This window comes from Streptomyces zagrosensis (assembly GCF_014203645.1).
GTDB lineage: Bacteria > Actinomycetota > Actinomycetes > Streptomycetales > Streptomycetaceae > Streptomyces > Streptomyces zagrosensis.
Genome location: NZ_JACHJL010000032.1, coordinates 1 through 52,516, shown reverse-complemented (window position 1 = coordinate 52,516; position 52,516 = coordinate 1). Strand labels below are relative to the sequence as shown.

Sequence of the window (52,516 nt, the reverse complement as noted above, 5' to 3'; positions counted from 1 at the left end):
TCCCTTCGGTGTTTCCAACCTTACCAGATCCTTTTCCCGCTGTTTCCGGCGGAATTTGTTTCCAGTGGCCGTTGGAGAGCCTTTTGCCTTTCGGCGTGATACCGACTTTATCAGATTTCTCTGAGTCGATTTCCCCACCTTGTTTCGGTGTTTCCCTACGTATGAGTACGTCGGGTTCCCGATCAGGTGGAGCCGTAAACGTACTGGACGGCCGCGGCCGGAGGCAAATCGAGGCCGGGCGCGGCCGTCCAGAGGGTGAAGGATGGTCAGACCTCGACGACGACCGGCAGGATCATCGGGCGCCGGCGGTAGCTGTCAGAGACCCACTTACCGATGGCGCGGCGTACGAGCTGCTGGAGCTGGTGTGGCTCGCCGACGCCGTCGGCTGCGGCCTTGGCCAGCGATTCCTCGATCTTCGGGGTCACCGCGACAAAGGCGGAATCATCGATACCGGTGCCTCGGCCTTGGATATGCGGGCCACCGACGATCTTTCCGGTGGTGCTGTCCACCACCACGAAGACGGAGATGATGCCCTCGTCTCCAAGGATGCGGCGGTCCTTGAGGGAGGACTCCGTGACGTCACCGACCGAGAGGCCGTCCACGTACACGTAACCCGCCTGCACCTTGCCGACGATCTTGGCGATGCCGTTCACCAGATCGACCACGACGCCGTCCTCGGCGATGACCACCCGGTCCTTGGGAACGCCGGTCAGCGCGCCGAGTTCCGCATTGGCCCGTAGATGGCGCCATTCGCCGTGGACGGGCATGAGGTTGCGCGGCTTGCAGATGTTGTAGAAGTACAGGAGCTCGCCGGCCGAAGCGTGTCCCGAGACGTGCACCTTGGCATTGCCCTTGTGGACGACGTTGGCGCCCCAGCGGGTGAGCCCGTTGATGACCCGGTACACCGCGTTCTCGTTGCCCGGGATCAGGGACGAGGCGAGGATGACCGTGTCGCCCTGGACGATGCGGATCTGGTGGTCGCGGTTGGCCATCCGGGACAGCGCCGCCATCGGCTCGCCCTGTGACCCCGTGCAGACCAGCACGACCTCGTCGTCGGGAAGGTCATCGAGGCTGCGTACGTCCACGACGAGCCCCGGGGGGACGCGTAGGTACCCCAGGTCGCGTGCGATGCCCATGTTGCGAACCATGGAGCGGCCGACGAAGGCGACGCGTCGCCCGTGCTCGTGGGCCGCGTCCAAGATCTGCTGGATGCGGTGTACGTGGCTGGCGAAGCTCGCCACGATGATGCGCTTGTCGGCGTTGCCGAAGACCTGGCGGAGCACTCCGGAAATGTCGCGCTCCGGGGCGACGAAGCCGGGGACCTCAGCGTTGGTGGAGTCCGAGAGCAGCAGGTCGATGCCCTCCTCGCCGAGTTTGGCGAAGGTGCGCAGATCGGTGAGGCGCCCGTCCAGCGGAAGCTGGTCCATCTTGAAGTCGCCGGTGTGCACCACCATGCCCGCGGGAGTGCGGATGGCGACCGCGAGGGCGTCCGGGATGGAGTGGTTGACCGCGACGAACTGGCACTCGAAGGGACCGATCCGCTCCCGGTGCCCCTCGGTGACTTCGAGGGTGTAGGGCCGGATGCGATGCTCCTGAAGCTTCGCCTCGATCAGGGCGAGCGTCAGCTTGGAGCCGATCAGCGGGATATCGGGCTTCTCGCGGAGCAGGAAGGGGACGCCGCCGATGTGGTCCTCGTGGCCGTGCGTGAGCACGATGCCGTCGATGTCGGCGAGGCGATCCCGGATGGACGTGAAGTCCGGCAGGATCAGGTCAACTCCAGGCTGCTCTTCCTCAGGGAAGAGCACTCCGCAGTCAACGATCAGCAGCCGCCCACCGTACTCGAAGACGGTCATGTTGCGGCCGATCTCGCCGAGCCCGCCCAACGGGGTGACCCGCAGGGCGCCCTTGGGAAGCTTCGGCGGCGGGCCGAGTTCTGGATGCGGATGACTCAAAAGACTCTCCTTACCACGCGCGCCACATGTCCTCTGGGGCTCCGCTGGGAGCGCGCAGAGAGGCACGTGGCGCGAGTGTCATTCGTGCACTTGCAAATGGGTTCGTTATTCGGTTGTGAAGTCTGTGGTTAGAGCTGTACCCCGCCGGCGGCAAGATCTCGCTTGAGCTGCTCGGTTTCATCTGCCGACAGCTCTACGAGTGGCAGCCGCAGCGGTCCGGCCGGCAGGCCCTGCAAGGCGAGCGCCGCCTTGGTCGTGATGACGCCCTGGGTGCGGAACATTCCGGTGAAGACGGGGAGCAGTTTTTGGTGGATCTCGGTCGCCTTGGCGACGTCGCCGGTCAGGTGCGCGTCAAGGAGCGCGCGCAGCTCCGGGCTGACCAGGTGCCCGACGACGGACACGAAGCCAACGGCGCCGACCGAAAGCAGCGGCAGATTCAGCATGTCGTCGCCGGAGTACCAGGCGAGCCGCGACCTGGCGATGGCCCAGCTCGCACGCCCCAAGTCGCCCTTGGCGTCCTTGTTGGCGACGATGCGCGGGTGCTCCGCGAGCCGGACGATGGTCTCGGTGCTGATCGGAATTCCGCTACGGCCGGGGATGTCGTAGAGCATGACCGGCAGCTCGGTCGCGTCGGCGATGGCCGCGAAGTGCTGGAGCAAACCCTCTTGCGGGGGCTTGCTGTAGTACGGAGTGACGGCGAGCAGACCGTGGGCGCCGGCCGCGGCAGCGGCGCGGGCCAGTTCGACGCTGTGCCGAGTGTCGTTGGTGCTGGCTCCGGCGACGATGTGCGCACGGTCGCCGACCGCCTCTACGACGGCTCGTACAAGCTCGGCTTTTTCCGCATCGCTGGTGGTCGGGGACTCGCCGGTGGTGCCGTTGATGATCAGCCCATCGTTACCCGCGTCCACCAGGTGGGCGGCGAGCCGCTGGGCGCCGTCGAGGTCGAGCGCGCCGTCAGCCGTGAACGGCGTGACCATGGCGGTCAGCACGCGCCCGAAAGGGGTCTGCGATGTGGAAGTCGGAGCCATGGGCACCACGCTACTCGCAGCGCACCCGTACGTGCGCCCTAGGGGGACCCGCGGCGTCGGCCAAACCGGCACGAAATGCCGCGTCATGGGGCTGTTCGCGAGCACAAAAGGAGTCGCCGCGACGGGAGGCACCGGCACTGCCTGCTCGGGGGTTCAGGCAGTGCCGGGCCCGTTGGTCAGCCTAGGTGCACTTCACGAAACGCCGCAATACGGACAGCGCATCCTGGGGGGTCACGCCACGTCCAGCTACGGGGCGACGCGCCCGTTGGCGTTGAACGCCGCATGGGTGAGCGGCATCAAAGCGGTCCACTGCGCCTCCATCAACTCGCCGACCATCTCGATCTCCCGCTGCGGGAAGGACGGCACGGCCGCCTGCTCGTGCTGCGTACGCAGGCCAAGGAAGTGCATCAGGGAGCGGGCGTTACACGTCGCGTACATCGAGGAGTAGAGGCCGACCGGCAACACCGAGCGGGCCACCTCGCGGGCGACACCGGCATCCAGCATCTCCTGGTACGCCTCGTACGCGTGGACGTACGCGTCCTCCATGACCTTGCCCGTGAGCTCCTGCTGGGCCTGGGTGCCCTCGACGAACCGGTATTTGCCGGGGCGACCCTGCTGTACGAGCTTGCGGGACTCGGCCGGGACGTAAAAGACCGGTTGCAGCTCCCGGTAGCGGCCGGACTCTTCGTTGTACGACCAGCCGACGCGGTGCCGCATGAATTCCCGGAAGACGAAGATCGGGGCGCTGATGAAGAAGGTCATCGAGTTGTGCTCGAAGGGGCTGCCGTGCCGGTCCCGCATCAGGTAATTGATCAAGCCCTTGGAGCGCTCGGGGTCCTTGGTGAGCTCTTCCAAGGACTGTTCGCCCGCCGTGGAGACCCTGGCGGCCCACAGCACATCAGAGTCGGCAGCGCTGTGCTTGACCAGCTCGACGGTCATGTCACTGCGGAAACTCGCCGTGGCGCTCTCTGCGGGGTTGTCGGTCACTGAGGGTCCTTCCACTTGCATCGCTCTGGGCGGCGCCCAGCTTACGGGCCCCCACCGACAGTCCCGACGCACACGTCCTTCAGGAGTCTTGCCCGACAAAACGGACCCTGATGGCGGAGTCTGACGTGATAGTTGATATTTTCTCCTCCAAGTAGCTGAAAACGGGCACGCGTGGAAGCGCTCAGACGTTCCCCGTACAGATGGCCCCGATAGCTCAACATCTGGTGTGCCGGCCCCGAGACCTTGAGGAGAGCGTCCGTATGTTCCGACGGCGAGAGTCCGTGCCGTTCGCCTTTGTCGCGGAGGCCGACCACTTCCGTAGCAATGTGGCGCCACCACCGAAGGAGCCGTCCACACGGGGCCAGATAGCGGGGCGGACGCTGATCGGGCTGACCGTTGCCGCGGGTTTCGTGGGCGCGCTGCTGTTCGGGATGCCCTCGCTGGGTGCGGAGTCGCATTCGACTCATCAGGTTCCGCGCTCGGAGGCGGCCGAGGGGCACTGACGGTAGCCTCACCCCGCACAGCCGAGTGTGCTGGTGAGTGAGGACGCGCCGTGCCTTTGACCTTTCTGACTGCCGACCGCGAGTTCGACGAGGCCGCGGCCGGCTTCTCGCCGCTGCCCCACGAGGGCCAAGACCGTGAGCAGTGGCGCCGTCCGTACCGGCCGGGTCCCTGGCGGGTCGGGCTCGCCGCGGTGCTCCTGCTGCTGGCTTCGTTCGTACTGCTGTCGTCCATGGTCATCGCCATGGCGGGCTCGATGGCGGGCGCCGGGGGGTGCGCTGTCATCGCCGCGATCATGATCGCCATCGCGGTGCGGCTGCTACGGATGGGCGTATGGGTGAGCCAACACGGGCTGCGGCAGATCGGCCTGATGAGCACCGTGACATTGAGCTGGCCGCAGGTCGCGAGCATACGGACCAGGCAACAGCCGGTGAAGCTCCTCGGCCTGCCGCGTACCGTGCAGGGACAGGCTCTGGTCATCACCACGGCGCGGGGCGATGTGCTGCGCACGGTGATCACCGACCACAACAGCGACTTCCTCGGCCGTGGCACGGCCTTTGAGCGGGCGGCCGACGTGATCGAGGCGTGGGCGGCGGAACACGCGTAACGGCGCCGCGGCCCCGTAGCCCTAGCGGGCTGCCTAGTTCCGCGTGCGGGCCCGGCTCAGCTCCGTACCGGCTGCCCATCGTGCAGATTGATGGCGCGCTGCATCGCCTTGCGGGCCCGAGGTGTGTCGCGGGCGTCGTGGTACGCGACTGCCAGCCGGAACCAGGTGCGCCAGTCGTCCGGCGCCGCCTCCGCTTCCGCACGGCGCTCCTCGAAGACCGCGTCCGCCGCGTCGCGGATGATCCGGCCGCCGGGCGTGCGGGCCAGATTGTCGACAGGCAGCGCGCCCTCGGTCTCCAGCTTGCGGGCCAGCCGGTTGGCCGCGCGGGCGAACTTCGTGCTCTGCCACAGGAACCAGGCGCCGATGAACGGCAGCACGAGTACGCCCGCGCCGAACCCGATGGTCAACGCGGTGCCCTGCTGGATCAGCAGCACGCCGCGGCTGCCGACCAGCACGAAGTAGACGACCAGAACCGCCGCGAGGGCGAAGTAAGTGATCTTTGCGCGCACTGTTCTCAGTCCAGATCCAGGAAGTGTTCCAGCCCGAAGGTCAGGCCCGGAGTCGTCACCACGCGCCGCACACCGAGCAGGATGCCCGGCATAAACGAACTGTGGTGGAGGGAGTCGTGTCGGATGGTCAGGGTCTCACCCGCGCCGCCGAGCAGGACCTCCTGGTGGGCGAGCAGCCCACGTAGCCGTACGGAGTGCACCGGAACGCCGTCCACATCGGCGCCCCGTGCCCCGTCCAGGGCGGTGCTGGTCGCGTCCGGCTGCGGGGCGCTGCCCGCCTGCTGTCGCGCCGCAGCGATGAGCTGCGCGGTACGAGTCGCGGTGCCGGACGGGGCATCCGCCTTGTTCGGGTGGTGCAGTTCGATGACCTCGACCGACTCAAAGAAGCGGGCCGCCTGCTGAGCGAACCGCATGGTGAGTACAGCTCCGATGGAGAAGTTCGGCGCGATCAACACGCCGGTACTGGGGGCGGCGTCCAGCCACTCCCCCAGGCGCGCCAGGCGTTCCTCGCTCCAACCAGTGGTCCCGACAACGCCGTGGATACCGTTGCGGACACAGAACTCCAGGTTGCCCAGGACGGCGTCTGGGTGGGTCAGCTCGACGGCGACCTGAGCGCCCGCCTCGGTCAGCGTCTCCAAGCGGTCGCCCCGCCCCAGTGTGGCGACGAGTTCCAGATCATCGGCCGCCTGCACGGCCCGTACCGCCTCGGACCCGATGCGGCCCCCGGCTCCGATCACGGCTACGCGCAGCTTGCTCATCGTCTTTGGCTTTCCTTCGCTCTAGCGGGTGGGACGGGAGGAGTCGGACCGGTGGGACGACACTGCCGGCGTGCCCCGACGGACGGGGCGGGCCGGGGCAATGGTGCTCGGGGCACGGGGCACGGGGCACGGAGCACGGGGCACGGGGCACGGAGCGACCGGCTGCCCGCCCCGTACGGTGCCGCTTGCTGCCGCTTGCCCGGTCTGGACCGTCTGGACACAGCGACAATCATGCCGCCGACCTGATGTCGCGCGGCGACCCCGCCCCACGCGGAGCGGGGTCGTACGGGGCGGGGCCGTGCAGCGTGACCGAACGGACAGGACGGGACACGGCGCGGCGATGCCGTAGCGCTGCAAGGCGGCAGGTCAGCAGGGCGCTCGGTCAGGCGACCGCCTCGTCCAGCCGGCCCACCTGCTTGTCCTTCAGCGGGCCGATGACCGCAAGCGAGGGCCGCTGCCCCAAGACCGTACGGGCGATCTCGCGTACGTCGTCCGCGGTGACGGCCGCAATCTGCCGCAGCATCTCATCGACGGACATCTGGTCGCCCCAGCACAGCTCGCTCTTGCCGATGCGGTTCATCAGCGCGCCGGTGTCCTCCAGGCCCAGCACCGTGGAGCCGGAGAGTTGGCCGATGGCCCGCCGCAGCTCCTCGTCGCTCAGCCCGTTCTCCGCGACCTGGTCGAGCTCGTCGCGGCAGATTTGCAGCACATCGTGCACCTGGCTCGGGCGGCAGCCCGCGTACACCCCGAACAGGCCGCAGTCGGCGAAGCCAGAGGTGTACGAGTACACGCTGTACGCCAGTCCGCGCTTCTCCCGCACCTCCTGGAACAGCCGCGAACTCATGCCGCCGCCGAGCGCCGTGTTCAGCACGCCCAGCGCCCACCGCCGGTCGTCGGTGCGGGCGATGCCGGGCATGCCGAGCACGATGTGCGCCTGCTCGGTCTTGCGGGCCACCAGATCAACGCGGCCAGCGGTGCGGATCGTCCTGCTGCCGCCGCGCGGCGACACCGGCTCCGTGTCCGTCCGCTCCAGTGCCCCGGCCCGATCGAAGGCCGCACGGACCTGGCGTACGACGCGGGCGTGGTCCACGTTGCCCGCGGCGGCGACCACCAGGTGGGTGGGGTCATAGTGCTTGCGGTAGAAGCGCCGAACGCGATCGGCGGTCAGGGCGTTGACCGTGTCCACGGTGCCGAGAACGGGGCGGCCCAGCGGGGTGTCGCCGAACATCGTCTCTGCGAACAAGTCGTGAACGCAGTCGCCGGGATCGTCCTCCGTCATCGCAATCTCTTCGAGGATGACGCCGCGCTCGGATTCCACATCCGCAGGTTCGATCAGCGAGCTGGTCAACATGTCGCAGACCACGTCGATGGCCAACGGCAGGTTGGTGTCGAGCACCCGCGCGTAGTAACAGGTGTACTCCTTGGCCGTGAAGGCGTTCATCTCGCCACCGACCGCGTCGATCGCGGCGGAGATGTCGAGCGCGCTACGCCGCTCAGTGCCCTTGAAGAGCAGGTGCTCCAGGTAGTGGGTGGCGCCACCGAGTGCCGGCGTCTCGTCGCGGGAGCCGACGTGCGCCCAGATGCCGAATGTCGCCGACCGGACGGACGGAAGGGTCTCGGTGACCACGCGCAGCCCCCCGGGGAGGGTGGTGCGGCGGACCGTACCGATGCCGTTCTCACCCTTGAGGAGCGTCTTGGTCGTGGACCGGGTACGGGCGACGGCCCGCCCCTCGTTGGAGGGGCGGGCCGTCGCGCGGTGCGCACGGGACATCACTGGGCGGCTTCGTCCTTCTGGTCGTCGCCTTCCTCGCCCTCGATCACGGGGATCAGGGAGAGCTTGCCGCGCTGGTCGATCTCGGCGATCTCGACCTGGACCTTCGAGCCGACCGCGAGCACGTCCTCGACGTTCTCCACGCGCTTGCCACCGGCGAGCTTGCGGATCTGCGAGATGTGCAGCAGGCCGTCCTTGCCCGGGAGCAGGGACACGAACGCGCCGAAGGTGGTGGTCTTGACGACCGTACCCAGGTAGCGCTCGCCGACCTCCGGCATAGTCGGGTTGGCGATGCCGTTGATCGTGGCGCGGGCGGCCTCGGCGGCCGGGCCGTCGGCGGCACCGATGTAGATGGTGCCGTCGTCCTCGATCGTGATGTCGGCGCCGGTGTCCTCCTGGATCTGGTTGATCATCTTGCCCTTGGGGCCGATGACCTCACCGATCTTGTCCACCGGAATCTTCACCGTGATGATCCGCGGCGCGTTCGGGGACATCTCGTCCGGGACGTCGATGGCCTCGTTCATCACATCGAGGATGTGCAGCCGGGCGTCCCGAGCCTGCTTGAGCGCGGCGGCCAGCACCGAGGCGGGGATGCCGTCGAGCTTGGTGTCGAGCTGAAGCGCGGTGACGAAGGTCTTGGTGCCCGCGACCTTGAAGTCCATGTCACCGAAGGCGTCTTCCGCACCGAGGATGTCGGTGAGGGTGACGTAGTGCGTCTCGCCGTCGATCTCCTGCGAGATCAGACCCATGGCGATGCCGGCGACCGGGGCCTTGAGCGGCACACCGGCGTTCAGCAGCGACATCGTGGAGGCACAGACCGAGCCCATCGAGGTCGAGCCGTTGGAGCTCAGCGCCTCGGAGACCTGGCGGATCGCGTAGGGGAACTCCTCGCGCGTCGGCAGCACCGGCGTCAGCGCACGCTCGGCGAGCGCACCGTGGCCGATCTCGCGGCGCTTGGGCGAACCCACGCGACCGGTCTCACCGGTGGAGTACGGCGGGAAGTTGTAGTTGTGCATGTAGCGCTTGCGCGTCACCGGGGACAGCGTGTCGAGCTGCTGCTCCATGCGGAGCATGTTCAGCGTGGTGACACCCAGGATCTGGGTCTCGCCGCGCTCGAACAGCGCCGAACCGTGCACCCGCGGGATCGCCTCGACCTCGGCGGCCAGCGTACGAATGTCCGTCACGCCACGGCCGTCGATCCGCTTCTTCTCCTTGATCACGCGCTCGCGGACCAAGGTCTTGGTCAGCGAACGGTACGCGGCGGAGATCTCCTTCTCGCGGCCCTCGAAGCGCGGCAGCAGCTTCTCGGCGGCCACCGCCTTCACGCGGTCGAGCTCGCTCTCGCGCTCCTGCTTGCCCGCGATGGTCAGCGCCTTGGTCAGATCGCCGCGCACGGCCTCGGACAGCGCCTCCAGGACGTCGTCCTGGTAGTCGAGGAAGACCGGGAAATCACCGGTCGGCTTCGCCGCCTTGGAGGCCAACTCCGCCTGCGCCCGGCACAGGGCCTTGATGAAGGGCTTGGCAGCCTCAAGACCGGCAGCCACGACCTCCTCGGTGGGGGCCTCGGCGCCGTCCTTGACGAGTTGGATGGTCTTCTCGGTGGCCTCGGCCTCGACCATCATGATCGCGACGTCACCGTCCGCCAGGACCCGACCGGCGACGACCATGTCGAAGACGGCGTTCTCCAGCTCGGTGTGGGTCGGGAAGCCGACCCACTGGCCGTTGATCAGCGCGACTCGGGTGCCGCCGATCGGGCCGGAGAAGGGCAGGCCAGCGAGCTGCGTGGAGCAGGAAGCAGCGTTGATGGCGACCACGTCGTAGAGGTGGTCGGGGTTGAGCGCCATGATCGTCTCAACGATCTGAATCTCGTTCCGCAGGCCCTTCTTGAAGGACGGGCGCAGCGGGCGGTCGATCAGGCGGCAGGTGAGGATCGCGTCCTCGGACGGCCGGCCCTCACGGCGGAAGAAGGAGCCGGGAATCTTGCCGGCTGAGTACATCCGCTCTTCGACATCCACCGTCAGTGGGAAGAAGTCGAGCTGGTCCTTCGGGTTCTTGGAAGCCGTGGTGGCCGACAGCACCATGGTGTCGTCGTCCAGGTAGGCCACCGCGGAACCGGCGGCCTGACGGGCCAACCGGCCCGTCTCGAAGCGGATGGTGCGGGTGCCGAAGCTGCCGTTGTCGATGACGGCCTCGGCGTAGTGGGTCTCGTTCTCCACCAGAAAAAACTCCTCGTCTGCGTCCCTCGTCCGTGTGACGGGGACGGTGGTGGAGGAGCGCTCGGTGCCGCCAGGCTCCGGCGGCCGGGCCGGTCTTCGATCGAAGCTACCGGAATTGCCAGCTCCGGGAGCCACTACCGAGGACCGGCGCCTGCGGCCTCGATTCGGCGGGAAGAGGGCGCTCCCCCTCGTTCGTTATGGCGTTATGGGACCAGACTACAAACCTTCAGCCTTCGCCACGATGGCTGAGACGTCTGTCCAAGGCGCCATGGTGTTGTGCTCCGGCTGCCGCGCGGGCCGGCTGCGGCCTCGTGGCCACCCGGTCTGCGGGGTGTCGGTGTGGGGCGTGTGCTGCCCGCCGCGGCCAGCCGCCCGACCGCGTGGCGAGCGGTGTGGGCTGGGTACAGGCGCGGGGGCGGTAGGGGTGCGCATGCGGTACGGATACGCATATGCGTGCGATGTGCCGTACGGCTGAGGTGCCCGCCCGACGCGTGAGCGGCGGGCGCCAACCGCGTAGCCGGCGTAACCGGCTGAGGCCCAACCGTGCGGACGTATAGCCGTACGGATGTGCGGTCGCGTGGCCGTACGGCAAAGGAGCGGCTCCCATCGTTGGGAACCGCTCCCTCCACGGCGTGTTACTTGGCGCCCGCCGCACCGCGGCGGATGCCGAGGCGCTCGACGAGTGCACGGAAACGCGTGATGTCCTTCTTCGCCAGGTACTGCAGCAGGCGGCGACGCTGGCCGACCAGGAGCAGGAGGCCACGGCGGGAGTGGTGGTCGTGCTTGTGCGTCTTCAGGTGCTCGGTCAAGTCCGAGATGCGACGCGAGAGCATGGCGACCTGAACCTCGGGGGAGCCGGTGTCACCCTCCTTGGTGGCAAACTCGGTCATGATCTGCTTCTTCGTTGCGGCGTCGAGCGACACGCGTACTCCTTAAGGAATCTCTTATTTCGGCCACCGAGTGCCCCCGGTCTCATTCGCGGGAGAGCTTCCATGACTCGGAAAGCGGGGTCCGCTGGGCGCAGTCTCCAGATCCTCCGGAAACGCGTACACACACGGCCGTCACACAGCGTACCAGCCACTCGGGAGAGGGCTGACCGGGGGCTGGGCTGGGGCTGGGCGGGTCAGTGTGGGGGTGGGACGGGGTGGGGTGCAGTCGGGGTGGGGTGGTGTGCGTGGAGTGATGTGGAGTGGTTGCGGGGGTGGCGTGTAGTCGGGGTGGTGGGATGAGCGTATGGAGCGACGGGGCACGGGGCACGGAGCACGGAGCACGGGGCACGGAGCGCTGCACGGAGTTACGGAGCGGCGTCGGGCACGGAGCACGGGGCGGCGTCGGGCACGGAGCGCAGAGCGCTACACGGGGCCGCGCCGGCACGGGGCCATGGGGCACGGAGCGCCCTAACGGGGCTACGGGGCGGCGTCGGCGGGTCCTGCGAAGCCTCCCGCCGCACGAGGCACGAGGCACGGGGCGTACGGAGTGACGGGCACGGCGCCCCCATACGGAGCACGGAGCCCCACCGCATGAGTACGGGGCGCCCACACGACCCACGAGGGGGATGACCACACGAAGCGACGGAGCACGGGGAGCTGGGGCACGGGGCACGGGGCACGAGGCCGCGTGGGCCGTCTCGCCGTGCGGGGCCCGTACGGGGTTGGTCGCGCCAGGCCGCGCCAGCATCAAGTGACACCCGCCGTGTCCATCGGCGCCCGGCCTCGCCAGCCCCGGGCACCCCAGCTCCGTACCCCCGCTCCGTACCCCCGCGCAGATCGCGCGAGACTCGCGCCTCAGCGCCGGCGGCTACCCACTCGTCATGCTCCGTGCCGATGCGTAGACATCGAGTACGGCCAGGCACAGCGGCACCAACGACAGCAGCAGCGCCCCTTCCGCCAGGTCCGAGACGCGGCCCCAGAAGGGCGTCAGCCCCCTCTTCGGGATGATCAGTCCGAGTGCGACGATCAGCGCGACTCCGGCGGCGATGGCGCCTGCGAGCCAGACGGTGCGTACGTCCATGCCGGTTCGGTCGCCGCGCAGCAGCTCCTGTTGGAGATGGTCGGGGGCGTGCAACGCGAGCCCGAGCACCAGCAGGCCGATGGCGCCGACACCGGCCACAAGGACACAGGCGACCTGCGAGGTGTACCGAAAGAGCCTGGCCCGCAGCAGCATCGCCAGGCCAGCAACCAGGGCGAGCACCTGGCCCCATACCGCCTCCGAGAAACCCAGTACCCCCGCCGCCCCGATGACGACCACGCTGCAACCACCGACCAAACCGAGCAGCATCTCGTGACCGCGCCGCGCCTGGGCGGCGATGCGTTCGGCATCGACCGGGTCGGGTGCGGGCGGGTCGTCAGGGTCGGCGTCGAAGTCAATGCTGGTCGCGCTGTACGGCGAGGCGTAGCCGATCGGCAGCCGCGCGAAGCGGGTGGAGAGCCCAGGCAAGAAAGCCAGGGTGCCGATCGCTACGGGCAAACAGACTGCGGCGGCGTCGGTGGCACTCGCGTCGGCGAGGATGGCGCAGAACGTGGCGAGCGTCCCGATGGTCGCGGCGAAGGCGGCGGCGACGAACGGCGCATCTCCGTTGGGTGTGAGCGCCACGAGCACCACAGAGGCCACGAGGACGCAGACGCAACCGAGCAGGAACTGTAGCCGCCCCGGCCCCGCACCGCGGTCCGCCGCGATGATCCCGGAGCCGGCGATCAGTAGGTGCGGCATGGCGCCAAGCCCCAGCGCGACGGCCGACGCGCGATCGTCATACACCCGGGCTCGCACCCCGGCGAGCGCCGTCAGCAGCACCGCGGCCACGCCGGCGACGATGCCGGGCAGGCCGTGCATGGCGTGCCGGTCGGGGTCCGCGTACCAGAGCACGAAGCTCATCAGGACGAGCAGCAGCATTCCGCCGACCAGGCCCGCGCCGCGCAGCATGTCCTCGCGCCACAGGTGCCGATCGCGCGTGACAGCGGTCGCCACGGCATCGGATACGTCATCGAAGACGGTGGGCGGGAGGGAGTCGGCGAACGGGCGCAGGCTGAGCAGTTCACCGTCCAGCACGCGTTGCGCCGCCAGCGTGCGTGCGCCATCGAGGACGGTGCCGTCGCGCCGTAGCAAGTGGTAGCCGGTGGGCGTGCCCGGGGGTTGGGTCTGGCCGGTCAGCCGAAGAATTTCGGGATAGACGTCGGCGACCGCGATGTCGTCGGGCAGAGCGACGTCGATACGACTGTCGGGAGCAACGACGGTGACACGGCTGAAGCCGGTCGTTGCGGTCGAACTCACCAGGGTGCCCCTCTGTTTGGCGCCTGTGTGACGGGTGCGCGCCGGTCACCCTACCTACCTCGGTGTCAGAGCGTGTCAGTAGGATCACGCATACGAGGTGAGAGGTTGGCGCTGCGGGTATTTCGGCCCGAAATTTCCCGAAGTCGTCGCCGCAACACGGGGATTGGTGCACCGGTGAGTCAGATCGTCGTCAAGCGTCCGCCGCGGGCGTTGCCTGCCGAGGTGCCATCGGACGAGCTGCGGCTTGAACCACCCCCCGAGCTGCCCCGTGGGCAGCAGGAGGGCGTGTTGATGCAGCTCCTGCCGATGCTCGGCATGGGCTCTTCGGTGGTGTTCTTCTTCATGCCGGGTGCGCCGCCATTCATGCGGATCATGGGCGCGCTGATGCTGGTGTCCACGGTGGGCATGGTGATCGCCCAGATCGTGCGCTACCGCAGGGGCACGCAGGGCCAGTTGGCGGATGTCCGCCGGGACTACCTGAAGTACCTCGCACAGACACGCCGCCACATCCGGCGCACCGCGCGGGCCCAGCGCGACGCCCAGTTTTACCTGCACCCCGCTCCGGACCAGTTGTGGTCCCTGGTGGCGGAGGGCTGCGCGCGCCCGTCCGGGGACGCCGCGAGCCGGGTGTGGGAACGGCGGGTCAGCGACGCAGACTTCGGGCAGGTGCGGGTCGGGCTCGGCACACAGCAGCTCGCCACGCCTTTGGTGGCGCCCGACACGGCGCCGATCGATGAGCTGGAGCCGCTGTCGGCCGGCGCCATGCAGCGATTCGTGGCGGTGCACGGCGCCCAGGACGGGTTGCCGATGGCCATCTCGCTGCGCCGCTTCTACCACCTGACCATCTCAGGTGAGTCGCGGTCGGCGCACGACCTGGCGCGGGCCCTGGTGGCGCAGCTGGTGGCGCTGCACTCGCCGGAAGACCTGCTGGTCGCGGTCGTGGCATCGCCGGATGCTGTGCCGCGTTGGGACTGGACGAAGTGGTTGCCGCACGCGCAGTTGCCGGGGTCGGTGGATGGAGCGGGTACGAAGCGGCTGTTCGGGGACGATCTCGGTGAGTTGGAGGAGCTCGTCGGCAGGCGGCTCGACGGGCGGCCCAGGTTCCAGCGCGACGGCCAGCCGCTGCTCGACCAGCCGCACCTGGTGATCGTGCTGGACGGCGGCATGGTGCCGCCTGATTCGGTGTTCGCTGCGCCCGAGGGCCTCCAGGGTGTCACCATCGTTGAGGTGGTATCTGGCGAGTTGGACGCATTGCGCGGCGGCCTGTCGGTGGACGTGCGCCCAGGCCGACTGAGCCTGGACTCCGGGGCGGGCGTCCGATATGAGGGGTCGCCGGATGCGCTGTCCTTGGAGGCGGCGGAGGCGTTGGCGCGTCAGCTCGCGCCGCTGCGGGTGGGCGGCGGGGACGACGATGAGCCGCTGCTGGCCAACCTGGACTTCACGGACCTGCTGGGACTCGGTGACGCGGCTGCGATCGATGTCACGCGCACCTGGCGCTCGCGTACGCAGTCGGAGCGACTGCGGGTGCCGATCGGTGTGGGCGAGGACGGCCAGCCGGTGATGCTCGACTTGAAAGAGGCCGCGCAGGAGGGGATGGGGCCACACGGACTGTGTGTGGGGGCGACCGGTTCGGGCAAGTCGGAGCTGCTGCGCACGCTGGTGCTGGGGCTCGCGGTGACGCATTCGTCCGAGACGCTCAACTTCGTGCTGGCGGACTTCAAGGGCGGCGCCACCTTCACCGGCATGTCCCGTATGCCGCACGTATCGGCGGTGATCACCAACTTGGCGGATGACCTCACGTTGGTGGACCGGATGGGTGACTCAATCCGTGGCGAGTTGCAGCGCCGACAGGAGCTGCTGCGCTCCGCCGGCAACTTCGCCAACCTCCACGACTACGAGAAGGCACGCGCGGCGGGCGCCGCGCTGGAGCCGCTGGCATCGCTGGTCCTGGTCATCGACGAGTTCAGCGAACTGCTTTCCGCCAAGCCGGACTTCATCGACATGTTCATCCAGATCGGCCGCATCGGCCGGTCCCTCGGCGTGCATCTACTGTTGGCCTCGCAGCGCTTGGAGGAGGGCCGACTGCGGGGTCTGGACACCTATCTGTCGTACCGCATCGGATTGCGGACGTTTTCGGCAGCCGAGTCTCGTACGGCGCTGGGCGTGCCGGACGCGTACCACCTGCCGTCCATCCCCGGCTCGGGCTATGTGAAGTTCGGTACGGAGCAGATGACCCGCTTCAAGGCGGCGTACGTGTCCGGTGTGTACCGCACTGGCGTGACGGCCTCCCCCGGCGGGTCGCTGCCCATCGAGCGCCGCCCCGCGCTGTTCACGGCGGCGCCGGTGCCGGTTGTGTACGGCCTACCGGACCCACGAACGCTCACGGTGCCCCGTACGGGGGATGACCCACAGGCCGACACGGTGCTCGATGTGGTCGTACGCCGTCTGGAGGGCCAGGGCCAGCCGGCCCACCAGGTGTGGCTGCCGCCGTTGGAGGATGCGCCGACTCTGGACCAGTTGCTGCCACGGCTATCGACCTCCCCCGAACGTGGCCTGCATGCCGTTGACTACACGCGTCTCGGTGGCCTCGTCGCCCCGCTCGGTCTCATCGACAAGCCCTTCGAACAGCGCCGCGAGGTGCTGTACCGCGACTTCTCCGGCGCCGCGGGGCACATGCTGGTGGTGGGAGGCCCGCAGTCGGGCAAGTCCACGCTTCTGCGGACCCTGATTGCCTCGTTCGCGCTCACGCACACTCCGCGGGAGGTGCAGTTCTACGGGCTCGACTTCGGCGGCGGCGGCATGTCGGCCCTCACTGACCTGCCCCATGTGGGCGGCGTCGCCTCACGCCTGGACCCGGAGCGGGTGCGGCGTACGGTCGCTGAGGTCGCCGGCGTCCTCGCGCGCCGCGAGGAGCACTTTCGCGCGAACGGCATCGACAGCATCACCTCCTATCGCCGCCAACGCGCCGCGGGGCAACTCCCCGACCAGTCGTGGGGTGATGTGTTCTTGCTGATTGACGGCTGGGGGTCGTTCAAGCAGGAGTACGAGATGCTGGAGCTCATCGTGACCGACATCGCGGCCCGAGGCCTTGGCTACGGCATCCACGTCGTGATCACCGCGTCGCGCTACATGGAATTGCGGGCCAACCTCAAGGACCAACTGCTGGGCCGCCTAGAGCTCCGCCTCGGTGACTCTCTGGACTCCGAGTTCGACCGCAAGGTCGCCGCCAACGTTCCGGCCGGCGTCCCAGGCCGCGGCCAGGTGCCAGAAAAGCTGCACTTTATGGCGGCCCAGCCGCGTATGGACTCGGCCAGCGACCCGGATGGCATCTCCGACGCCACCTCGTCCCTGGTCCGCGCCGTCACCACACACTGGCCGGGCCCACACGCTCCAGCGGTCCGTCTCCTCCCCCGCCGGCTCTCCTCTGACCGTCTCCCCAAAGGCTTCGAGTTCCCCCAGCGCGGCATCGCCATCGGCATCGACGAGACCAACTTGGAGCCGGTGTACGTCGATTTCGAGACCGACCCGTTCTTCCTCATCTTCGGCGAGAGCGAATCCGGAAAGACGGCGCTGCTCCGCCTGATCGCGAAGCAGATCACGGAGCGGTACAGGGAAGACGAGGCACAGATCGTCGTAGGCGACTATCGACGCTCGCTGCTGGAGGCCATTCCCTCGGAATACCTGCTGGAGTACGCGCCGACCGCTCCCTCGCTACTGACGCATATGAATGCCGTCAACACCGTGATGGAAAGGCGGGCGCCACGGCCCGATGTCACCCCTCAGCAACTGCGGGACCGCAGTTGGTGGTCGGGCCCGCAGCTGTTCGTTTTGATCGACGACTACGAACTCGTCTCCAGCGGTGACAATCCCCTTGCCGTACTCATGGAAAACCTTCCCTTCGCCCGGGACGTCGGCGTCCGCTTCATCGTCGCCCGCAACTCGGCGGGTGCGTCCCGCTCATCCTTCGAGCCCTTCATGCAGCGCGCCAAGGAACTCGGTGCGCAGGGGGTCGTCCTCTCGGGCGACCGCGGCGAAGGCGAAGTCCTGGGCACGGTACGACCTCGGCCGCTGCCCCCCGGGAGGGCCGTCTTCGTCACCCGCCGCCGCGGCACTCCGCTGGTGCAACTGGGGTGGCTGCCGGAGAACTGACGGGCAGTTCGAGCACGGATCATCCCAGGCCCGGCGTCCAGGTACGGGTCCGAGGGGGCGCCGAGGCAAGTCAGCACACTCGCAGGCACAGGCACAGGCACAGGCACAGGCACACGACAATGCGGGGCGGATCAGGTAATCGATCCGCCCCGCAAATGACGCGTCGCGCGCTCCAACCGTGCGGCTGATTTGCACCGCTCTGGCCCGGAGGGCGTACGTATTCAGCAAGCCCTACATACGGAACTGGGACGCGGCGGCCTTGTCCGTGGCGCGGTATCCGTCCGTCGCGTCATCCAGGGCCCGCGCGATCTGCTGCAGCGTGTTGGTCAGTTCATTGACCGAGGTGTTCCACTGCGTCTGAGTCTCATGGAAGGCGATCTGTGCGTCACCCTCCCATGTCGCAACGACCTGCTCTACACGTCGGTGCAGTTCATCGAGTTCGGTCTTCAGCGTGTTCGCGGTCGTACGGACGTCATTGGCGGCCGTGGTCACGGTTTCGTACGTAACGAGAAGTGACATCGACTCTCCTTGAGTCAGAGGGGGTTTCGGCCGTCAGGCCATGTCGAGGATGCGGCTCTGGCCGCCGCCGCCACCGTCGCCCTGCATGTTCTTGAACTTCTGTAGTTGGTCCAATTCCTGCTGCGAGAAGCCGTCACGGCTCATCTTCATCGCCTGCTCGATGAGCACAAGCAATTCCCGAATCTTTCGGGCATGCAGGTTGACGCCGCTCTGAAGCTGGTTGTAAGCCCCGGCGGCAGAGCCCTTCCACCCGCTCTCAATCCGGTCCACCACGCCGTTCAATGCCCGGATCTTATTCTCCAGGGAGCCCTCCATCAGGTCCAGGTCATTGATCAGTTGCGTGAGTTCAGCCTCGGTTACCTTCAGATTTCCGGCCATTGCGTGCTTCCCTCCGTTGTCCGTACTGCTGCTGGCGGTGGTCGGTCATTACGTACTCGCCCGTCACTACATACATGCCGGTCACGAGCGCTTATCCGGCACTACGAACTTGTCCGTCACTCTGGTTCGTCACTACGGGCTCGATCGAGAGGTACGCCGCCGCAGAAAAAAGACCGCCGCCCCGATGGCCACCACACCGGCGCCCGCGCCCAACACCGGCCACAGACGGCTGGGCCCCCCGCCCTCGCCCCCGCTGGACGCGAGGCCTTCGGCAGCACGTCGAGCGTCTTCGGAGTCGGAATTCTTACCTATGCCCGGCGACGAGGCGGAAGGCTCGGAGGACGGCTGGCGCGACGGCTCCGCCTGCTTCTTATTCGGCAACAGCGGATTGACGTCGGGGTCGCCCGGATCGCCCTTACCGTCGATCAGGACCTGCCCCGGACGAATAATGCCGTAACCGATGTACTTGCTGGGCACCTTGCCCTCCGGCTTGCTCGCCGTCTGCATCATCACCCGAAGAACCTGGTTGTTCGTCCAGGTGGGGTGCTTGGACCAGATGAGAGCGGCGGAGGCGGAGGCTAGGGCGGTGGCATGACTGGTGCCGTCCTGCGCGCAGAACCCTTGCCCGTTCTTACATCTACCCGGAATCCCCACCCCAGGAGCGGCCAACTTCACCTGCGGGCCGTACGTGGAGAAGTCCGCTACCTTTCCGGACTGGTCTACTGCGGCTACGCCTACGACTCCGGGGTAGCTCGATGGATACCCAACAGGGCTGCCATCCTTTCCATCATTTCCCGACCCGGCAAAAACCAGCACGCCCTTGTTTCGAGCATAGTCAACAGCCGCCTGCAAACTTCTCATCCGTGCGTCATTCAGACCCGTTGCCGTCTGCGACATGTTGATGATACGTGCGCCATGGTCCACAGCATATTCAATAGCCTGGATCCAAACATCAGTGGGCGCACCTATCGTCAGATCAGCGTAGCCGGTTTTCAGGGACATGATCTTGGCATCAGGGGCCAGCCCTTTAACACCCCCCGAACGTCCCGTACCAGCAATTAAGGAAGCCATCTCCGTTCCATGGCCACGCCCAACGTTCCCTCTCAGTGGTCGCTCACCAGCGAAATTTTTCTCGTCCACGACTGAGCCCTGCAACTCAGGGACAGGGTCAACACCCGAATCAATTACTGCAATGATCACGCCCTTCCCTGTGCTGACGCCCCATAACTCTTCGGCACTCATGGCATCCAGGTGCCACTGGCGGCTGCGGAAATCCTCAGCCGACACGGGAGCTGCTATCCAGACTGATCCAACTCCCAAGAATACGAGCATGTGGATCAGGCATCGTCGCCAATGACTCAACGCAAAAGGCATTCGCTCTTATTTCTCCCGGTAACGCAGCAGAGGACGGCTACTCGACGACTGGAGGGACAGTGTCACGCCCCAGGGGCCACACATCACCTTCGTCAGTTCGCTCGAGTCGAGTCGGCTGAGGAGGCCGCTGAGCGCGCTGTCGTGTCGCCGGCGCGATGGTTGACCCCCGAACCAACCCAGCTCCGCCAGGCGTGAAGTCAGCGCGGCTCGGTGAGCCCGTGCGGCGGTCTGCGACCGTGCCTCCCGGCTCGATCGCCAGCCCCTGCCCCCTTCTCCCGCCATCGGGCCCTCTCATGCCGCCCGGGGGCCCTGCGGGAATGCCGCCCGCTGCTCCCGAGATTGGCCCTCTGGTCAGCGCCGACGCGCCCCGCTCCTCCCCAGCAACCACTCCTCGCTGAAGATGCGCTGCCGATGGAGTCTCCGAGCCGCGTGCCTGCGGGCCGCCACTAGGGCTGCCGGGCTCGTAGCTCCGTCTATTCCCCGGTATACCACCCGCAGTAGGCGCTCCGCCCGCCCCCGAGGGGCTACCGGTCATAGCTCCCCTTGCCAGAGGGGCGCGCTCTTCTCCCATAACTAGCCCTCGTGGTAATCGAGATTGCCCAAGCGAGCCATTGGGATTATGCAGGTAGCCACCCGAAACCCCTGGTGTACTGGGCGTCTGCTTCGACGCTCGCACGATCGGTTGCACCGGCCCGGTGGAACCAGCGTCAGGCATACGGGAGGCGGACGTGCGTTCCAGTTCTGGAAGGCTCGGTCCACGGTGCCGTCCGACAGGAGCCGTTCGGGCAGGCGCCATGGGGAACGGTTGCGCCGAAGGCCCCGTCGGCTCCGTGGATGGGGGAACGTACTGCGGAGAGTCGCGGACAGCATGTGGCAAGCCGTCAACCGCATCGATATCCATGCCTACGCGGCGACTTGGGCCTCCGCCGGGGTCCACACCATGCACAACAGGAATGCTGGCATTTCCGTTCGGACCATGCACCGAAGCAGACTCCGGACGGCCGTTCAGCTCCACGCGAGGTGCGGACGTGGTCGGTGAAGTCGCATTGGGCCAAATTGCTCTCTCTGGTAGATCGACCGGGTCTTTGGACGGCAACGGCTTGAACTCAGGCTCACGCTCGGCCTCAAGGTCCTCCTTGGCCGCCCTGTAGTAAGAGGAAAGTCGCTCCATCTGGTGTATGGCCTGCTGAAGCTTGATGGTCCCGTCAGCGATGTGTGCCTTGTCGGCATCGGGGTCCCCATGCGCCTTTTCCGCATCAACGGGCTTAGGTACGGACGCCTTTGCCTCCGTTAGCGCTTGGCCCGCATTGATCATGTGACTACCAACGGCGCCGGTGAACTGCCCCAAGCGCGTCACCTCCAGAGCGAAATAACTGGCCCACTCTCGAAAGTTGTCAGCACCGTCCCCGCGCCACTCGACGCGAGTGGCGTGTCTCTTCAGGTAGGTGCCGATCTCCGTGATCTTCGGACCCGCATCACCAAGCGCGTTCCCCGCGTTCGCCAGTTTGGCTGGATCAGCACCTGCCAGCATCGCGTGCAGGCCAGCAAGAGTCTGGCCCTCAAATTCCCCGCTCCCCATGCCTCTCTTCTCCTACCTGAAGTCCGAGCCGGAGCCGCCAGTCCCGCCACTCGCCGTGTCCACCGACCCGGTCCCGTGCTCGATCGGCTGGTCTTCGTTCATCGACTTGTAGTCCGCACGCGTACGGCGCTGGATCTGCTGAAGCCGCGCGGCCTGCTGGGCATCGATGCCGTCGTAGCCGCGGTCTGCGATCTGCACGGCGATGCCGAGCGCTTCGAGCTGTTCGCCGAGGGTCCGGGAGAACTTCTCCAGCCGTCCATGCACCTTGTCGTACATGCTCGCGAGATCGTCCGCCGCGCTGAAACCCGTTCCGTAGGCCGCACGCGTAATGGTCTGATCGCTGATCTTGCTTTTCGCGGCCGGAGACGACTCCAGGTCGTGAAGAATCTTGTCGATCTTGCCCTTGAAGTAGCTCAGGGTCTCGGCCTCGCGAGAAAGATCAGCCCCACCCCGCCTGTCGCCTGGACCACGGCCACTGCCCTGTTCTTGTTCACTCATCCGACTCCGCCTCCCCGTACGGCGTAGATGACGTCGCGTGCCACTCTAACCACTCCGAGCGACATCGCGCGCGACGTTTCCTGAACAAGCCATCGATTACCCGCCGTTGAGGATGGCCATGTGGCACGTCACAGCGCTATCACCAACGACCTGAAAGTCCCCCATACGGGTGAATAGCGCTGTTGAGCGGTGAGGTACGCCCGCGGGGGCGCCACGCTTCCTCTGCCTGGGACTTCGCTCCACACCATGCCGGCCGCTCTCGCTGCCGGACCGCAACCCGTCCCATGCATTCGGGGCCTCGCCAGCAACGCGGATGGGGCGGACGCCAGTTGGCGTCCGCCCCCTCTATTGGGTCAGGCAGGTTTCTCCGAACTCGTCAGGGGCCGAAGGCCAGGATGAGCTTTTCGCTCTCGTCGTCGCCGGTCAGTCGTTCAGAAGCCATGTAGAAGCGACCCTGTTCGTCGAATATGCGGCGCGTGCGATAGAAGCCATCCTCCGCTTCCCTGGTGGCGGCGGGGAGTTGAAGCTCCGTTTTCTTCGGCTCTCCGCCACTCGGAGAGATGCTGACGATCGCTCCAGCCTTGTCGTATGTGGGTTCCTGATAGGCGATGAGGTTCTTGCCATCCATACGCAGCGGGGACATCATGCGGCCAGCAACCTTGGATTCCCACTTCTTCTTGCCGGTATCAAGGCTGAAGGCGTGGATCTCAGTGGTGAGCCCTGACGTGCTGCTCTTTCCCAGCGAGGTCGGCAGGAAGAACGTGTCATCCGATGCCACGACACCCTGGCAACCACCCATACTGCTACCGAAGATGTCCATGCCGCAGTCCGGTTGGTAACTCTGCTTTCCGAGATCGAGGACGGCACGCTCCTGACCGCCCTCCTTGATCGCGATGATGCCGCCTGACTTCCGCTTCTCGTCAGTGAGGTGAATGACTACCGGGTTGGTGGAGTAAACCTTTGCGACGTCGAACCCCTTACGCACCGGGTACGCCCATGTGGCCTTTCCCGTAGCCGGGTCCACCTTTTGCAGCTTGGCGGTGCCGTCGTTGCAGGAGTACGCGCGCAGCAAGGCCTTGCCGCCTGCCCAACCCTTGACGGAACACGAGGCGGTCAAATCCGGGGCCTCGATCTCGCTGCCGTCCTTGACGCTCACCATGGCGGAGCCACCGAACCAGGAAAGCCCCACCGCATTGCCGCTTTGGGCCATACCCAGGCTGTTGTGTCCCTCGCCGAACAAGCCACCCTCGGGGGCCGGCTTGTCCCAAAGCTTCTTTCCTGCCGTTAGGTCAATCAGAGCGAGTTGGCTGCACTCGTCCTTCTTGCGCCCCTCGTACGCGATGACGACCTTGCCATCGTCATTCGCTGTGGTAGGAGCCGCGCACACGGCCTTCGGCAGCGGGACGTTCCACTTCTCTTCGCCGTTGTTGTCATAAGCAACGACCTTCGTTTGGACGGTCTTCACCACATATCCGTCCATGACCCAGAAGCCAGGGACGTCCACGCCGCTGCGGGTGACCTTGGGGGCTGGCGTCTGGAAGAGAACCTTCGCCTCGCCATCCTGGCGGATCTCGTTCGGGTCGAGCTCCTCTTCTTCCGGAGGGGCAGACTCTCCCTCCGAGCCCTTGGTCGGCTCCGCCGACTCCTTCTTCTTGGGCTCAGTGCTGCGATGCGCTTTGGGTTCCTTGTCGCCGTCATCACCCCCCACCACGGCCCACACGCCACCGCCCGCCGCGAGCACGACCGCCACCGCCGCGCCGATGATGATCGCCATGCGCTTCTTGCGCTGGCCATCCTGGCCGCCGCCGGGAGGCCCCGGCATTCCTGGCCCACCCATTCCGGGCGCACCGTAGGGCGGCAGGCCGGGCGGTGGGTAGCCGTAGTGCGGCTGTTGCGCGTACGGGTTCGGCTGCGTTGGGTGCTGCGCGTATCCACTGGCACCACCCCACGCCTGCGGCGGTGTGACCGCGGGCGGAGCGTGCGGAACCGGCGATGGCGGCCCCACGGGAGGCACGGGGGGCGGACCGGCGGGCTGTTGAGGTGCGCCAAAGCCGCCCCGTGACGGTTCTTGCGGCGCACCGAAGCCGGCAGGCGGCGGCTGGTTAGGGGGCTGCGGCGGCTGCGACATCGGCGCCTACCTCTTTACGCGGGTCCGCCAACCGATCAGCCTCCTCCCGCAATTCGGACGAGCTTTCCCCCGAAAAGGAGCGAATCGGTCGCAGAGCCCACTATGCAATGACCATCGAGCGGGGGTTCTTTCTACCATTACCAGCCAAGAACCCATTGATGAGGTAGCAGGTCACAGATCTCAGCGATAAAGATCCGCTTCATCGTGGTGCCTGCTATTCGCCTCCGTAACGTACTCGTGCACGCCGGTTCGCGGCATAGGGACGCGGTGCCGGCGGACAGAACCAGTCGCATGACGTACGCGGCACGGGGCACGGGGCACGCCGCCCACCGTCGGCACGGAGCACGGGACACGGAGCACGGAGCACGGAGCACGCGAGGGACGGAGCCTGCGAGGGGCGGAGCCTGCGGGGCAGCACAGGCCCAACAATTGCCACAGAGCCACGGGTGCAGCACAGGGTCAATGCTCGGCCGAGGCACGGGGCACGGCACACGGGGCACGGGGCCCCGAGTTAAGCGCGGTGCTCGGTGCCGCGGCGGCGCCGGTCCCGCAAGATGATCGCCGTGCCGACGATGACCGCGACCGTCACGGCCGTGGCTCCCAGTGCGTAGGTGGCCAACCGCTCGCGTCGCTCTTGTGCTGTCTCGCCGAACGTGAGGCGCGCTGGCTCCGGGGCGCTCTGCTGGCCCGGTGCCCGATCCGGAGTGGGGGCCGAGACGGGCCTGGTCCTACCGCTGAGAGCCCGGACGGGGTCAACTACGCCCCAACCGACATTGTTGTCCCGGCCGTTGATCGACCGATCGGCGGTCTGCTTGATCCAGGCGACGACCTCGTGCTCCTCCCAATCCGGGTACTTCGCACGCAGCAACGCGGCGACCCCGGCTACGTACGGGGCGGAGAAGCTGGTGCCGTTATCGACGCACTGTCCGTTTCCGGGAACCGTCGAGACGATGTCTACGCCTGGTGCCGCCACACCGACGAAGTCGCCACGTTGAGAGAACGGGGCTCGCTCGTTGTTGCGGTCGGATGAGGCCACGGCCAACACGCCTTCGTAGGCCGCCGGATAGGTTTCCTTCACCTTGTTGTCGAGACCGTCGTTGCCCGCCGACGCCACGACGACTATGTCGTTCTGCCGCGCCTTTTTTACTGCCATGGCTAAATCCGAATGATGCGAGAGGGGCTTGGTCGTGTCCTGCGAGATGTTGATGACTCGGGCACCCTCAGCGATCGCGTGCTCGATGGCCACGACCATCGTCTTTGTCGTACCCGTGGCCTTCTCGTCGTTCTGCCGGATCGGGATGATGGTTGCTTCAGGAGCGAGACCAACGAAGCCGGTACCCGCTCGCGGGCGGGCGGCGATGATCCCCGCAACCTTCGTGCCGTGCCCCACAGAGTCGGCCGACGGGTCCTTTCGCTTCCCCTTGGTCACCAGGTCGAGGCCGCTTTTCTCCTCCACTGCCGTCGCCAACTGCGGGTTCACGTCGTCCACTCCGGTATCGATGACCGCCACCTTTACGCCCTCGCCCTGCGTCTCCTGCCACAGTTCGTCGAGCGCAACGCGCTGAAGTGCCCAAGGTCGGGGAGCGAACTGCTTCTTCATCGGGTACGTGCATTCGCCGCCGCCGTTCGGAGTCAGACCAATGCCGCGCACCGGTGCGGCCCCGAGCTCCCCGTCGGCGGCCAGGCGCACCTGGTCATCTCGTACCAGCGCCCCCGCAACGGCTGCCGTCCCGCTGGCGGCAGGTATCGCGCTGAGGCTTGTCAGCAGCGCAGCAGCCAACACTGACGCCGACCTGGTCGCCTGGCGCGTCGTCCACATCGTCGTTTGGTCCCTCTCCGGAGTTCTCGTGCCCACACCGCGTATGTCCGCCGCCGCGCCTGTCGCTTGGCACGCCGCAGGACACGTCCCGCAGCCTCACATCTACGACTGAGCGCCATGCCCCATCCGCCACGCCCCGCCGCCCCGTTGCTGTCTCCTCGCCCCGTACCCCGTCCCTCGCCTTCCTCCCCGCATACTCCGTGCCCCGTGCCCCGTGCCCCGTGCCCCGTGCCCCGTGGCTCCGTGCTCCGTGCTCCGTGCCCCGTCGTCTCCCTCCGTGCCGCGCGCCTCAGCCTTCCCCGCCCCGCGCCCCGTGTGGCCCCGCTCCTATGCGCCCTGTGGCTGGCGTGCTGCGTTGGTATCCAGGCGCGGGCCTTTGGCCAGGAAGGACGACCACTCGATGGGCACGCGTACCGGTTTGACGTCCTGGTAGCCGAGGCGAATGCGTGCCTGGTCAATTTCGCGCTGGCTCTGCTCGTTTGGCTTCTTCGGCTTGCCGTCCGTGCCGATCGCGCTCTCCTCGGAACTGCTGTCGTTGTTCGTCTGCACCGCGTATCGCAGCCCCGTGTCGGTCACCAGGAAGAGCGAGCCGGACGTGGAGTGGTGGCCCCGGATCTCCCGGTAGAGCAGCCCAGTGCCCGGAGTGACGTAGGTGGTGCTGCCGCCTTCCGCGACCGTCGCGGGGAAACTCTCGCCCGCCCAGGTGCTCAGCTTCGTAGAACCGTCGGTTTTCACATCGCGCAGCACACTGCACACCGTGTCGCGGCCAGATTCGCCACCAAGAGAGTTGACCTGCACGGCCTTCGCCTTCGGCCATGCGCGGTCGCCGTAGAAGGCGTCCTCAGCGCCCTCAGGGGTGAACGCCTGAGCATCGACGTCCTTGGCCTTCCCCGCCTGGTTCAGGCCGTCCGTTTCCGGTGAGCTCAGCAGGAGTTCGGCAGTGAAGTCCGAGACGGGTAGCACTTTGTCCGCGAGGACGACGTACCGCTGGGGCCCGGTGCCGGTCTGCGCACTGAGCACCATGCCCACGCGATTCTCGTCGTCGCTCAGCCCCTCGATACCCGCGTCAGCGGCCACGGTGCCGGGAAGGTGAGGAAAGGTGATCGGGGCACCGTCGCGTAGCGTTTTGAGCCAATCGTCGGTGACGCTCTGCGGATGTGCCGACCTGTTGCCGACCAGGGTGCGCAGCAGCAACTTGTCGTACGCGGAGCCGTAGTCAGCCGACCGGTGGCGCCAGTTGGGACCGCCGATCAGGTACTTGGCGCCCTTGCCGTCTACCAGGTAGCGCGCCCCGTTCTGGGCGCGTACGTACATCACCTGGCCTGCGCGCAGCCGCCGCTCCCCCTCCACCTTGGACGTCTCGCGGTCAGCTAGGACGAACGTCGCCTTCTGCACCGTGCTGCCGCGCCCACCCGGCTGCTCGCATACGGCCCACCGTTTGGTCCTGCCCGCGTCGCTCGCGCCGGGCAGCCGATCCGGCGCGTACGGGATGCCAATGGTGGGGCCGTGCGGAATCTTCCCGTTGTCCAGCACTTTTTCGTCAACCTTGATGACCTTGCCCTTGCTTGGGTTCAAGAGCAGCTTGGCCGAAGAGAGGTTGAGGACGGGATGGAGTTGCGCCTTGCCATTGGTTTCAAGAACCACATACCGCGTGGTGGAGTCGCTGCCGATAATGACGTTGGTCGTCGGTTCGTTCCAGCCCTTCGGGGCTTTGGGTTTGAACATGCCCCATGCCCCGAAACCGGCGAGGATCAGGGCGCCGATGATGGCGCCGGGCAGAATTGCGCGCAGTGCACGAGGCGCTCCCTCCTCCGTGCCAGCGGGTGTGGGCTGCAAGAAGGCAGCGACCATACGTTTTTTGGCGAAGGTGTACGCGTTGAGCTCATCCCGCCGCGATGCCATGGCCTTTGTTCCTCCCCCACGCTGAACGGTGCTGGCCGCGCGGCCAAGGCCCGGTTCCGGACCACCGCTGTCAGACCGGGCCCCTACTATGCCGGTAAGCGTTCAGTGCGTTACGTGCGGGTCACTCCGTGCAAGGTTGGACGGCCCGCGACTTGGGGGAAGGGGCGCTACGGTCTACGGTCGGTGTGCGCGCGGCAACGGCGCGTGGATGCGGGGGTTGTCAAGTGACCGGGGTGGACCGTTTCCGGTCGCACGGCGTGAGGGGGCACGGCATGACTCGTAGGGCCTGTTCGTGCCTTCGTGCGCCTTCAGGGCCTTACCAACGCGCCTACGCCCTAGGGAACATGGCGGTGGGCCTGGCTCTGGGTCGTCAGCAGGGCTGGAGTGGCGGACGGGCGCTGGACCAGAGCCATGGGCCCGGTCAGGCGCATGGCAGACGTGAGGATAGGGGCCGAGTGCGGGGTGGGGGGCGATGACAGGATCAGCGGTCGCGGGTGGAGCGGCAGGAGCCGGGACGACCACTGCGGGAACACCGGGCCAGGGGCCGAGCGCACCGGCTGGACCGCGCGCCGCGCCAACGGCCGTGCCGCGTACGGCAGCGCGTACGGGAGGTTTCAGCGCGTTCCCGCTGCGCCAGCTCGTGCTCGTGGAAGTCGCCGCTGCCGTACTGCTCATAGCGTGGGTCGCCGATACGCTGCTGCTGGCGCCCGCCGCGGCCATCGCAGCCGCGCTGGTACTGCTCGCTCTGGTGCGGCGACGGCGACGCTCGTTGCCGGAGTGGCTGGCAACCGCGCTCGCACTGCGACGGCGCGTGCGACGAGCAGCAGCCGACCGCGTCCCCGTAGGCACCGATCCCGGACTGGTCCCGGTGCTGGAATGCGAACCGGCGCTGCGTACCTACTCTTTCACCGGCCGTGCGCGACGCGACGTCGGCATGATTGGTGACGGTACGTTCCTGACCGCCGTGCTGCGCTTGGAGGCCGCCGACCATGGACTTCGGCCGCCTGGTGGTGAACGTTCCCTGCCGCTTGGGCTATTGCGCGATGGCATGGACGTGGACGGCATACGGCTAGAGTCCGCGCAGGTCGTACAGCACACCCAGCCAGCCCCTGCGCCGCATCTCCCGCAGCAGGCGGTGGCCATACGCAACTACGCTCCGCTGCAAGCCTTGACGGGCGCGCCCGCCCTGCGTGTGACCTGGATCGCGCTGAAGCTCGACCCAGAGCTTTGCCCGGAGGCCGTCGCCGCCAGAGGCGGCGGGCTGAGTGGGTCCCAGCGATGCCTGTTGCGCGCCGCCGACCAGTTGGCCAGTCAACTGATAGGGGCAGGCTTCCGGGCGGCCGTGCTGTCTGAGGGTGAACTCATCGCGGCCGTGGCCGCTGCCGCATGCGCCAACCCGATCGTGGCCGCAACCAGCGATGTTTCGGGCACGCCCGCGCGACGCACCGTTGAGACATCGCGCACCTGGCGCTGTGATGATCGCCGGCACACCACGTACTGGGTGGGGCGTTGGCCCCAGCTGGGGGCGAGTGCGACGCCGCTGCCACGGCTGGTATCGCTGCTGACGGCCGTCCCGGTGCTGGCGACGACGTTCAGCCTGACCCTCAGCCGAGGCGGCAACCAGGAGTCCGTCATCAGCGGGCATGTGCGGCTCACGGGGCGCAGCGACGATGAGCTAGTGAACGCACGTCGGGAGTTGGAGCGCACGGCGCGCGAAGCCAAGGCCGGTCTCATCCGGCTGGATCGCGAGCAGGTCCCCGGTGTGCTTGCCACCTTGCCGCTCGGAGGGACCCGCTGATGAGTACGCCGCCGCCCACGCCCGGCGCATCGAGCCACCCGCCGCACGCCTCGGGTCAGCACCACGGGGCGCCCAGAGCAGCCGCAGGTTCGGCCGCCGGCGGCATCGACTCCGGAAGACCTGGTGCGCCTGGTGCGCCCGGTGCTGGCACACACCCCGCTGGCGCGCCCACTGGCCACAACGGCGCGCACGCGCCCGGCGCGCAGGGCGGCGCCACGGTGGGTTTCGGTGCGGCCCCGAACTCCTTTGGCGGTCCGGACTCCTTCGGCGCTCCGGGCGCTTCGGGGGTTGCCGGAGCGCACGCGACTGGGCGCACGCCGGGGGCAGCCGGGGGCCCCGGCACAACTGGCAGTGGCAGCGCCGTGGGTGGGACCGGTGTGACCGGCGGGCAGGGCGCGCCGTCGCCGATTGCGCCCGGTTCGATATCCGGTACGCCGTACGGTCCGCCTGGCGCGGACTCCCGTGCGGCGCCCGCTCCCCCGCTTGCCGGGTTCGGCACGCCCTCCTCGGGCCAGCGGGCACCAACGGCACCACCTCCAGCACCGGCCGCACCGCGACCCGTACCAGCGGGGGGCAGCACTCCCACCGGCGGGGCACCCGCCGGGGCGGGGCGAGAAATCCGCGCCAGAGTGGGTCGCGGGTTGATCGGTCCGCGCCGCGACCGGCACGTACTGCGCGCCGGGCAACTCGCCGCGTTGGCACTGCCGATCGGGGACGACGGAGTGGTCATTGGCACCGACCAGCAACAGCGCCCCGTCACGCTCGGCCTCAGTCGCCCGGCTCCCTTTGACGTAGTGCTCGTCGGTGGCCTATGGACCGCGCAGGTTCTCGCGCTGCGGGTGGCGGGTACCGGCGTGCGCGTGGCCGTAGAGACGGGGCGTGCGCAGTCCTGGGCCGCTTTGGTGCAGGCTGCCGGTGGTGGCCACCCCTGCATGGTGACGCACGAGGTGGGCCGGGTAGCGCCGCAAGGACCATCGGTGCGCGGCCCCGTACTCGTGGTACGCGACTGCGGGATGCGCCCGCCGAGGGGCCGGGTGGCGTCGGCACCCTGGCAGTCGGTCCTGACACTGCTGCCGTACGTCAGCCCGGTGGCTCCACGACTGCTGGAACAGGCCGACCTGGTGGGCATTCAGCGAGTCTCGCCCGATGAGGCGGCTGAGGTGGGCCGGGTGTTGGCGCTACCGCGTGCAGATGTGGACGCGCTGTCATCGCTTCCCGATTGGGCCACTTTGTGGTGTACGCGACGTTCACGGCAGTACGTGACGACGCATGCAACGGATACCGAGACGGGGTTACTGGGCGCGCCGCGTCGCGTGGACTGACACGTGAGTGCAGTGACCGAAGTGTCAGCGCAGCGGGCCCGACCCGTGAGCCAAGCCGACGCAGGACACTGACCAGCGATCGCCAGACGTACACTGCCGGTTCCCCTTGGGAAGGCAGAGGCCAGGGGGCGGGCCTGCCGTTGTTGCGCTCATGGTGATTAGTCTTGGTGTGGAGTACGGAGAACCCAATGGTGGTGACTCCGCGTCCCCATGAGGGAAAGCCGAGCGGTCGTACGACGGGAACGGTCGGGAACGGTCGGCCCGCCGGGATAGTCAAGGGTGCTCGACCACACCAGCAGGAGGCATTGTGAGCAGCGATCGGGACGAGATCCGCACGGGCGGAACCAACCCGGGCGAGGATCAGTCCGACGCGGACGCCGAGCACACGGGCGAGTTCACCATCGACTACACCCCGCCCGCCTGGTATACGCAGAACGCTGCGTCCTCTTCACCTTCCTCTTCGTCGTCGCCTTCGTCGCCGTTTGCTTCGTCAACGCCGCCGCCCCCTTCGCCCCCGAGTTCGGCGTCTTCCTCGTCATGGGCGGCCATCCCGCCCTCACCCACGACGCCCCCGGCGGACGGTGGATACAACTTGGCCCCGCCGTCCGGACGAGCAGTGACTCCTCCGCCGACCGGCAGCCCGGTGCCGGAACTGCCACAGCCGGATGCGTACCAGCCTTCGTGGTCGCCGCCCGCCGTCACGCCCACGGGACACTCGGCGACGGGGCCTTCGATGGACGCAACTACTCCTGCCGGTGCTCAGCCAAACGCCTCGGACGCGGGGGCGGCACACACGTCCAACGCAGCGTCGTCCACAGACGCCGACCACGGAGCAAGCACAAGTGCCGCCACAAGTTCCGTCCGAGGCCTCGGGGCAAATTCCATTTCAGGTTCAGATTCCGGTTCCGGTTCCGGTTCCGGTCTAGTTGCCCATTTTGGATCGCACACCGACGATGCGGGCTTGGGCGAGAAGGACGCAACCTCGGAGTCCGCTTCGGTGGCCGACGCGTCCAGGCTGTCGGACCTCGCGGAAGCCGCTGACGGGGCCGATTTTCCGGTGAGCGGCACCACTAGTGCGGTCGCGGACGGCTCCAGCGTCAACGTACGCAAGGGAGTGGAAGCCCCTAAAGCAGGCAACGAGGGCAAGGTGTCCACGGTGGGCGCCATGGACTCGTCGGCCGGCGCGAGCGACGCAGCGTCTGCCGGCGGCAATACGGCCGACAATCCGGCCGCAAGCGGGTCAACCCGCGATGACGCCCTCGCGGAGGGGTCCGCGGCGGATTCGTCGGCTGTGGATGCTGGTTCCTCTTCCGATTCTGTCTCTGCCGGCCCTGACGTGGTCTCGGGCGGAGGCAACGCGTCCGCGGGCCGTGGTGGTAGCGGCTCCGATGCAGGTTCGGCGCCCTCCGCACCCGGCCCCACCACCGACGCATCGGAAGGCTCCGACCGCCCCAATGCCACGGATGCCACGGATGCCACGGATGCGAACGCCGCCAACGGGGCCCCTGAGCGCGACGTTCCGAGCAACTCCACGATCCGGTTCTCGACCGCATCGCTGCACCGTGACATCGCGGAGTCGGCGGCGCGCGAGAGGGCGCGTCAGACCGGGACAGGTGACGACACAGCGGCGGACGTACGAGAGGCCTCGCCAAGCGAGCAGGGTGAGCCCGCCGTAGGCGCCGACTCTCCCCGTAACGGTGCGGATGATGTCGGTGGCCAAGGCACCGTGCGGTTCTCCACTGCGGCACTGCGGCACGAGGCGGTGGAGCGTGGGCAGAACATGGACGGTACCGCCGGTGCTGCCGGTACCGCCGGTACCGCTGACGGCGCCGGTGCCGGTGCCGGTGACGGCGCCCCGTGGCCGAATGCGACAGGCGCCGCAAACGAGCCGAACAGCGCTGCACCGTCCGACGCCGCGCCCACCGCACCGTCTGGCACGACGCCGCGCAACGCCGGGCCACAAGACGCCGCAGCACACAGCGTGGCGCCCCCAAATGCGCCGCCGGCGCCCCCGTACACCGCCACCGACCCTCCCGCCGGGGCGTGGCCCCCTCCCGCCGCTCCACACGCCGGGCTCCCCCCGCTGCCACCCAATTTCGAGCCCGCTGCGTCAACCGCTGGTCAACCCGACCTCCACTCCGACTCCGCGCCCAGGGCGACCAATGGCCCCGCCACGCCGCCCCCTGTGGGGCCGCCGTGGGGCTCGTCGCACAACAGCTTCACCGGTGCGGCAGGGCAGGGTGGCGCGGCAGGGAGAAGCGCTCCGCAGGACGCGACGCCGCAAGGCGCCGGCGCACCGGGGGCGCTGGGGGGCCCGTGGGCACCGCCCAGCTCCCACGCGCAGGCCCAACCCGGTCTCGCGCCGCCGCCGGGTCAGCAGCGCCAGAGTCCCCACGCGGTGCCGCAACAAGACGGTTACGGCTACCCGCAGCAGAGCGCGCCCGGCGCGGTGCCCCCGCTACCTGGCGCCCAGCCGTCCGGGGACGGGACATCCGATGAGCAGCACACGCCCCAGGCCGGAGCGCGGGCAGCCCAGGCACCCGGAGCGCCTGCCTACGACCCCAGGAACGGCATGCCAGGGGAGCAGGGCGGTTATGGTTTCCCGCAGCCCGGCACCGTATCCGCGCACCAACAGACTGGAGCGCCTGCTGCCCCCTACGGGGCGGCGACGCCGGCCAGCTATGGATACCCGCAGCCCACTGACGCCATCCCGGGCACGGCGAGTGCGGCGGGGCACCAGCCGCCCACCATGGACGCACCACGCACAGGCCAGCCCGGTCCGGCGGGGCCCGGCGTGCCGCAGGACGGTTACGGTTTCCCGCAGCCCGGAGCGCCGAGCGCACAGCCAGCTCCCGCGGCCGGTGGCCAGGGCGCCGCGCCGCACGCAGGCTACGGGTTCCCCCATCCCGCAACGCCCGGTGGCGATCAGCCTCAGCCCGGCGTACCCGGCTATCCCGAGCAGCAGGCCCAGTCAGGTACGCCCGGCCAGCACCCCCTAGCGGCGGCCTCTTTCGCACCGGGACACGGGGCCGCTCCCGCGCAGCCACAAGGCATCGCGCCGATGGACCCACGGTCCGGAGAGTGGCCCACCACGCCCGCCGACCAGCGAGCGCGCACGGGGCACGGAGCGGGCGCCCCACTGGGCTACACCGCGGCCGTGGAGCTCTCCTCGGACCGGCTGCTGCGCGCCAAGCAGAAGCCGAAGAAGCAGGGTGGCGGGGCTGGTTCACGCTTCAAACTGGGCGGCAAGAAGGAGGAGGCGGAGCGGCTACGGAGGCTGGAGCTGATCCGTACGCCGGTGCTGTCCTGCTACCGAATCGCGGTCATCAGCCTCAAGGGCGGCGTCGGTAAGACGACCACGACCACCGCACTCGGCGCGACCCTCGCGACCGAGCGGCAGGACAAGGTCATCGCCGTCGACGCCAACCCAGACGCCGGCACGCTCGGGCGCCGGGTTCGGCGCGAGACGGGGGCGACCATCCGCGACCTGGTCACGGCGATCCCGTACCTCAACAGCTACATGGACATCCGGCGGTTTACCTCACAGGCCCCGTCCGGCCTGGAGATCCTCGCCAACGATGTGGACCCGGCCGTCTCCACCACCTTCAACAACGAGGACTACCGGCGCGTCATCGACGTACTCGGCAAGCAGTATCCGATCATCCTCACCGACTCCGGGACCGGGCTGCTCTACAGCGCCATGCGCGGCGTGCTCGATCTCGCGCACCAACTCATCATCATCTCGACGCCTTCGGTCGATGGCGCGAGTAGCGCCAGCACCACGCTCGACTGGCTCTCCGCGCACGGTTACGCCGATCTCGTATCGCGCAGCATCACCGTCATCTCCGGAGTCCGCGAGACCGGAAAGATGATCAAGGTGGAGGACATCGTGTCGCACTTCGAGACGCGCTGCCGTGGCGTGGTCGTAGTGCCGTTCGACGAACACCTAGCGGCGGGCGCCGAGGTGGACCTGGACATGATGCGGCCCAAGACCCGCGATGCGTACTTCCAGCTGTCCGCACTGGTCGCCGAGGACTTCACTCGGGCCCAGCAGGAGCAGGGCCTGTGGACGACGGACGGCAGCGCCGCCCACCCTCCGCACGTAGCGCCCCCGCTGCCGGGTCACCAGCAGGCCGTCCCGCCCGCCATGGGGCAGCAGTCGGCGCCCGGTTACGGGCAGCAGCACGCAGGGCCCTACACCCCGGGCCAGCCGCCCCACCAGGCGCAGGCCCAGCCATTTCCCCCGCAGCAGGGATACCCGCACCAGCCGGGGCAGCAACAGGGGCAGGGCTGGCAGCACCAGCCGCCGGCGGCCCAGCCCGGTCAGGCCGACGCCCAGCAGTACGCACAGGCCACCGGGCACGACGCTGCGGGCAAACCGCGCCCCGCCGTCCAGCCTGCGGCCCTCCCCGCGGCCCAGCAGGGTCAACCAGCCCCGTACGGCTACGGCTACCCGCAGACCGGCCAGCCGGGCCAGCCCGCCCCGCACCAGCAGGCGGGCCAAACCGACCAGCAAAACGCCGATCAGAGCGGCTGGCCCCAGCCACCTGCCGCCCCGCAGCAGTAACGGGAGCGACGGCCGACCAGCACGCTGGCAGGCCCATCGACGAGGGCCCGCACCGTTTGACGACAACTACGGTGCGGGCCCTCGTCGATGTACAGCCTGTGTGAACACCCGTGTCTGATCCAACCGCCTGATCGGGCTCGGCCGACCGCCGCTCGCGCCGCTTGCTGCGCGTGTACGGCCGCCGACACGGGCCACGGTTCCCTGCTCCGGGGCCTCAACGCTCTTGGAGGGCTACCTGGCGCCCTAGGGAGGCCGGCCGCCCTGGGGGGCTTTCCGGCATACACGCGGGGCCTTGCACACGCCCGGGGCTTTGCGCGCTCCTCTACCGGGCTTGCGGGGCTTACGGGGCTTTGGAGCGTTCCCGACCGCTGTCGTACTCCCCCACTAGCTCCCGTGCCCGCTTCACATCGATGGCCATGCGCTCCAGCAGCGCCTCGACGGAGTCGAACTTCTCCTGCCCCCGCAGGAACGCGAGAAAGTCGATGGCCACGTGCAGGCCGTACAGATCGAGCCCGACGCGGTCGATCGCGTACGCCTCCACCGTCCGCTCCGTGCCATCGAACTGCGGGTTCGTCCCCACCGAAATGGCTGCGGGCATCACTTCGCCGTCCGCCGTCAACCAACCGGCGTAGACCCCATCGGCCGGGATGGCCGTATGCGGCAGCGTCTCCAGATTCGCGGTGGGATAACCGAGTTCACGCCCCCGCTGCGCGCCCCGTACGACGACACCCTCCACACGGTGCGGACGCCCCAGGACCTCCATGGCACCTGCCACGTCGCCCTCGGCAACCAGCTTGCGGGTCAAGGTCGAGGAGAACGCTTCGCCGCCGCCCGCCGCGCCCCGCTCGTAGAGATCGACGATCTCGACCTCGTAGTCGTAGGTCCCACCGAGTTCCTTGAGGGTGTCCACGTTCCCGGCAGCCTTGTGCCCAAAGCGGAAGCTGGGGCCTTCGACGACCATGCAGGCACGCAACTTATCGACGAGAACCTTCACCACGAACTCGCTCGGCGGCAGCTTCGAGAACTCCGCCGTGAAAGGCAGGATCAACACCGCATCCACCCCCAGCTCTGCCATCAACTCGGCGCGCCGATGGTGCGGGGACAACAACGGGGGATGGCTGCCCGGGCGCACGACCTCGCTCGGATGCGGGTCGAAGGTGACCACGACCGCGGGCACACCGAGCTCACGCGCACGCTCAACGGCCCGGCCAATGATCAGCTGGTGTCCGCGATGCACGCCGTCGTACGAGCCGATGGTGACGACGCTGCGTCCTCCAGGCCCGAAGAATGCAGCCTCGGGGATGTCCTCCAAGCCACGCCAGCGTTGCACTGTGCCCGCTCCTCGCCCGAACTTTTGTCTGTCCACTACGCAGGTCTAAGACTGCCATGCCCACCGACCGGGCCTGGCATCACCCACCCACACGCCCCATCCCGCGTACTCCATGCTCTGCGGGCCCCTAATGATCCGCGACGCTCCGTGCACCGTGCTGGATGGCACGGGCGCGGTCCGCGGCCCGGTGCCCCGTGGCCCCGTGGCCTGCGGGGCGGTGGGCTCCGTGCCCCGTGCCCCACGCCCCGTGGTGCGATGGGGCTCCGTGCCCCGTGGGCGCGCCCCCGTGCCCACGGCCTACCACGCAGCCCCCGGCCGGCGGGCTGGGGGCTGGGGGCTAGGGGCTAGGGCCCAGCAAGGGTCTCGCTCCAGACGGCATGTGCCGAGGAGAGCCCGCTTGCCCGGGTGAGAGAGGTCGGCGGGCCGTAGCCGGGACAGACCGCTTCTTGCGCACCCAGGCCAACGGCCACGGACCGGTCTCCCGGCCAGCGGCGGCTGGTGGCCCGACGGGCGTGAAGCCGCCGGTCCCCGTAGCGTGGCGGGGCCGGCGGCATGGCCTCTCAGACTGGCCTGGGGGGTGGCGTAGCACCCTCGCACAGGGCTTTCGGCGAAGATCTCGCTCGGCGACGGCCGCTATGCGAAGACCGCCAGGCTCTTCGTCTTGCCGTCCCGTTCTTCGATGAGGGCCAGAAACCGGCCTTCGGGGTCGAAGACCGCGATTGGCTCCTCGGTCCCTAGCTCCGGGCCTTGCAGCCGCACTCCGTTGCCGAGGAGTCGGGCCTGTTCGGCGTCCACGTCCCAGCGCGGGAACGCGGCTGCCGCGGCTTCGGCGATCGGCAGCACCGTAAGCGACGTCTCCAGTTCCTCCAGCGAGTGCGCCCCGTCCAACCCGTATGGGCCAACGCGCGTGCGGCGCAGCGCGGTGAGGTGCCCCCCGGTACCGAGGTCGGTGCCAAGGTCCCTGGCGAGCGCGCGGATGTACGTACCGGAGGAGCAGACGACGGTGGCGTCGACGTCGGTGACGTGCGTACCGTCCTCGGCAACGGCCTGGCGCACCTCGTGCACAGCGAAGGTCGAGATGGTCACGGGGCGGGCCGGGATGTCGAATTCCTCGCCCTCTCGTACCCGCGAATACGACCGCTTGCCATCGATCTTGATGGCGCTCACCTTCGACGGCACCTGCTGGATGGCGCCGGTCAGCTTGGCGACACCCGTGTCGATGGCCGCTCGCTCCACACCGATGGCGCCTGCCGACGCGGTGATTTCACCCTCAGCGTCGTCGGTGACGGTGCTCTGGCCGAGCCGGATCGTCGCCGCGTACTCCTTCTCGGTGAGCGCTAGGTGGCCGAGTAGCCGGGTCGCCTTCTCCACGCCGATGACCAGTACACCGGTCGCCATCGGGTCCAGCGTCCCGGCATGCCCGACACGCCGGGTCCCCGCGAAGCGGCGCAGCTTGGCCACGACATCGTGCGAGGTGAAGCCGGCCGGCTTGTCTACGATCACCAGCCCGTTCGGGCCGGTTCCCTTTCGCTTCATGCCTTTGTGGTGCCCTCGCTGCCGTCCTCGCCCCTATGGGGCTGCACGGCGTCGGCGTCGGCATCTTCGGCGGTGTCAGCGTCCGTGTCAGTATCGGCATCGTCGTCCGGCTTGCGGTACGGGTCGGCGCCACCTGCGTACGCGGCCCCCTCGGACGCCTCTCGTACCTGCGCGTCCGCCGCCTTCGCCTTGGCGAGCAGGTCGTCGATGGTGCGGGCGTTGTCGGGCAGCGCATCGGGGATGAAGGTGAGGGTGGGTGTGAATCGGACGCCGGTCTGGCGGCCCACCTCGGAGCGCAGTACGCCCTTGGCGCTCTCCAGCGCCGCGGCCGACGCGGTGCGCTCCTCCTCGTCGCCGAAGACCGTGTAGAAGACGGTCGCCTCCCGCAGGTCGCCGGTGACCCGAGTGTCGGTGATCGTCACATAGCCCAGCCGCGGGTCCTTGATGCGCCGTTGCAGGGTCTCCGCGACCACGACCCGGATGCGGTCAGCTAGCTTGCGTGCCCGCGCGGTGTCGGTCATGCGTCTTCTTCTCTCTTCTTCGGTTCACGTATCAAGTCGTCGGGCTCGGCTCGCCGCCCACCTGGCTTTCCCGTCGCCGAGCGGCATAGTCCGTAGCCCCGCGGTGGCGCCGCAGTGAGGCGGGCCCCACGGGACCCGTGCGGGCTCCGTGGCGGCCAGCAGTGGTGGTGGCGCGGCCCCGCCGGTGGCGATCAGTCATCGTCACCGTGGTGCCGCCGGCGCACCGAAAGCAGTTCCACCTCTGGCCGGGCGGCCACCCAGCGCTCGCACTGGTCGAGCACGTCCGTGAGGTGACCCGTGTCGCCGGAGACGGCTGCCAAACCGATCTCGGCCCTGCGGTAGAGGTCCTGGTCTCCGACCTCCGCCACGCTCACACCGTACTTGCGGTACAGCTCGGAGACGATCGGGCGGACGACGGAGCGCTTCTCCTTCAGCGACCGTACGTCGCCAAGGAGCAGATCGAAGGACAAGGTCCCTACATACATGTGTGTCCGGTTAACCCGCCGGTCCGGGGTAGTTCCCCGCCACTGCTTGGCAGGGACACCAGCACCGTACACGCAACGGCCGGGGCCGATCGACTGGGATTTTCCCTCCGCCGCCGCTGGGGCGGCAGAGGGGACCCGGCCGACCGGCCCCGGACCGTTGGTCAGACGAGATTAGCCGCGGGGCTTCTCCCGCATCTCGTACGTCGCGATGACGTCGTCAACCTTGATGTCGTTGAAGTTGCCGAGGTTAATACCACCCTCGAAGCCTTCGCGGATCTCGGTGACGTCGTCCTTGAAGCGACGCAGACCCTCGATGTTGAGGCTCTCCGCCACGACCTTGCCGTCACGGAGGAGGCGCGCCTTGGTGTTGCGCTTGACCTCACCGGAGCGGATAAGGACACCGGCGATGTTGCCCAGCTTGGACGAGCGGAAGACCTCGCGGATCTCCGCCGTACCCAGCTCGACCTCTTCGTACTCCGGCTTGAGCATGCCCTTCAGGGCCGCCTCGATCTCCTCGATCACCTGGTAGATGACCGAGTAGTAGCGCACGTCCACGCCCTCGCGCTCGGCTGCCGACGTGGCGCGGCCCTCGGCCCGCACGTTGAAGCCGATGACGATGGCGTCGGAGCCCGCCGCCAGGTCGATGTCGGTCTCGGTGACCGCACCGACGCCACGGTGCAGGATGCGCAGGTCCACCTCTTCGCCGACGTCGAGCTGGAGCAGCGAGGACTCAAGGGCCTCGACCGAACCAGACGCGTCGCCCTTGATGATGAGGTTGAGCTGCTGTACCTCGCCGGCCTTGAGCACCTTGTCCAGGTCCTCCAGGGAGACCCGGCGGGTGCGCTTGGCGAACGCGGCGTTGCGCTCACGGGCCGCACGCTTCTCGGCGATCTGACGGGCCGTACGGTCCTCGTCAACCACCAGGAAGTTGTCACCTGCACCCGGCACGTTGGTCAGACCGAGCACCAGGACCGGAGTCGAGGGGCCGGCCTCTTCGAGCTGGGCGCCGGTGTCGTCGAGCATCGCCCGGACCCTGCCGTACGCGTCGCCCGCCACCATCGTGTCGCCGACGCGCAGCGTGCCGCGCTGGACGAGAACGGTGGCCACGGCGCCTCGGCCGCGGTCGAGGTGAGCCTCGATCGCGATGCCCTGCGCGTCCTGCTCCGCATTGGCGCGCAGGTCGAGCGAGGCGTCAGCGGTGAGGACGACGGCCTCAAGCAGGCTGTCGATGTTCAGCCCCTGGCGTGCGGAGATGTCAACGAACATGGTGTCGCCGCCGTACTCCTCAGCCACCAGACCGAACTCGGTGAGCTGACCGCGCACCTTGGTCGGGTCCGCGCCCTCGACGTCGATCTTGTTGACCGCGACCACGATCGGCACATCGGCCGCCTTGGCGTGGTTCAGCGCCTCGATCGTCTGCGGCATCACACCGTCGTTGGCCGCCACCACGAGGATCGCGATGTCGGTTGACTTCGCACCACGGGCACGCATGGCGGTGAACGCCTCGTGGCCCGGGGTGTCGATGAAGGTGATCGCGCGGTCCTCGCCGTTGACGGTGGTCGCGACCTGGTAGGCACCGATGTGCTGAGTGATGCCACCGGCCTCGCCCGCGACGACGTTCGTCTTGCGGATCGCGTCCAGCAGTCGCGTCTTACCGTGATCGACGTGACCCATGACGGTCACCACCGGCGGACGGGAGACGAGCATCTCCTCGCCGCCCTCGTTCTCGCCGAACTCGATGGAGAACGACTCGAGAAGCTCGCGGTCCTCCTCCTCCGGGCTGACGATCTCGACGGTGTAGTTCATCTCGTCAGCGAGGAGTTGCAGCGTCTCGTCGGTGACCGACTGGGTCGCCGTGACCATCTCGCCGAGGTTGAGCATCACGGCGACGAGCGACGCCGGGTTGGCGTTGATCTTCTCCGCGAAATCGGTGAGGGAGGCACCACGCGACAAGCGGACGACCTGTCCGTTGCCACGCGGCAGCATCACGCCGCCGACCGACGGGGCCTGCATGGCCTCGTATTCCTGACGCCGCTGCCGCTTCGACTTACGGCCACGACGCGCCGGGCCGCCGGGGCGACCGAATGCGCCTTGTGTTCCACCACGGCCACCGGGGCCACCGGGGCGACCGGCGAAGCCGGGACGACCGCCGAAGCCGCCGCCACCACCGCCGCCACCGGGACGACCGGCGAAGCCACCGCCGCCACCGCCACCGGGGCGACCAGCACCACCGGGGCTACCGGGACGACCGGCGAAGCCACCGCCGCCACCACCGGGACGACCAGCAGCGCCACCGCCACCGGGACGACCAGCACCACCGGGGCCACGGCCACCACCGCCGCCGGGGCCCGGACGCGGAGTCGCGGCCGGACGCTGCGGCATCATGCCCGGGTTCGGACGGTTACCACCGGGGCCACCAGGGCCGCCACCAGGACGCGGGGCGCCGCCCGGGCCGCTTTGCGGACGAGGCATCCCGCCGGGGCTCGGACGGGCACCGCCCGGACCCTGCGGACGCGGACCGGCGTGACCACCCTGGCCGCCGCCCTGCGGACGCGGACCTCCCTGGCCCTGGCTGGCAGGGCCGGGGCGGGGGCCGCCCGGACGGGGCGTCTGCGGACGCGACATACCGGTGCTGCCACCGGAGGTGAAGGGGTTGTTACCCGGACGCGGGCCGGAGGGGCGCCCGCCTGGACGAGGAGCCCCGCCCTGACCGCCGGGGCGCGGCGCGCCAGAGCGGCCACCACCCTGACCTTGACCACCCTGACCACCTTGGCCAGGCCCGGAAGGCCGGGCGCTGGGGCGGGGGCCCGGGGTGGCGCCAGGCTTGGCGCCACTGGGCTTGGGGGCCGCAGACTCGGCCGGGGCCGCAGGCGGCGCGGTGAACTCAGGCTGCGCCGGTGCTACAGGCGCGGCCGGTGCTGCGGGGGCCTCCGGTGCCTCCGGCGCTGCCGGCGCCACAGGGGCAGCCGGAGCGGGGCGCGGGCCCGGAGTCGGGGCCTTCGGGCCCGGAGTCGGGCGCGGCCCCGGCGCGGGGGTCGCGCTGGTCTCGCCCGCAGGACCGTCGGACGCCGGCTTGGGGCCGGTCGCCGGAGCCTTGGGGGCAGCAGGACGGGCCGCCTGCGGAGTCGGCGCAGACGGCTTGGCGGGCGACGCCTTGCGCGGCGCCGCGGGCTTGCCAGCGGCACGGCCAGAACCGTTGCCCTGCTGGAAAGCGTCAGTCAACTTGCGTACAACGGGCGCCTCGATCGTCGAGGACGCCGAACGTACGAATTCACCGAGTTCAGTGAGCTTGGCCATGACGACCTTGCTCTCAACTCCGAACTCCTTAGCGAGTTCGTATACCCGGACCTTAGCCACATCGCTCCTTTTAGGTCCGGGGTTGACCGCCGGACCGTCGCTACTTCATGGGCGTACTCATCGCGTACTCATCGAGTGCTCATCGCAATCTCGACCTACTTCCAACTCGCGAGGTACCTGACCGCACGGTGTCCCGTGCCGTACTTCCAACTCTTACGGTGTTACCTGCTCGACGTACTGGCGCAAGGCCGTCGTGTCGAGCGGACCCTGGACCCGAAAGGCCCTGGGAAACGCCCGGCGGCGAACCGCCAGGTCGTGGCAGATCAGCGTCGGGTGCACATAAGCACCCCGGCCGGGCAGCGTACCGCGCTGATCGGGGACACATTCGCCCTCGGCCACCACAGTGCGCAGTAGATCGCCCTTGGCGGCGCGCTTCCGACATCCCACACAGGTTCGTTCAGGGCATGCGCTGTCGCGCGTCCGGCCAGACACTGTTTTAGTCTACCTCCCCGCGCCGACATCACCCATTTAGGGCAACGATCGGCCGGTCACTTGCTTTCTTACGCTGCTGAGCCCGCCGGCCCGATCGACGGGGACCCGGGGCCCACGGCGACGTTCGGGAGCACAAGCGACGCCCGGCACGGAACGCACTGCCGCCGGTGACGGCTCAGCCTCGCGCGCCGTGCTCCGTGCCCTGTGCCCCGTGCTGCGTGCTCTAGCGGGCCCGCCCCGTGCTCCGTGGTCTTACACACCGTGCGCCGTGGCGGCCCGCACCGTGCCCCGTGCTCCACGTCACCGGTGGGGCACCGCGCCTCTAGGTCTTCTCTCGGCTCGCATTCCGCGCGTCACGGCGCATGGAGCGCATACCTGGGGCCTGCGATTTCCCGTGTTTCATGTCACGAGACGGGCGGCCACGGCCGCTCTTCTGCCCTAGCCGCGCCGGAGGTGACCGAGCCCTCCGCGCATACCTGAGCCCGGTCTTCCCAGTCCACACCCCATGGCGCTCCATGCCCCGCGCACGGGGCTGCGCACCCCGTAACAGCGCGCCCCGTAGCTCAGCCCTGGTCGGCCGGCTGCTGCTCGGTGTCCGGGCGGATATCGATCCGCCAACCGGTGAGGCGCGCGGCGAGGCGGGCGTTTTGGCCCTCCTTGCCGATCGCGAGCGAGAGCTGATAGTCGGGCACCGTCACCCGCGCGGAGCGCGCCGACAGGTCAACAACCTCAACCTTGCTCACCCGGGCCGGCGACAGGGCGTTGGCAACCAGGTCGGCCGGGTCATCCGACCAGTCCACAATGTCGATTTTCTCGCCGTGCAGCTCAGCCATCACATTGCGCACCCGGCTGCCCATCGGCCCGATGCAGGCACCCTTCGGATTGAGACCGGATCGGGTGGACCGTACGGCGATCTTCGTACGGTGCCCCGCCTCACGAGCGATGGCCGCGATCTCCACCGAGCCGTCAGCGATCTCTGGCACCTCCAGCGCGAAGAGCTTGCGCACCAGGTTGGGGTGGGTACGAGAGAGCGTCACCGACGGGCCGCGTACGCCCTTGGCCACGCGGACGACATAGGTACGCAGGCGCGTGCCGTGAGCGTAGTCCTCGCCGGGAACCTGCTCCTGTACCGGCAAGATCGCCTCCAGCTTGCCGATATCTACCAGCACGTTCCTGGGGTCCTTGCCCTGCTGCACGATGCCCGCCACAACGTCGCCCTCGCGCCCCGCATATTCGCCGAAGGTGATCTCCTCCTCGGCATCCCGGAGCCGCTGCAAAATGACCTGCTTCGCGGTCGTCGCGGCAATCCGGCCGAACCCGGTGGGCGTGTCGTCGAAATCCTGTGGCTCGGCGCCCTCCTGAGCGCCCGCCAGGTCCGCAGCGTCCTCCTTGGCCCACACGGTCACATGACCGGTCTGCCGGTCCAGTTCAACGCGCGCCCGGCGGCGGCTTCCTTCGGTGCGGTGATACGCGATGAGGAGGGCCGCCTCAATCGCCTCGACCAGCAGGTCGAACGAAATCTCCTTCTCCCGCACCAAACCCCGCAGGGCACTCATGTCGATGTCCACGGCTACGCCTCCTCTTGGCTCTCGTCGTTCTTCTTCTCACTGGCTGCACGATTGAACTCGATCTCCACCCGCGCCTTGGAGATCTCACCGAAGGCCAGGCGGCGCTCCGTGGGCTTGCGACCCTTGACGCCCGGGACCTCAAGGTCAAGCCCGTCGTCATCGACGGCGATGATCCGGGCCACCAGTTCTCCCCCATCAACGAGCTGCGTCTTGATGAGGCGGCCGGTGGCACGGCGATAGTGCCGTGGCTCCGTGAGCGGCCGGTCGGCGCCCGGAGAGGTCACCTCAAGGACGTACGGGGCACCGCCCATGATGTCCGTCTCGTCGAGGGCCTGGGAGGCCGCGCGACTCAGCTCTGCGCACGCGTCCAACTGCACACCGTCATCGGAGTCCACCACGATGCGGAGCACGCGCCGCTTCCCGGCTGGTGTCACCTCGACCTCTTCCAGATCCAGGTCCCGCGCGCTGACGAGCGGTGTCAGCAGTCCGCGCAGCCTCTCGCTCTGGGTGGTGCTCATCCGGGTGACTCCTCGGCCGCGTGTGCTGTTGTTGGAAAGTCGCGTGTCGGGTCAAAGCCTAGCCGTTCCAGCGACGAGCTGACGATTCGGAGGTTGCGCCAACCCCGGCCCCGTGGTGCAGCCCATACGGGGCCGGCTCCGGCGGGGGCAGCACCGGCCCGGCGGGTGCGGTGGGTACGCTCGCCTGCGGTGATCACGAGCAGGGAATGAGGAACGTGCCGCTCACGAGAACATCGCCGGGCCCCACGGGCCCGCGCAGACGCAGCCTGATCGCACTCGTCGGAGGCTCGATCGGTGCGGCTGGCACCGGAGCACTGCTAACGGGCTGCACCGACGACTCCGGGGGCAGCGGACACACCGACGCGCGCGCGTCAGCCGACGAACGCCTACGCAGCCACGCGGCGCGGGAGTCCGCTGCGCTACTCGCCCGCTACGACGCAACGGCTGAAGCCCATCCAGCCCTCGCTAACCGGCTCCGTCCGCTGCGGGAGGAAGTAGCCCGACACGCGGAGGCGTTCGGCTCGACTCCAGCGTCGGCCTCGCCTCCCAACCCCGCCGCTGACGCCACGAGCGGCGGCCCGCTCCGTACCCCCGCAGTGCCCCGACATGCCCGCAAGGCCCTCACAGCGCTAGCCGAGGCGGAACGCCACACCGCCGACGCTCGCGTCTTGGCCCTGGCCGCCGCCCCGCCTGAACTCGCCCGGCTCCTCGCCTCAGTGGCCGCGAGTAACGCCGCCCACGCGTACCTCCTGGCAGAGAGCCGCGCGTGACACAGCACGGTGCGCTGGGGCGACGGCAGTGGCCGCGGGTGCCGCGCGGTGGCGGCACGGAGCACGGAGCACGGAGCACGGAGCACGGAGCACGGAGCACGGAGCACGGAGCACGGAGCGAGATTCTCCCGCGAGGCGCGGAGGTTACGCCGCCGGGAAGAACCCGCACAGCGGGGCACGTCACAGGACGGAGAGGACGCCAACATGAGCACCTGGCAGCCTGCAGCGACGGTCATGAGTGCCGATGGCGGCAAGGGCGACGATGAGAGCGGTCCCGCAACAGCACGGCGCGCGCTGCAAGCTATGCAGGCAGCGCTGGCTGCCGAACATGCCGCTGTCTACGGGTACGGCGTGGTCGGGGGCCGGATCGAGGATCAGCGGCTGGCCGAAGCGCGCGAGGGCCTGACGGCGCATCGGGCCCGCCGGGATGCTTTGGATCGAGCTGTACGGGCGCTGGAAGGCGAGCCGGTCAGCTCCGCCGCGGCATACGCCCTGCCCTTCCCCGTGCCGGACGTCGCCGCGGCAGCCCGGCTCGCCGGCGAGCTGGAGGCCCGGGTCTGCGCCGTCTACGCCGATCTCGTACGGGCCACAGATGGGGCGACACGGCGCGAGGCCGCAGCCGCACTGCGGGAGGCGGCGGTCCGCGCAGTGCGCTGGCGAGGCAGCAGCGTAACCTTCCCTGGTCTGGCCGAGCGGGCTGCTGGCAGCGCACCATCAGCCACCACAAGCAACGCGACCGACGCGCTGTGAGGCGCCCCAGGGACCTCGGCGGCGCGGAGTGCCCAGCCGTCGCATCGCGCACAGCGCACGGAGCGAAACCACGGGGCACGGGGCACGGGGCACGGGGCACGGGGCACGGGGCAGGCTAGTCATCGATGGGTGGTGAAGGCACTGCGCGTGAAGCGTAGAGATTGGGGCTATTTCACGGCTCAGGGAGCACGGGGCGTGGAGCGGGGCGGACGGCTCACGACACGCCCTGAACGACGGGGCGCGTGCGGGCGCGACGCCGCCAGGTAAGGAAAGGGACAGCTCGGGAATGGCAGCAGCACCGCAGGACAGCGACCCGGAGCACACGGGGGTTCACATCGAACCGCCACAGAGCCTGGTGCGCGCTTTGCAGGCCGAGCACGGCAACGCAGGCCAAGCCTGGTTGGCAACGGTACCCGAGCGGGTTGGCCGGCTCCTGGCACGGTGGGAGCTGGCTGCCGACCGAGTATGGGCGCCAGGTGGACGCGCAAGCCTGCTGGTGTCGGTACGTCAGGCAGACAACACCCCGGCGATGCTCAAGCTCAGCATGGTGACGGAGCGCGCCGAGCACGAGCAGGCCGCGCTCTCCCATTGGGACGGCTCCGGCGCCGTACAGGTGCTTCGGAGCGAGCCGGCCGACGGTGCCCTTCTGCTGGAGCGGCTGCACGGCGAGGTGAGTCTGCGCTCCCTACCGGAGCCGAAGTCGATGCTGGAGGCAGCCGAGACGGTGCGCCGCCTTTGGGTGCCACCGCCAGCAGGCCATGTTTTCCCCACCGTTACGGAACGCACCACGCGCCACGCCTCGACTCTACGCGAGTCACGCGACCGCCCATGGGCCACCGACGCAGGGCCGCTGATTGACGAGGCACTGGCGGCGCATGCCGAACTCACCGCCACATCGCCCGAAGAGTTGCTGCTGCACGGCGACTATCAACAGGGCAAGGTGCTGGCCGGCGATCGGGCCCCGTGGCTCGCCATCGCACCCAAGCCGGTAGCCGGCGAGCGCGCGTACGACCTGGCATGGCTGACCCGGGACCGGCTGGACACCCTGATCGCGCTGCCCGGCGCCGCGAACGCGGCTCGTCGGCGCGTCAACAAGCTCGCCGACTCCCTAGAGCTCGACCGTGACCGACTGCGCGGCTGGACGCTGTTCCGCTCCGTGGTAGCCGGCGTACACCGACTGACCCGTGGTCAGCGAGAAGACGGCGAGCTCCTTTTGGAGTTCGCTGGCTGGCTCTGATCCCTGCGAAACCTCCTGGCCTTCCCTGCGCACCACCCGTGCCCCCACGCCCCGTGCCCCGTGTGCCCCGCGGCATGAGGGCCGGGAGACGCGGACAGGCGGAGCGGGGGCGGCATGGTTCGTCGGGTAGGTGCCAGCCGCCTCACACATTGAGGCGGGCCACCGCCTCGTCGATAGGCAGTTCCTCGCGCTCGTTCGTGCGCCGGTCCTTCAGTTCGACGACGCCGTTCGCCGCCCCGCGGCCGACTACCAGGATGGCCGGGATGCCGATCAGCTCCGCGTCCGTGAACTTCACACCTGGCGAAACCCCGGCCCGATCGTCCACCAGCACTCGTACACCCATGGCGCCAAGCCGCTCGGCGAGTTCCAGGGCGAGTTCATTCTGCAGCGCCTTGCCCGCCGCGACGATGTGGACGTCGGCCGGCGCCACCTCTCGCGGCCAGCACAGCCCTGCCTCATCGTGAGTCTGCTCGGCGAGCGCGGCAACGGCGCGGGAGACACCGATGCCATACGAACCCATGGTCACCCGCACCGGCTTGCCCTGCTGGCCGAGTACGTCGAGTTCGAAGGCGTCGGCGTACTTGCGGCCTAGTTGGAAAATGTGACCGATCTCGATGGCACGGTCGAGTGCGATACCGGCGCCGCAGGCCGGGCACGGGTCGCCCGGCTGCACCACGACCACGTCCAGGTACTCGTCCACCTGGAAGTCCCGACCGCATACGACATTCCGCGCGTGAGTGTCAGCCTTGTTGGCCCCGGTGATCCAGGCGGTGCCAGGGGCGACACGCGGGTCAGCGATGTAGCGCAACGCCTTGCCCGCCATGCCTTGCGGACCGACGTATCCACGTACCAGGTCGGGCCGATTGGCGAAGTCCTCGGCAGTGACCAGTTCGACGGTCGCCGGTGCGAGATGTTCGCTCAGCTTGCCAAGATCTACCTCGCGATTGCCGGGCACGCCGACCGCGGTGATCTCGCCGTCCACCGTGACCAGGAGGTTTTTCAGCGTCGCGGAGGCGGGCACGCCCAAGTGCGCGGCAAGGGTCTCGATGGTGGGGGTGTCGGGCGTGTCCAGTTCCTCGACGGGGCCATGCGCGGCTGCGTCCTCGCCCGGTTCGGCGTGAAAAGTGACGGCCTCCGTGTTCGCCGCGTAGTCACAGGCGGGGCAGTCCACAAACGTGTCCTCGCCCGCCGCGGCAGGCGCCAGAAACTCCTCCGAGGCCGAACCGCCCATCGCTCCGGAAACAGCTGACACGATCCGATAGTCGAGGCCGAGACGCTCAAAGATCCGGGTGTACGCCTCACGGTGCAGCCGATAGGACTCTGCGAGGCCCTCGTCGGTGGTGTCGAAGGAGTACGAGTCCTTCATCTGGAACTCACGGCCGCGCAGCACTCCCGAACGCGGCCTGGCCTCGTCCCGGTACTTCGTCTGGATTTGGTAGACGATCACCGGCAGATCCTTGTACGACGTGCATTGATCCTTGACCGTCAGCGTGAAGATCTCCTCGTGGGTGGGCCCGAGGAGATAGTCGGCGCCCTTTCGGTCCTTGAGCCGGAACAGGAGATCGCCGTACTCGTCCCAGCGCCCGCTCGTCTCGTACGCCTCGCGCGGCAGCAGCGCGGGGAGGAGGACCTCTTGAGCGCCGATCGCGTCCATTTCCTCGCGCACGATGCGGGAGACATTGTCCAGCACCTTCTTGCCGAGCGGCAGCCAGGACCAGATGCCCGCCGAGGTGCGGCGGACGTACCCGGCGCGGACGAGCAGCTTGTGGCTGGCAGTCTCGGCATCGGCCGGGTCGTCGCGCAGTGTTTTGAGCAGCATCGTGGACATGCGCTGGACGTTGACGGCATGGGCCATGGGGATCTCCTGCGTACGAGGTGCGGTGAGCGAGAGGTTAACCGCAGCAGATCCCGCCCGGGAAATGAGTTGCCGCCTTGTGCCCCGTGCTCTGTAGCTCTGTGCCCCGTGCCCTGTGCCCTGTGCCCACGCGGGGCAGGCTCCGTGTTCCGTGTGAGGAAACCAGGCCCACGGCACCGGGGCCCGTGCTCCGATGGCGTAACGCAAGGGCCCGTGGCACCGTTCACCAACCCCCGCAGGCTCCGTGCCCCATGCCGACGCGGGGAGGGCCCCGTGCTCCGTGCTCCGTGCTCCGTGCTCCGTGCTCCGTGCTCCGTGCTCCGTGCTCCGTGCTCCGTGCTCCGTGCTCCGTGCTCCGTGCTCCGTCAACGGCAGGATGGTGCCCGGCGGCTCCGCGCCTCAACGCTCCCCGCACCGTGACTCGTGACCCGTGATCCACCCGCCAGGGCTGCGGCCTCATGGCCCCGCCCACCAGCCTCACACTCCGTCCAACGCGCCGTGCGCTCCGCGCCCCGTGCCCCGCATCTGCGTGGCCCGCGCACCGTGCGGCAGATCGATAGGCCACGTGTCAGCTAGGCGCCGCCCACGCCGCTCTACCCTGCCCCGCCCCGTACAGCGCCGCAGTGGGGCCCCGCGCGTCGGGCGCCGTGCGTCGGGCCGCATGTTGTGCCAAGGGCCAGGGGCCTCGCGTTGCAGCGAGCGCGCGCATCATGCGTCCCAGCGACCTTCCGCTGGGACACAAAACTCACGCCCGCCGTCGCCGCAGAGGCAGGTGTGCGCCCATCACCACGTACGGGCTCTGGGCGCTAGGGAAGTGCACGGGGCGGGCCAGGTCTCGGTAGCCCAGTTCGCGGTAGAGGCCGTGGGCGGGGGTTGCCGCGTCGATCGCCGAGAGGATGCTGCGTGGCTGGGCGGCCCCGTCAGTCAGCTCGGTGATGAGGGTCCGGCCGATGCCGCGCTTCTGGTGCCCGGGGTGGACATGCAGTTCGGTGATGACGAACGAATCGTCCAGCCAGCCCTCGTGTCCCTCGGCACGGAGATACGGGGCGACGACGGTTGACCACCAGTGGGCGCGGTGGTTCGGCAGACCGTAGACGAAGCCGACGAGCCGCCCGGTCTCGGAGGTGGCTCCGAGCGCGCGGGCGCCAGGAGTGGCGAGGTGGCGGAGCACGATGTGGCGCCGCACGCCGATCTCGTCATCCGTCAATCCGAAGGCGAGAGCCTGAACGGCGAGAGCATCGTCAACACGGGCCGCGAGATCGAGCGGCCCGATGACGACGCCTCGGGGGTCTGGGGACGGTCCCTCAGCGGGATGCGACATGACCGGCACCCTACTGGCCGACTCCGAGTCAGAACAGAACGCTCATGAACGCGCCGACCTCACGGAAACCAACGCGCCGGTATGCGGCACGGGCCGCGGCATTGAAATCGTTCACATACAGGCTGACCACAGGGGCCACCTCGCGCAGGGCGTAACCAAGTACGGCGGCCATGCCGGTCTCAGACAGGCCGCGACCCCGGTCTTCGGGAGCGACCCAGACGCCCTGGATCTGGCAGGCCCGTTGGGTGGCCGCGCCGATTTCGGCTTTGAAGACGACCCGCCCGTCCTGTACGCGGGCGAAGGAGCGGCCCGAGCTGACAAGTTCGGCCACCCGGGCCTGGTAAAGCAGGCCACCATCGCCCGCCAGCGGTGAGACGCCGACCTCCTCGGTGAACATGGCCACGCACGCGGGCATGATCACGTCCATTTCATCCTTGTGGACGCGGCGTACCAACGGGTCGGGCGCGATGTTCGCGGGCGTGGACGTAGCGATCATCAGCGGTTGATGGCTACGCACCTCGCGGGCCGGGCCCCAGCTCGGCTCCAGCAGGGACCACAGGTCAGCCGTGGGGGCGGCGGGACCGACGATCGAGGAACAGCGGCGTCCCGAACGACGAGCTCGATCGGCGAAGGCCCGTACGGCGTCAGGAGTAGCACAGATGGGGACAAGGTTGGCCCCCGCGTAGCACAGTGACTCAAGCCGCCCATCTGCGTACCAGCCCCACATCTCACCACCGAGCCGCCACGGGTCCAGACCTGCCGCCTGGACCCGGGCAGCGACAAAGGCGTTGGTGACCGGGTCGCGGTCCAGGACCGCGAGGGCCTTATCAAGCTCGCCCGGCTCAAGGACCCTGGTGGTGGTCGTCGTCAGCACGTGTCGATATGCCTCATGGTTGCGGGCCTGCGGGCCACAGGGGACTCGGTTTCCGCACTGTACCTCGCTCCCCCGCACCGCACCGCTCGCAGCCCGTGAACGGAGCAGTCCCCGGCACCGTCAGCCGACGGTGACCTTGGGCTCACCAGACATCGTTCCGTCCCGCTCCATCTCTTCGGCGATCTTCATGGCCTCGTCGATGAGGGTCTCCACGATCTTCGATTCCGGCACGGTCTTGATGACCTCGCCCTTCACAAAGATCTGGCCCTTGCCGTTGCCCGAGGCCACACCCAAGTCCGCCTCACGCGCCTCACCCGGACCATTGACCACACA

Annotated in this window: 37 protein-coding genes and 2 pseudogenes; 10 read left to right on the top strand and 29 right to left on the bottom strand. The window is 68.5% G+C overall.

Translation table 11 applies throughout. The features are described from left to right. Positions 1–266 precede the first annotated feature (266 nt). The 3 genes from FHS42_RS34120 to thyX form a co-directional block, all read right to left on the bottom strand. A complete protein-coding gene (locus FHS42_RS34120) occupies positions 267–1,952 on the bottom strand; it encodes a ribonuclease J (protein WP_184579879.1) in 1,686 nt (561 codons plus the stop codon). A 128-nt stretch (positions 1,953–2,080) separates the two neighbouring features. Continuing rightward, on the bottom strand, positions 2,081–2,980 hold the full coding sequence (gene dapA, locus FHS42_RS34115; RefSeq protein ID WP_184579877.1) for a 4-hydroxy-tetrahydrodipicolinate synthase: 900 nt from the start codon (positions 2,978–2,980) through the stop codon (positions 2,081–2,083). 246 nt (positions 2,981–3,226) lie between these two features. Next, positions 3,227–3,988 carry an FAD-dependent thymidylate synthase gene (gene thyX, locus FHS42_RS34110; RefSeq protein WP_221477140.1) on the bottom strand — a complete coding sequence of 254 codons (762 nt, stop codon included), beginning with the start codon at positions 3,986–3,988 and terminating at the stop codon, positions 3,227–3,229. A gap of 239 nt (positions 3,989–4,227) precedes the next feature. On the opposite strand from thyX, the gene FHS42_RS34105 reads away from it, so the two are divergent. Further along, the gene (locus FHS42_RS34105; RefSeq protein ID WP_184579873.1) at positions 4,228–4,470 is read left to right on the top strand and encodes a hypothetical protein; all 243 of its coding nucleotides are present in this window, start codon (positions 4,228–4,230) and stop codon (positions 4,468–4,470) included. A 50-nt stretch (positions 4,471–4,520) separates the two neighbouring features. After that, complete coding sequence (locus FHS42_RS34100; RefSeq protein WP_184579871.1) at positions 4,521–5,075, top strand: SCO5741 family PH domain-containing membrane protein; 555 nt, start codon at positions 4,521–4,523, stop codon at positions 5,073–5,075. Between the two features lie 56 nt (positions 5,076–5,131). Here FHS42_RS34100 and FHS42_RS34095 read toward each other — a convergent pair whose 3' ends face one another. From FHS42_RS34095 to eccD, 6 genes are all read right to left on the bottom strand, one after another. Further along, the gene (locus FHS42_RS34095; RefSeq protein ID WP_184579869.1) at positions 5,132–5,584 is read right to left on the bottom strand and encodes a hypothetical protein; all 453 of its coding nucleotides are present in this window, start codon (positions 5,582–5,584) and stop codon (positions 5,132–5,134) included. Between the two features lie 5 nt (positions 5,585–5,589). Continuing rightward, the gene (gene dapB / locus FHS42_RS34090) at positions 5,590–6,342 is read right to left on the bottom strand and encodes a 4-hydroxy-tetrahydrodipicolinate reductase (RefSeq protein ID WP_184579867.1); all 753 of its coding nucleotides are present in this window, start codon (positions 6,340–6,342) and stop codon (positions 5,590–5,592) included. Positions 6,343–6,724: 382 nt separating this feature from the next. Then, positions 6,725–8,113 carry a M16 family metallopeptidase gene (locus tag FHS42_RS34085; protein ID WP_221477139.1) on the bottom strand — a complete coding sequence of 463 codons (1,389 nt, stop codon included), beginning with the start codon at positions 8,111–8,113 and terminating at the stop codon, positions 6,725–6,727. Continuing rightward, positions 8,113–10,329, bottom strand: a complete 2,217-nt coding sequence (locus FHS42_RS34080) for a polyribonucleotide nucleotidyltransferase (protein WP_184579863.1) — start codon at positions 10,327–10,329, stop codon at positions 8,113–8,115. Before FHS42_RS34080 ends, FHS42_RS34085 begins: the two co-directional genes overlap by 1 nt. Before the next feature lie 635 nt (positions 10,330–10,964). Beyond that, complete coding sequence (gene rpsO, locus FHS42_RS34075) at positions 10,965–11,252, bottom strand: 30S ribosomal protein S15 (protein WP_030991941.1); 288 nt, start codon at positions 11,250–11,252, stop codon at positions 10,965–10,967. Positions 11,253–12,126: 874 nt separating this feature from the next. Beyond that, the gene (gene eccD, locus FHS42_RS34070; RefSeq protein ID WP_184579861.1) at positions 12,127–13,596 is read right to left on the bottom strand and encodes a type VII secretion integral membrane protein EccD; all 1,470 of its coding nucleotides are present in this window, start codon (positions 13,594–13,596) and stop codon (positions 12,127–12,129) included. 174 nt (positions 13,597–13,770) lie between these two features. Here eccD and eccCa point away from each other — a divergent pair, with 174 nt between their 5' ends. Then, on the top strand, positions 13,771–17,745 hold the full coding sequence (gene eccCa, locus FHS42_RS34065; RefSeq protein WP_184579859.1) for a type VII secretion protein EccCa: 3,975 nt from the start codon (positions 13,771–13,773) through the stop codon (positions 17,743–17,745). 231 nt (positions 17,746–17,976) lie between these two features. Here the strand turns inward: eccCa and FHS42_RS34060 are convergent, their stop codons facing one another. The 7 genes from FHS42_RS34060 to eccB form a co-directional block, all read right to left on the bottom strand. After that, positions 17,977–18,264 (bottom strand): WXG100 family type VII secretion target, encoded by a 288-nt coding sequence (locus FHS42_RS34060; protein ID WP_184579857.1) that lies wholly within the window; start codon positions 18,262–18,264, stop codon positions 17,977–17,979. 33 nt (positions 18,265–18,297) lie between these two features. Beyond that, a complete protein-coding gene (locus tag FHS42_RS34055) occupies positions 18,298–18,642 on the bottom strand; it encodes a WXG100 family type VII secretion target (protein ID WP_184579855.1) in 345 nt (114 codons plus the stop codon). A 132-nt stretch (positions 18,643–18,774) separates the two neighbouring features. Then, positions 18,775–19,929: a S8 family serine peptidase gene (locus FHS42_RS34050; RefSeq protein WP_312867157.1), complete on the bottom strand. Its 1,155-nt coding sequence runs from the start codon at positions 19,927–19,929 to the stop codon at positions 18,775–18,777. Between the two features lie 1,678 nt (positions 19,930–21,607). Continuing rightward, complete coding sequence (locus FHS42_RS34045) at positions 21,608–22,093, bottom strand: DUF2563 family protein (protein ID WP_184579851.1); 486 nt, start codon at positions 22,091–22,093, stop codon at positions 21,608–21,610. Positions 22,094–22,469: 376 nt separating this feature from the next. After that, positions 22,470–23,915 carry an outer membrane protein assembly factor BamB family protein gene (locus tag FHS42_RS34040; protein WP_246495809.1) on the bottom strand — a complete coding sequence of 482 codons (1,446 nt, stop codon included), beginning with the start codon at positions 23,913–23,915 and terminating at the stop codon, positions 22,470–22,472. 817 nt (positions 23,916–24,732) lie between these two features. Then, positions 24,733–26,040 (bottom strand): type VII secretion-associated serine protease mycosin, encoded by a 1,308-nt coding sequence (gene mycP / locus FHS42_RS34035; protein ID WP_184579847.1) that lies wholly within the window; start codon positions 26,038–26,040, stop codon positions 24,733–24,735. Positions 26,041–26,367: 327 nt separating this feature from the next. Continuing rightward, positions 26,368–27,942 (bottom strand): type VII secretion protein EccB, encoded by a 1,575-nt coding sequence (gene eccB / locus FHS42_RS34030; protein WP_184579845.1) that lies wholly within the window; start codon positions 27,940–27,942, stop codon positions 26,368–26,370. A gap of 472 nt (positions 27,943–28,414) precedes the next feature. Here eccB and eccE point away from each other — a divergent pair, with 472 nt between their 5' ends. The 3 genes and pseudogenes from eccE to FHS42_RS38880 form a co-directional block, all read left to right on the top strand. Next, entirely contained in the window at positions 28,415–29,740 is a 1,326-nt protein-coding gene (gene eccE / locus FHS42_RS34025; protein WP_184579843.1) for a type VII secretion protein EccE, read from the top strand. A gap of 617 nt (positions 29,741–30,357) precedes the next feature. Beyond that, positions 30,358–31,062 carry a hypothetical protein gene (locus FHS42_RS34020; protein ID WP_184579885.1) on the top strand — a complete coding sequence of 235 codons (705 nt, stop codon included), beginning with the start codon at positions 30,358–30,360 and terminating at the stop codon, positions 31,060–31,062. Positions 31,063–31,369: 307 nt separating this feature from the next. Beyond that, positions 31,370–31,444: pseudogene (locus tag FHS42_RS38880) on the top strand (SCO5717 family growth-regulating ATPase); the annotation flags it as partial. 23 nt (positions 31,445–31,467) lie between these two features. Here the strand turns inward: FHS42_RS38880 and FHS42_RS34015 are convergent. Next, on the bottom strand, positions 31,468–31,770 hold the full coding sequence (locus FHS42_RS34015; RefSeq protein WP_184579841.1) for a hypothetical protein: 303 nt from the start codon (positions 31,768–31,770) through the stop codon (positions 31,468–31,470). Positions 31,771–32,023: 253 nt separating this feature from the next. Between FHS42_RS34015 and FHS42_RS34010 the strand changes: the two genes are divergently transcribed. After that, positions 32,024–35,629, top strand: coding sequence for a MinD/ParA family ATP-binding protein (locus FHS42_RS34010; protein WP_246495808.1), 3,606 nt, complete (start codon positions 32,024–32,026; stop codon positions 35,627–35,629). A gap of 340 nt (positions 35,630–35,969) precedes the next feature. Here the strand turns inward: FHS42_RS34010 and FHS42_RS34005 are convergent, their stop codons facing one another. From FHS42_RS34005 to rimP, 8 genes are all read right to left on the bottom strand, one after another. Continuing rightward, the gene (locus FHS42_RS34005) at positions 35,970–36,959 is read right to left on the bottom strand and encodes a bifunctional riboflavin kinase/FAD synthetase (protein ID WP_184579839.1); all 990 of its coding nucleotides are present in this window, start codon (positions 36,957–36,959) and stop codon (positions 35,970–35,972) included. 633 nt (positions 36,960–37,592) lie between these two features. Further along, on the bottom strand, positions 37,593–38,495 hold the full coding sequence (gene truB, locus FHS42_RS34000) for a tRNA pseudouridine(55) synthase TruB (protein ID WP_184579837.1): 903 nt from the start codon (positions 38,493–38,495) through the stop codon (positions 37,593–37,595). Then, positions 38,492–39,016, bottom strand: coding sequence for a 30S ribosome-binding factor RbfA (gene rbfA / locus FHS42_RS33995; protein WP_184579836.1), 525 nt, complete (start codon positions 39,014–39,016; stop codon positions 38,492–38,494). Before rbfA ends, truB begins: the two co-directional genes overlap by 4 nt. 191 nt (positions 39,017–39,207) lie before the next feature. Then, entirely contained in the window at positions 39,208–39,501 is a 294-nt protein-coding gene (locus FHS42_RS33990) for a DUF503 domain-containing protein (protein ID WP_184579834.1), read from the bottom strand. A gap of 171 nt (positions 39,502–39,672) precedes the next feature. Continuing rightward, positions 39,673–42,858, bottom strand: coding sequence for a translation initiation factor IF-2 (gene infB / locus FHS42_RS38875; RefSeq protein WP_184579832.1), 3,186 nt, complete (start codon positions 42,856–42,858; stop codon positions 39,673–39,675). Positions 42,859–43,011: 153 nt separating this feature from the next. Beyond that, on the bottom strand, positions 43,012–43,290 hold the full coding sequence (locus tag FHS42_RS33980) for a YlxR family protein (protein ID WP_184579830.1): 279 nt from the start codon (positions 43,288–43,290) through the stop codon (positions 43,012–43,014). A gap of 563 nt (positions 43,291–43,853) precedes the next feature. Next, entirely contained in the window at positions 43,854–44,858 is a 1,005-nt protein-coding gene (gene nusA, locus FHS42_RS33975; protein WP_184579828.1) for a transcription termination factor NusA, read from the bottom strand. Positions 44,859–44,860: 2 nt separating this feature from the next. Further along, entirely contained in the window at positions 44,861–45,376 is a 516-nt protein-coding gene (rimP, locus tag FHS42_RS33970; protein ID WP_184579826.1) for a ribosome maturation factor RimP, read from the bottom strand. Between the two features lie 206 nt (positions 45,377–45,582). Between rimP and FHS42_RS33965 the strand changes: the two genes are divergently transcribed. The 3 genes from FHS42_RS33965 (at position 45,583) to FHS42_RS33955 (ending at position 48,133) form a co-directional block, all read left to right on the top strand. Further along, positions 45,583–46,146, top strand: coding sequence for a hypothetical protein (locus FHS42_RS33965; RefSeq protein ID WP_184579825.1), 564 nt, complete (start codon positions 45,583–45,585; stop codon positions 46,144–46,146). A 234-nt stretch (positions 46,147–46,380) separates the two neighbouring features. Continuing rightward, positions 46,381–46,896, top strand: a complete 516-nt coding sequence (locus FHS42_RS33960; protein WP_184579881.1) for a ferritin-like domain-containing protein — start codon at positions 46,381–46,383, stop codon at positions 46,894–46,896. Positions 46,897–47,182: 286 nt separating this feature from the next. Continuing rightward, the gene (locus FHS42_RS33955; RefSeq protein ID WP_184579823.1) at positions 47,183–48,133 is read left to right on the top strand and encodes an aminoglycoside phosphotransferase family protein; all 951 of its coding nucleotides are present in this window, start codon (positions 47,183–47,185) and stop codon (positions 48,131–48,133) included. Between the two features lie 142 nt (positions 48,134–48,275). Here FHS42_RS33955 and FHS42_RS33950 read toward each other — a convergent pair whose 3' ends face one another. The 4 genes and pseudogenes from FHS42_RS33950 to FHS42_RS33935 form a co-directional block, all read right to left on the bottom strand. Then, positions 48,276–49,988 (bottom strand): proline--tRNA ligase, encoded by a 1,713-nt coding sequence (locus FHS42_RS33950; RefSeq protein WP_184579821.1) that lies wholly within the window; start codon positions 49,986–49,988, stop codon positions 48,276–48,278. 745 nt (positions 49,989–50,733) lie between these two features. Then, on the bottom strand, positions 50,734–51,309 hold the full coding sequence (locus FHS42_RS33945) for a GNAT family N-acetyltransferase (RefSeq protein ID WP_184579819.1): 576 nt from the start codon (positions 51,307–51,309) through the stop codon (positions 50,734–50,736). A 28-nt stretch (positions 51,310–51,337) separates the two neighbouring features. Next, the gene (locus FHS42_RS33940; RefSeq protein ID WP_184579817.1) at positions 51,338–52,183 is read right to left on the bottom strand and encodes a GNAT family N-acetyltransferase; all 846 of its coding nucleotides are present in this window, start codon (positions 52,181–52,183) and stop codon (positions 51,338–51,340) included. Positions 52,184–52,303: 120 nt separating this feature from the next. After that, a pseudogene (locus FHS42_RS33935) lies at positions 52,304–52,516 on the bottom strand (flavodoxin-dependent (E)-4-hydroxy-3-methylbut-2-enyl-diphosphate synthase); the annotation flags it as partial.

Bases quoted from the DNA above. Each gene is read 5' to 3' on its own strand.
- FHS42_RS33960 (WP_184579881.1), top strand. From the start codon at position 46,381: ATGAGTGCCGATGGCGGCAAGGGCGACGATGAGAGCGGTCCCGCAACA.
- FHS42_RS34040 (WP_246495809.1), bottom strand. From the start codon at position 23,915: ATGCCGGGGCCTCCCGGCGGCGGCCAGGATGGCCAGCGCAAGAAGCGC.
- thyX (WP_221477140.1), bottom strand. From the start codon at position 3,988: ATGCAAGTGGAAGGACCCTCAGTGACCGACAACCCCGCAGAGAGCGCC.
- rbfA (WP_184579836.1), bottom strand. From the start codon at position 39,016: ATGACCGACACCGCGCGGGCACGCAAGCTAGCTGACCGCATCCGGGTC.
- FHS42_RS33965 (WP_184579825.1), top strand. From the start codon at position 45,583: ATGAGGAACGTGCCGCTCACGAGAACATCGCCGGGCCCCACGGGCCCG.
- rimP (WP_184579826.1), bottom strand. From the start codon at position 45,376: ATGAGCACCACCCAGAGCGAGAGGCTGCGCGGACTGCTGACACCGCTC.
- eccE (WP_184579843.1), top strand. From the start codon at position 28,415: ATGACAGGATCAGCGGTCGCGGGTGGAGCGGCAGGAGCCGGGACGACC.
- FHS42_RS34045 (WP_184579851.1), bottom strand. From the start codon at position 22,093: ATGAGTGAACAAGAACAGGGCAGTGGCCGTGGTCCAGGCGACAGGCGG.
- FHS42_RS33990 (WP_184579834.1), bottom strand. From the start codon at position 39,501: ATGTATGTAGGGACCTTGTCCTTCGATCTGCTCCTTGGCGACGTACGG.
- eccB (WP_184579845.1), bottom strand. From the start codon at position 27,942: ATGGCATCGCGGCGGGATGAGCTCAACGCGTACACCTTCGCCAAAAAA.
- FHS42_RS34105 (WP_184579873.1), top strand. From the start codon at position 4,228: ATGTTCCGACGGCGAGAGTCCGTGCCGTTCGCCTTTGTCGCGGAGGCC.
- FHS42_RS33955 (WP_184579823.1), top strand. From the start codon at position 47,183: ATGGCAGCAGCACCGCAGGACAGCGACCCGGAGCACACGGGGGTTCAC.
- FHS42_RS34060 (WP_184579857.1), bottom strand. From the start codon at position 18,264: ATGTCACTTCTCGTTACGTACGAAACCGTGACCACGGCCGCCAATGAC.
- dapA (WP_184579877.1), bottom strand. From the start codon at position 2,980: ATGGCTCCGACTTCCACATCGCAGACCCCTTTCGGGCGCGTGCTGACC.
- mycP (WP_184579847.1), bottom strand. From the start codon at position 26,040: ATGTGGACGACGCGCCAGGCGACCAGGTCGGCGTCAGTGTTGGCTGCT.
- FHS42_RS34085 (WP_221477139.1), bottom strand. From the start codon at position 8,113: ATGTCCCGTGCGCACCGCGCGACGGCCCGCCCCTCCAACGAGGGGCGG.
- FHS42_RS33945 (WP_184579819.1), bottom strand. From the start codon at position 51,309: ATGTCGCATCCCGCTGAGGGACCGTCCCCAGACCCCCGAGGCGTCGTC.
- FHS42_RS34055 (WP_184579855.1), bottom strand. From the start codon at position 18,642: ATGGCCGGAAATCTGAAGGTAACCGAGGCTGAACTCACGCAACTGATC.
- dapB (WP_184579867.1), bottom strand. From the start codon at position 6,342: ATGAGCAAGCTGCGCGTAGCCGTGATCGGAGCCGGGGGCCGCATCGGG.
- FHS42_RS33950 (WP_184579821.1), bottom strand. From the start codon at position 49,988: ATGGCCCATGCCGTCAACGTCCAGCGCATGTCCACGATGCTGCTCAAA.
- truB (WP_184579837.1), bottom strand. From the start codon at position 38,495: ATGAAGCGAAAGGGAACCGGCCCGAACGGGCTGGTGATCGTAGACAAG.